At 68.0% G+C, this 45,880-nt stretch carries 32 protein-coding genes; 8 read left to right on the forward strand and 24 right to left on the reverse strand.

Going from position 1 to position 45,880, the window contains the following annotated elements:
• Positions 1-612: 612 nt before the first annotated feature.
• The 22 genes from ACFQ4H_RS25970 to ACFQ4H_RS26075 all read right to left on the reverse strand — a co-directional run bounded on the left by ACFQ4H_RS25970 (position 613) and on the right by ACFQ4H_RS26075 (position 30,624).
• Complete coding sequence (locus ACFQ4H_RS25970) at positions 613-909, reverse strand: hypothetical protein (protein ID WP_377575339.1); 297 nt, start codon at positions 907-909, stop codon at positions 613-615.
• A 49-nt stretch (positions 910-958) separates the two neighbouring features.
• Complete coding sequence (locus ACFQ4H_RS25975; RefSeq protein WP_377575341.1) at positions 959-1,840, reverse strand: hypothetical protein; 882 nt, start codon at positions 1,838-1,840, stop codon at positions 959-961.
• A 2-nt stretch (positions 1,841-1,842) separates the two neighbouring features.
• Complete coding sequence (locus ACFQ4H_RS25980) at positions 1,843-3,756, reverse strand: hypothetical protein (protein ID WP_377575343.1); 1,914 nt, start codon at positions 3,754-3,756, stop codon at positions 1,843-1,845.
• A 42-nt stretch (positions 3,757-3,798) separates the two neighbouring features.
• Complete coding sequence (locus ACFQ4H_RS25985; RefSeq protein ID WP_377575345.1) at positions 3,799-7,125, reverse strand: right-handed parallel beta-helix repeat-containing protein; 3,327 nt, start codon at positions 7,123-7,125, stop codon at positions 3,799-3,801.
• Positions 7,122-7,634 (reverse strand): YbaB/EbfC family nucleoid-associated protein, encoded by a 513-nt coding sequence (locus ACFQ4H_RS25990; RefSeq protein WP_377575347.1) that lies wholly within the window; start codon positions 7,632-7,634, stop codon positions 7,122-7,124. Before ACFQ4H_RS25990 ends, ACFQ4H_RS25985 begins: the two co-directional genes overlap by 4 nt.
• Positions 7,635-7,639: 5 nt before the next feature.
• Positions 7,640-9,496, reverse strand: a complete 1,857-nt coding sequence (locus ACFQ4H_RS25995; RefSeq protein WP_377575350.1) for a WXG100 family type VII secretion target — start codon at positions 9,494-9,496, stop codon at positions 7,640-7,642.
• 57 nt (positions 9,497-9,553) lie between these two features.
• Positions 9,554-9,898 carry a hypothetical protein gene (locus ACFQ4H_RS26000; RefSeq protein WP_377575353.1) on the reverse strand — a complete coding sequence of 115 codons (345 nt, stop codon included), beginning with the start codon at positions 9,896-9,898 and terminating at the stop codon, positions 9,554-9,556.
• Between the two features lie 181 nt (positions 9,899-10,079).
• A complete protein-coding gene (locus ACFQ4H_RS26005) occupies positions 10,080-11,948 on the reverse strand; it encodes a hypothetical protein (protein ID WP_377575355.1) in 1,869 nt (622 codons plus the stop codon).
• A gap of 31 nt (positions 11,949-11,979) precedes the next feature.
• Positions 11,980-12,618 carry a hypothetical protein gene (locus tag ACFQ4H_RS26010; protein WP_377575357.1) on the reverse strand — a complete coding sequence of 213 codons (639 nt, stop codon included), beginning with the start codon at positions 12,616-12,618 and terminating at the stop codon, positions 11,980-11,982.
• Between the two features lie 33 nt (positions 12,619-12,651).
• Positions 12,652-13,035 (reverse strand): hypothetical protein, encoded by a 384-nt coding sequence (locus ACFQ4H_RS26015; RefSeq protein WP_377575359.1) that lies wholly within the window; start codon positions 13,033-13,035, stop codon positions 12,652-12,654.
• A gap of 60 nt (positions 13,036-13,095) precedes the next feature.
• Positions 13,096-13,395, reverse strand: a complete 300-nt coding sequence (locus ACFQ4H_RS26020) for a WXG100 family type VII secretion target (RefSeq protein ID WP_377575362.1) — start codon at positions 13,393-13,395, stop codon at positions 13,096-13,098.
• 27 nt (positions 13,396-13,422) lie between these two features.
• Entirely contained in the window at positions 13,423-13,707 is a 285-nt protein-coding gene (locus ACFQ4H_RS26025; RefSeq protein ID WP_377575364.1) for a WXG100 family type VII secretion target, read from the reverse strand.
• A gap of 77 nt (positions 13,708-13,784) precedes the next feature.
• Entirely contained in the window at positions 13,785-15,281 is a 1,497-nt protein-coding gene (eccB, locus tag ACFQ4H_RS26030) for a type VII secretion protein EccB (protein WP_377575366.1), read from the reverse strand.
• Between the two features lie 45 nt (positions 15,282-15,326).
• Complete coding sequence (eccD, locus tag ACFQ4H_RS26035) at positions 15,327-16,709, reverse strand: type VII secretion integral membrane protein EccD (protein WP_377575368.1); 1,383 nt, start codon at positions 16,707-16,709, stop codon at positions 15,327-15,329.
• Entirely contained in the window at positions 16,706-20,734 is a 4,029-nt protein-coding gene (eccCa, locus tag ACFQ4H_RS26040; protein WP_377575371.1) for a type VII secretion protein EccCa, read from the reverse strand. Before eccCa ends, eccD begins: the two co-directional genes overlap by 4 nt.
• Positions 20,731-21,996 (reverse strand): type VII secretion-associated serine protease mycosin, encoded by a 1,266-nt coding sequence (gene mycP, locus ACFQ4H_RS26045; RefSeq protein ID WP_377575373.1) that lies wholly within the window; start codon positions 21,994-21,996, stop codon positions 20,731-20,733. Before mycP ends, eccCa begins: the two co-directional genes overlap by 4 nt.
• 100 nt (positions 21,997-22,096) lie before the next feature.
• Positions 22,097-24,832: a helix-turn-helix transcriptional regulator gene (locus ACFQ4H_RS26050; RefSeq protein WP_377575376.1), complete on the reverse strand. Its 2,736-nt coding sequence runs from the start codon at positions 24,830-24,832 to the stop codon at positions 22,097-22,099.
• Positions 24,833-25,010: 178 nt separating this feature from the next.
• The gene (locus tag ACFQ4H_RS26055) at positions 25,011-26,141 is read right to left on the reverse strand and encodes an ABC transporter ATP-binding protein (protein ID WP_377575378.1); all 1,131 of its coding nucleotides are present in this window, start codon (positions 26,139-26,141) and stop codon (positions 25,011-25,013) included.
• Positions 26,138-27,892, reverse strand: coding sequence for an ABC transporter permease (locus ACFQ4H_RS26060; protein WP_377575380.1), 1,755 nt, complete (start codon positions 27,890-27,892; stop codon positions 26,138-26,140). Before ACFQ4H_RS26060 ends, ACFQ4H_RS26055 begins: the two co-directional genes overlap by 4 nt.
• Complete coding sequence (locus ACFQ4H_RS26065) at positions 27,889-28,953, reverse strand: ABC transporter substrate-binding protein (RefSeq protein WP_377575413.1); 1,065 nt, start codon at positions 28,951-28,953, stop codon at positions 27,889-27,891. Before ACFQ4H_RS26065 ends, ACFQ4H_RS26060 begins: the two co-directional genes overlap by 4 nt.
• 136 nt (positions 28,954-29,089) lie before the next feature.
• A complete protein-coding gene (locus ACFQ4H_RS26070) occupies positions 29,090-29,821 on the reverse strand; it encodes a response regulator transcription factor (protein ID WP_377575383.1) in 732 nt (243 codons plus the stop codon).
• The gene (locus ACFQ4H_RS26075; protein WP_377575385.1) at positions 29,818-30,624 is read right to left on the reverse strand and encodes a sensor histidine kinase; all 807 of its coding nucleotides are present in this window, start codon (positions 30,622-30,624) and stop codon (positions 29,818-29,820) included. Before ACFQ4H_RS26075 ends, ACFQ4H_RS26070 begins: the two co-directional genes overlap by 4 nt.
• A gap of 364 nt (positions 30,625-30,988) precedes the next feature.
• Between ACFQ4H_RS26075 and ACFQ4H_RS26080 the strand changes: the two genes are divergently transcribed.
• On the forward strand, positions 30,989-33,442 hold the full coding sequence (locus ACFQ4H_RS26080) for a tetratricopeptide repeat protein (protein ID WP_377575389.1): 2,454 nt from the start codon (positions 30,989-30,991) through the stop codon (positions 33,440-33,442).
• Positions 33,443-33,501: 59 nt separating this feature from the next.
• Here the strand turns inward: ACFQ4H_RS26080 and ACFQ4H_RS26085 are convergent, their stop codons facing one another.
• Positions 33,502-34,200 carry a hypothetical protein gene (locus tag ACFQ4H_RS26085; protein ID WP_377575391.1) on the reverse strand — a complete coding sequence of 233 codons (699 nt, stop codon included), beginning with the start codon at positions 34,198-34,200 and terminating at the stop codon, positions 33,502-33,504.
• Positions 34,201-34,734: 534 nt separating this feature from the next.
• On the opposite strand from ACFQ4H_RS26085, the gene ACFQ4H_RS26090 reads away from it, so the two are divergent.
• The 4 genes from ACFQ4H_RS26090 (at position 34,735) to ACFQ4H_RS26105 (ending at position 40,591) form a co-directional block, all read left to right on the forward strand.
• Positions 34,735-35,190, forward strand: coding sequence for a hypothetical protein (locus ACFQ4H_RS26090; RefSeq protein WP_377575394.1), 456 nt, complete (start codon positions 34,735-34,737; stop codon positions 35,188-35,190).
• A 242-nt stretch (positions 35,191-35,432) separates the two neighbouring features.
• Positions 35,433-35,564, forward strand: coding sequence for a hypothetical protein (locus ACFQ4H_RS26095; protein WP_377575396.1), 132 nt, complete (start codon positions 35,433-35,435; stop codon positions 35,562-35,564).
• A 370-nt stretch (positions 35,565-35,934) separates the two neighbouring features.
• A complete protein-coding gene (locus ACFQ4H_RS26100) occupies positions 35,935-38,016 on the forward strand; it encodes a DNA gyrase/topoisomerase IV subunit B (RefSeq protein WP_377575416.1) in 2,082 nt (693 codons plus the stop codon).
• Positions 38,017-38,065: 49 nt separating this feature from the next.
• Entirely contained in the window at positions 38,066-40,591 is a 2,526-nt protein-coding gene (locus ACFQ4H_RS26105) for a DNA gyrase/topoisomerase IV subunit A (protein WP_377575398.1), read from the forward strand.
• A 141-nt stretch (positions 40,592-40,732) separates the two neighbouring features.
• On the opposite strand, the gene ACFQ4H_RS26110 is transcribed toward ACFQ4H_RS26105, so the two are convergent.
• Positions 40,733-42,415 carry a glycoside hydrolase domain-containing protein gene (locus ACFQ4H_RS26110; protein ID WP_377575401.1) on the reverse strand — a complete coding sequence of 561 codons (1,683 nt, stop codon included), beginning with the start codon at positions 42,413-42,415 and terminating at the stop codon, positions 40,733-40,735.
• 202 nt (positions 42,416-42,617) lie between these two features.
• Between ACFQ4H_RS26110 and ACFQ4H_RS26115 the strand changes: the two genes are divergently transcribed.
• From ACFQ4H_RS26115 to ACFQ4H_RS26125, 3 genes are all read left to right on the forward strand, one after another.
• Positions 42,618-43,817 carry an endonuclease gene (locus tag ACFQ4H_RS26115; protein ID WP_377575404.1) on the forward strand — a complete coding sequence of 400 codons (1,200 nt, stop codon included), beginning with the start codon at positions 42,618-42,620 and terminating at the stop codon, positions 43,815-43,817.
• A gap of 590 nt (positions 43,818-44,407) precedes the next feature.
• On the forward strand, positions 44,408-44,812 hold the full coding sequence (locus tag ACFQ4H_RS26120) for a hypothetical protein (protein ID WP_377575407.1): 405 nt from the start codon (positions 44,408-44,410) through the stop codon (positions 44,810-44,812).
• Between the two features lie 145 nt (positions 44,813-44,957).
• The gene (locus tag ACFQ4H_RS26125; protein ID WP_377575410.1) at positions 44,958-45,503 is read left to right on the forward strand and encodes a flavoprotein; all 546 of its coding nucleotides are present in this window, start codon (positions 44,958-44,960) and stop codon (positions 45,501-45,503) included.
• Positions 45,504-45,880: the final 377 nt, after the last annotated feature.

A 45,880-nucleotide genomic window follows, 5' to 3' on the forward strand; every position in this document is an offset into this window, starting at 1 on the left:
TTGTCCTCATCACCCTGAGGCCACCGCTCACCCACCAACACAAACGTGATCCACTCCAACTCCTTCGGAGGACCCGGAATACTCACCACACACCTCCCCATGTGTCACACGGCACTGATCCCGCCGCCTAGTTGATCGACTCGGACAGCTAGGATGAGTGCTCGTGATGCAAAGCCACGCCGAAGGGCGTGTCAGTTGGTCCAAGCCTGGTCATGTTGACGTGCCGTTAGACCTGTGAGCACGCCACAGTTTCCTTTGCTGAGCCAGGCGGGGAGGGCGCTCCTGACTCTTTCCTATGAATTCCAAAACTGGGCTCGGCAGCAAGCCAAGACACACAGCGGTGTGCCTGACGTGTCCGGTCGACCACACACGTCACGCACACCGCCGATAGCCGTGATCCGCCACGCGAGTGGGGCACGGCGAATCGCGTCGAGACCTCAGCTACCGATTAGCTCAATCGCTGTTGGCAATGTCCATACCGCTCCTACATCATGGCCATACCGTGAGCCAACCACCGGCAAGCGACATCGACGTACGGTGGCCGTTACAGCCGTGTAACGCTGGGCAGCGCTGAAAGGCGCAGGGCGCCTCCCAGGTGATGCCGTACGTCACCTAGGTGAGGTTGGCCTCTTCGGTCTTCTTGTATTGCTTGGCTGCTTTCCTGAACTGGTCCGACAGTTTGATGATCCCCTTCTCGGTCTTGGTGAACCCATCCTGCACGCTCGCCAGGCCCGGCTCGTAGACCGCCGACCACTGTTTTCCGATTTCGTCGTCGCCCCAGGGCTTACCGAGGCGTGCGGAATTCGCGTTGAACCGCAGTACGGCGCTGCTGAGCGTCCGGGCTGGATCTTGCAGCAGGGCAGCCACCTTCTCCAGGGCCTCGACGTCGATATTGATCACGTAGCTCATACCTGTGGCTACGTACGCCGAACCGCCACGGTTCAACGTGGCTGGTCAGCTACGTCGTACAACCCACCTGGACCTGAGCCGCAGCATGCCGCGTACCGCCCGTGCCGGCCCCCCGGTTGAGCATCTTGACGCCGATCTGCCCCCGTTGGAGGGGAAAAGACCCCGCCTTGACCCAGGTTCCCCGGGTGGCGGTCTGGTCGATGGTGAAAGTGTCGATCACCGTGGCGTCGCCCCGACCTCGGGTCACCTGGTAGAAGGTGGGCTTCCCTGCCACGTCCGCTTCCCGGTCGCTTCTCGGGATGTACAGCCAGACTCCACAACTGCCCTGAGCGGACGTACCGGTGTTGAACCACCATGTCACGGAGGTGCCGGCATCGTCCCGGCCAGCCTCCCCGGACATCGGCACCGACCAGAAGACGCCGTCGCTGCAACCGGTGCCCTTCCAGCCGCCCGAGATGGTCACTGCCCGCGAGCCTGCGGTAAAAGCCGCGAACGCACCCGATTTCGCGGTCTCGGCACAGCCCGGACCCGCCACCGCCGTGAACGAGTACTGTCGCGTGCTGGTCTGGCGCGGTGTCGCCGTGACCGGTCGGCCAGGCACCACAGGCTGGCCAGGCTCCGTCGACCGGCCGGGAACCGCCGGTACGACGTCACCCGGCGGAACTCCCGGTTCTGCTGTCACATCGGTGACGCCGGGTGTCAGGGCTGTCCAGTCCGGCGGGATCGACGACAGCGGCAGATCGTCCCCGGGGCCGGGCAGGAACGGGTCGGCGGTGGCTGTCGCACCTGCCCCGGTCGACGGCGGTGTCGACGATCCGCTTCCAATCACCACGACCAGCACGACGACCAGGACGATCGTCATGGTCAACACAAGGAGCGCACCACCGGCAAAGCCATTGCGGGACGGTCGGGGTGCAGGATCGTTGGCCATGCCTACGCCTCCTCGTTGGGCTTCTCGACCGAGTCACCCTCGGCGGGGGCTGCGGAGGTGCGCCGGGCGGGAAGCGCTGGGGGCTCCGGGCCCGCGTTCTCGCTCGGCAACGCCACGGCAACCGGAACCGGCACTGCCACGGGTGGGGAGACCGGCACCGGCACGGAGACCGGTGCCGACTGACGTTCCTGCTGACGTTCCTGCTGACGTTCCTGCTGCGGGCGCTGACGGCCCTCGCCAACCGGTACGGCCGGCGGAGCCGGTGACACCACCGGCTGGGCCTGCGGTACGGCGGCCGGTGCCAGCGGCACCGAGGTCACGGCCGGCGCCCCGGGCTCGCCCACGACCTCCCCGGTTGACGCGGCCTCAGCGGCAGGTGCCGCAGCGGGCGTACCCGGTGCCGGTTCCTCGTCCCAGGCGGTAGCACGGCGGATCTGGTCGACGTACTGCAGCAACGTGCTCACGTCGTCCACCGCTGCCTTGCCCCGGCGCGGCGTGCCGGCGGAGGACTGCCCGGCGGGCACCTGCTCGTGCTCGGTCGGTTCCGACGGCGAGCGCCCGACCGAGGTCGCGGGCGCGCCCGGGTTGCGGTCCACCAGGCGGCCATCCGCGGTCAACAGCAGTGGCATCAGCCCGTTGAGCACCCGCCGCAGGCCTTTGCCCATGGCATCGGCGAACCACTCGCCGGCATCGGCCGGCGCGGCCAGCCGCAGTCGGGAGAACACCTCGGCTGGCAGGCGGCGCAGTAGCCGGTCGACCGAACGCCAGGATGGCTGCGCCTGGTCCTCGTCACCGACGCCGATCACCACCGTGCAGTGCTCCGCCTCGAGTGGCAGCCGACGTACCGCGCTCGCCCCCTCGGTACGGTTCACCTCGCGGATCCAGAGGCCAGCCTCGACGATCTCGACCACCCAGCGCTCGTTCAGCATCAGTTGGGCGGCACCGGCCGGCAGCAGCTGGTCGGCGGGGGCGGTCCAGGACAGGATGCGGCCGCCGCCATGTGGTCGCCACGCGACCTCTCGGGCGAACGGGATCCAGGTGGGGTTCCCCTCGCTGTCGATGGCCACCACCTGCTGGCCCCGACCGGCCATCTGGAGCGGCAGTCCGGTGCGTACCCGGAGGGTGCGATTCGCTGCGACGGAGGCCACCGCGCCGAGTTCCCCGTCGGCCACCGGGTGGTCGCCGTACGGCGTGACGACGAGCCTTTCCAGCAGGGTTGCGGGCATGGCTTCGATCAGACGACGTAGGTCCGTACCCCGCAGCGGTGGATCGCCCGGCCGGGACACCAGCAGCGTGACGACATCCGGTTGGACCGGGGTGGCGAAGGCGAGGTCGGTCGGCTGTGGCCGTCCGGCCGGGCTGCGGGTCCGGCGCACCCACAGACCAGCCGGGATCTGCTCGACGGTGAGTTCGGGGATACCCGGATCGGGGAGATCGTTCAGGTAGCGTTCCCATTCTGGGACGGGAAAGCGTCGTCCAGCGATCAGCGGGGGTCGCCCCGGACGGTACCGCAGCCAATGGCCGCCAGCACTACCGTCCTCCCCCGACACTACGTAGAGCGCACCGCCGGGCGTCGCGACGAGTTCCCCGTCCGGCGCGACGACGTCCGCTTCCAGCAGATCGCTCAACACCTGCGCGGGAATCTTGCCGGTCTGGTCGGCGACCGCGGCGCACGGCGCGATCAGGCGTACCGACTCGTAGTGCGCCGGTACCCACCGACACAGGCGGAAGCCGAGTTCGGGATGGTACGCCAACGCCGGGTCGGACATGACCACGCAGATGCGTCCGTTCTCGGCGGGCAGCGCGCGCGCCACGGCTGCCGTGGCCGGATGGACCCCACCGGTCGACACCAGCAGCGTGTCCCCGACCTCGTCGACGCGCAGGCGCGACACCTCAACCGTGCGTTGATGCTGCACCGTTGTCATGGTGGCCCTCCGATTCCCGGTCCGGCCAGGTCATCACTGCAGGTCTTCGGGCAGCAGTGAGGTGAGTTCCTGTGTGGTTGGCGCGGACATACTCATGGTGCGGCCCGCCTGCCTGGTGACCATGCGGTCAAGCACCTGACGGGCGTACCGACCGTTACCGAAGTCACGGCCGCGCTCGACGCTCTGGAAGTGTCGGGCGAGGGCCGCCAGGGTAGCGGGAGCGCAAGTGTAACCGGCTGCCTCCGCGTGCTGGTTGAAGATCACTACCAGCTCGTCCGGGGTGTAGTTCTCGAACTCCAACGGACGGGCGAAGCGGGAGGCAAGGCCCGGGTTCGCGGCCAGGAAGCCGGTCATTTCAGACTTGTAACCGGCCGCGATGACCACCACCTCGTCGCGGTGGTCCTCCATCAGCTTCACCAGGGTGTCGATCGCCTCCGCCCCGAAGTCGTTGCTGCTCCCCCCTCGGGTGAGGCTGTAGGCCTCGTCGATGAAGAGCACGCCGCCCCGGGCCCGGTCGAAGGCATCCTTGGTCTTCCGGGCGGTCTGTCCGATGTACTCGGCGACCAGGTCGCCTCGGGACACCTCGATGAGCTGCCCTGACGAGAGCACCCCGAGTGCGGTGAGCACCTGGCCGAACAGGCGGGCGACCGTGGTCTTACCGGTCCCGGGCGGTCCCGAGAAGATCAGGTGGCGGGAGAGACTGGGCACCGGAAGTCCGGCCTGGCGACGGCGCTCCGCGGTGCCGATCAGGTTGATCAGATCGGTTACCTCACGCTTGACCGACGCCAGGCCGACCATGCCGTTGAGCTTTTCCAGCAGGGCCGGCAACTCGTTGCGGGTACTGCCGGCCGCCGTACCGACCCCCGGTCCGGCGACCGGGCCGAGGTCCTCCGGTACGAGCCGACTGAGCTCCTGCGGTGAGGAGGCCCCTTCGGTCGCCAACCGCTGGGCCTGTCGGTCCACCATCTCCTCGAAGACCTTACGGGCCGTACGGGCGTTGCCGAAGGTCTCGTCCCGGTGGATCCGGCCGAAGTAGCGTTCGAGTGCGGCGCGTGTGCCGTACTCCAGCGTGTACTGGTGCGTCCGGCAGTAGTGCTCCACGATGGTGACCAGTTCCTCGGGCGTGTAGCTGTCGAACTCGACGGTCCTGGTGAACCGCGACGCCAGACCGGGGTTGGTCTGGAGGAACTGGCGCATCTCGTGGGAGTAGCCGGCCGCGATCACCACCACGTCGTCGCGGTGGTCCTCCATCAGTTTGACCAGGGTGTCGATCGCCTCCCGACCGAAGTCCGCCCCCGATCCGCCGGCATCCGCAGCCAGCGTGTACGCCTCGTCCAGGAACAGCACCCCACCGAGTGCCTCGGTGAACTTCTCGGTCGTCTTGATGGCGGTGGCACCGACGTACTGGGCCACCAGGTCCTGGCGGGCCACCTCCACCACGTGCCCCTTGGGCAGCGTGCCGAGGGAGGCGAGAATCTTGCCGTACAGGCGGGCGATGCTGGTCTTTCCGGTGCCGGGCGGCCCGGCGAAGATGAGGTGGCGGCTCATCGGCGGGCTGGGCAGGCCGACCGCCGCCCGCTTGCGGGCCAGCTGCTGCAGGCTCACCAGGGTGGCCACCTCACGCTTGACCGAGGCCAGCCCGACGAAGTTCTGCAACTCGGCCAACAGTTCCTCGGTGGACGCCGTCTCGACCGGGGCGGCGGCCCGCTTCTTCGACCGGCCGGTTGCACCGGGCTTGCCGCCGGCCGTGGCCTGGGTGCCGTGCGAGTCGGGTTCGCCGTTGTCCTCGCTGGTAACGTCCTCGACGGTGAGCCGGGGACCGGGGGTGTTCTGGCGCAGTCCCGCTCCGTCGTTTCCCGCCAGGGTGCAGTCCCGTACGACGATCGGCTGGTCGCTGTCGATGCAGATGCCGTCGCCCTCGTTACCGGTGACCTCACAGCCGGTTATCTCGCCACGGGCCCCCGGCGCCAACCGGATGCCGTCGCCGCCGCAGTCGCGCACGGTCGACTCGGTCAGCGTCGCCTCGCCGCCCTCCTCGATCGCCACGCCCCCGGTACGTCCCTCGTAGATCTCGCATCCGCGCAGCACACAGCGGCCCTGCCCACCGACGAGCACACCCACGTCGTCGCTGGTACCGAACCGGGAGTCGGTGAACTCCGGGCTGCCGCCGTCGAGGCTGCGGACCGAGGCGAACCGGGTGTCGGTGATGTCGGCGCCCTGGATCCGACCGCGACCGTTCTCCGCGACCACGACGCCGTGGCCCTGGCAGCCGGTCACGACGAGTTTGCGCAGCACGGGGTTGGCTCCGGTGGCGATGCGTACGCCATGCTGCCGGGACCGCTGGATCTCGGTGTCGTCGAAGGTGCCGGCGGCGGAGTCACTGATCAGTAACGCGGCATCGGCGCAGTCACGCAGCCGCAGGCCGGTGAAGGTCGGGTCGCTGTGGCCACCGATCCACACCCCGGTCGTCGAGGCGTCACTGACCTCACACTGGTCGAAGTTGCCACGGGACCGGCCGACGATGCGGATGGCATGCCCCCGGGTACGGCTCAGCCTGGCGCGGGCGACGAGCGGATCCGCGCCGTCGGCGATGAGCAGCCCGACGCCCGCCGTTTCGGTGATCACGCAGTCCTCCACCATCGCCCGGCCGAGTCCGGTGACGTACACGCCGACGTCCGAGGTGTCCCGGACCTTGGTCGCCGAGATCCGGGTGGTGGCACCTTTCTCGAGCACCACCGCCGGTCCACCGATCCGGAAGATCTCGCACTGCTGTACGAGTCCCTTCGCGCCGTCGGTGCTACAGATCCCGTTGCCCTGCGCCTCGCTGATAACGCAGTCCCGTAGGGCCAGGTCGGCTCCGGTGCGCAGCACCACGCCGGAGCTACCGACCCGTTCGATCCGGCAGCGTTCCAGGGATCCGCTGGCGTCGTCGGTCGCCACGATCCCGGCACCGACGGAGTTGGTGATGCCACAGTCCGCCATCACGATCGACGCACCGGACCGGACGAACACCGCCGCTGGGGACTCGGCCTGCAGGTCGCAGTTGTCCAGTCGCAACCGGCCCACTCCGACGTCGACGGTGGCCCGCTTGTCGTCGCGATGCCGCAACGTGAGGCCCGCCAGGGTCGCCGTCTCGGTTTGCATGAACACCGCGTGTCCGTCGGGCGGGGCGATGAGCACACTGCCCCGTCCGTCGCGGGCGGTGATGGTGACCGGTACGGACAGGTGCAGTGTCTCGGCGTACTCACCGGGCAGGACGTCGATGATGGCCCCGCTCTCCGCCATGGCCAGCGCGTCGGAGATGCGGCGGTGGCAGCCGGGGTGCGTGGCCGAGACGGTGTAGACGCGACGCGAGGTCACTTGTTGGCTCCGGGTTGCTGGTTTCCGCCGGTGGCCGCGTCGCCCTCTCCCAGGTCGCGGGCGACAGCCTCGATGTCGACACCGTCGAGCAGGTCGGTCGGTGGGCGTTGGAGCAGGTCCAGGAACGACTTTGGTACGGACATCGCGTCGGTGAACGCCGTCCCCCAGTCGATTTCCCCGTTGAGCACGTCGTCGATCTCCGCTCCGGCCATGCCGACGCTGCCGACCTGCTCAGCCACCCGGGTACGTGCGTCACGCTGGGCCTCGCGGATGGTCTCCACGATGAGGCTCGCCAGCTCCGCTCCGGACATCGACCGGTAGGCCTGGTTGAGGAACTTCAGCTCGGTGATCGCGCCCTGCGAATCGACCTCGACGGACAACTGTCGCTTCGGCGCGGTGGCCGAGCCGGTGACCGAGGCGATGCTCTGTTGCAGGCGGGTCATGCTCTCCCGCTGCTGTGCCAGCTCGGCCATCATCTCGTTGATGACTGACTCAAATCCGGACGCCATGACGCTCAGTCCTCCCACTCGTCGTCATAGGACGGGCGACCCAGCACCGAGTTCGCGCCGCGATCATCGTGCCAGGTGTCGTCATAGGCAGCGACCGACTCCCAGCGCCGTGCCTTGCCGGCCTCGGCAGGTGCGCCGACGCCGGCACCGTACGACATCGGTTGGCCACCGAGGCCCATCGGGTGTCCCCCGTACGGCCCGTCGTCGGCGACCGCGGATCGTCCTCGGCTTGCCACCGCGGCTCCCAGGCCGGTCAGCACCGTTGGCGGGTCGTCGTAGTCGGGCGCGTACGTCACCGTGTTGCCGCCGAGGTTGGCGGACGTCAGGCTCGTGGCCGTGGTGAGGCTCGACGGCGTCTGCGTGAGGATCGGCAAATCAGGTGGCGTGATCGCCGCTGCACCCCGCGGTGGGGTCACCGACAGGCCGCCGAGTACGGCGATGTCCGGCTTACCGTCGTCGTTGACGTCGACCCCGGTCATACCGTTCGGGGTGGTCACCAGCGGTGCATTGTCGAGAATCTCACCGTTGACCCCGATGTCGGGTTTGCCGTCACCGTTGACGTCGACCCCGGTGACCCCGTCCACCGTGATCAATGTGGCGTCGTGCAGTGGCTTACGGTCCATGCCGAGGTCGGGGAGACCGTCGCCGTCCACGTCGATGCCACGGATCCCGTCCTTGGTGACGATCGGGGCGTCCGGCAGGATCTGGCCGCTGATCCCGACGTCCGGTCGACCATCGCCGTCGACGTCGATACCGATCGTGCCGTCGGGCCCCCGCACCACGGGTGCGTCCTTCAGGATCTCGCCGTCGACGCCGATGTCCGGGCGTCCGTCGGCGTCGACGTCCACGCCCTTGACTCCGTCGAGTTCGACGAGCTTCGCGTCAGGCAGCGGCTTGCCGTCGAGGCCGAGGTCGGGCACGCCGTCGCCGTCCACGTCGATGCCAGTTACGCCCTTCTTGTCCTTGGCCTTGGGTGCGTTGGGCAGAGCGCGGTTGGTGTCGGTGAGTCGACCGCCTGGTAGACCACCGCCGGCACCACCACCTTCGCCCTCACCGGAGCCACCACCTGAGCCCTCGCCCTCGCCTTCGCCCTCCGAACCAGGGCCACCACCACCGTCGAGGCCCGAGCCGGAGCCTTCGCCGCTACCGCCGCCTTCCCCTTCGCCCTCGCCTTCGCCTTCGCCTTCGCCCTCACCCTCAGGACCAGAACCGCCACCCCCACCGCCGCCTTCCCCTTCGCCCTCGCCCTCAGGACCAGAACCGCCGCCGCCCTCTGTTTCCGTCTCGTCCTCCTCACCGTCACCGTCTTCGCCGGTGCTGCCGCCGCCACCGCTCTTGGGTTCCTGGGTCCAGGTCTCCGGAAGGGCATCCAGCTTCCCCTCTATCCGGCGATATTCATTTGCCAGATCTACGAGGACCTGCCGTGCCGCAGCATCGTACGAAGCCTTGATTGCCGCCACATCCACGCCGGCAGGAGGCGGGTCGGGTAGTTCGTCGAGAATCTTGGTGTTCAGCCACTCATGCAGGAAGTTGACCTGCCGCTGCGCCTCCGTGAGTGCTTCACCGCCCAACTTGAGCTCGGTCTCGTAGCTGTCAAAAACAGGAAGACCGATCGAATCCTCAAGCTCCTTGATCGCCGACGAAACCTTGGTCATGAATCCGTCGAATGCGGTAGCGGCAGACCCGGTCCAGGTTGCCCCGACGACCTTCTCCACCTCTGTCTTGATACTCGAGCGGAGAGTGCCGAGGTTCTTGTACACATTCCCGAAGATCGCCGAGGCATCTTGTAGCGAACTCGGCTTACCCGCAGCTAACGCTGCCTTGATCTCATCCAATTTCCAGGACTCATAATTCTCCGGCACCAGACTCCCCTCCCCCAGACAAAGCAAGTTAGACAGCGACAGGAACTACCGCACGATTTACAGCTTGAGGCCGGGCAGATACTCCTTCACCTGCGCGACCAACTCGTCCAACTCGGTCATCACGGCACTGGCGTCGTCACCCGAGCGCCGATACTCTGCCGCAACATTCTTCAACGCACTGACAGTCTGGGTCAGCAACTTCCGCAGGTCAGCCAACTCTTCCTCCACCTCTCCCTTACGCAGGTCGTAGTGCAGGCTCAGAGCTGTGCCGTCCGGAAAGTTCCCGGGAGAGATGCTACTGCTGGGAAGGGACGTAAAGAACGGATCGATCAAGTCCACGCAAAGCTTTTCAAGCTTTCCAGCAAGAGTCTCGATATCTTCGGGCTTAACGGCTACTGCCACCGCGATCTCCTCTGCTCATCATAGAAGGCTCCATCTTTTTTTCGACCCGATAATCGATTTCCGGTTCGCAATGTCTTTCAGGCTTGCTTCGGGCTGCCGAGAGATTCGTTCAAGGAGTCAGGCTCAGCTCTCATCCACACCGCGATCTCCTCTGGTTCCCATACGAACCTGCTTCTTCCGGCTAGCGCCGGGATGCGCCCGACTGCCAGCCACCCTGGGACGGCCGTTGTGGCCGAGGTACCCCACGCGGGCGCCTCACCGGAGCTGCCCACTCGTCGACCACGTCCTCCTCTTCGTCGTCGAACACGGGACGACCAAGTGCGGTGACCGGCATCAGATCGTCGGTCCACACCTCCTCGTCCTCCTGCAGCCACGTCTGCCGCTCACGCTCGTTGTTGTTGGCTCCACCGGCACCGGCACCCACCGCCGGTGGAATCGGCGGCGGATAACCGAGACCGCCCTGGCCAGGAAGAGCCATCGAGGAGTCGGCGGACGTCGTCGACCCCTCACCACCGGACACCCGCCGAACCTGATCGGTCGGCACCCAACCACTGGGATCGGGTGACCCCGGCGAATCCGGCGACCCGGACGAGTCCGGGTTCATCGGCCGGCCGTCAAACCCGATGTCCGGCACACCATCACCGTTCATGTCGAACCCGGTCCGCCCATCAGGACCGGTAGCCACCTGACCCCCTGCCGCAGGACCCGATCCAGGCAGTGCCCGGCCGTCCAGACTCATGTCGGCGATGCCGTCGCCGTCGAGGTCGATCCCACCGGCGACCAACTGGCTGCCCTCGGGCAGGTCACCACCAGGTAAGGGCTGCAGATCCAGGGAAAGATCCGGCACGTCGTTACCGGTGATGTCATAACCGGTGGTGCCGTCCGGACCGGTGACCAACTGGCTGCCCTCCGGCGCACTACCGTCACGCAACGCCCGGCCATCCATCCCGACGTCAGCGACACCATCGCCATCGAGATCGACACCCATCGAGCCGTCCGGGCGCCGCACCACGCGGCTACCAACGGGCAGATCGCTTCCGGGCAGCCGGACACCGGCAGTGCTCAGATCCGGAACACCGTTACCCGTCAGATCAAGACCACGCGTGCCATCCGGCCCGGTGACCAACGAGCCGTCCCTCAAACCCCCCAGCCCACCACCCGCACCGAGATCCAGCCCACCGCCCGACCCCAGACCATCCAACCCACCACCCGAACCGCTCGAACCCAGATCCAAGCCACCGCCCGACCCCAGACCATCCAGCCCACCACCCGAACCACCGCCGTCGAGCAGGTTGTTCAACTTGTCGTCCAAGCCGCCCAGGCCATCGTCGCCACCACCCAGGTCCAGATCCGACTTGTCGTCCTTCTCGTCGCCGCCCTCATCGGTGGCGTCAGACTTGACCTTGACTGACGAGAAATCCGGACCGGACGGCAGGAACCGATATTCCGGCGCAGCAGCCAGATACGCATCCGACAGGGTCCTGACAATCGTCTTGCGAATCGACTTCATGTTGTCGATGACGGTGTCCACCGCTGCGATGTACTTCTCGCGGGCAGCCCAGAACCTCCGCTCCTCGGAAGCACTGTTCGTACTGTTCTTGTCGCGCCAGTAGGCCGGATGGTCCATCGCCCTCCAGAGGCTGGAGTGCTCGTCGGTCCCCTTACCGTCCTTGTTGATCCGACTCCACTCCGGATGGATGTACCCGTGCAGGTGGGTATCGAAGTTCTTCTGGGCCGTGCCGTGCGGTATCGCCACCAGGTTGCGGGTGGCGTACGCGTACTCGCCGACCCTCTTTCCGATCTCGTCCATGAGCTTCAGAAAGACTTCTACGGTGTCGCCGAACACGTTCGCGGCCGGACCGGTCCAATAGCCACTTCGATCGAGGTCCGCCCGACGCAGCTCGCCCCGCATACTGGTAAGTCCGTCCAGGACCTTCTCCAACCGGTCGGCAGCATCTTCGGCCGCCTCCGGGCCGGACGCCGTGGCCCCTTCGCCCGGTCCCTCCTGGTAGAGCCACTCCCGATGAAGCTTGGTGTGCTCCTCGATCACCTTCCCTTTCGAATTCCGGAGCTCCCACGCCTTATCCGTCCACTCGCCCACGCCACGCCCCTCCCCTGATCTCGGCAGCCGGTACCACCCATTCCGTCGGTAGACCGACCGGCAGTATCGATCGTGAAACGCGTTGGCGACTCGGCGGCGGAACGACCCAGGACGTCGTCAACCGGGTTCGCCCCAGCGTGGTGTCGACCAGTGGCCGCTCCAACTCGACGACCGCCCCCTGGTACGCGGTGACCAACCCCTGCAAGATCTTGTCGGCCTCACGATCGATGGAGACACGGTCACAGGCCACTCCGATGGCCCGCATCTGCACCTCGTACGCGCTCACATCCCGTTGGAACTCGGCAAGGTCATGCTGGGTGGTCGAGAGGGCATCGGCAGCCTGGGCCAACGCCCTGCCCTGCCCACGTAAGGGTGCTGCCAGCCGCTCCGCCGCATCGGCCAGGCCGACGATCACCATCGAGAGCCGGACCGCCGACGAGCCGGCCCGAACGAAGGCCGGCAGGGCGGGCTGGGCCTTCCCCCTGAGGAGATTCGCGACCTCGCCCAGCGCCGCGCCCAAGCGCAGCAGCACCTCACCGGCGGCTTGCAGGGTAGCTGGATCGCCGCCATGGAGCACATGCTCCACGGTGTGACGGCTGCCGACCTTCGTGCTCCGCATGGTTTCCCCTTCCATGACGACGCCAGCGGGTGGTCACAGTTTCGGAATATCGTCGACCGGTAGTGGACTGTATTCCGGATAGGTCTTGGAAATAGATTTGATCATGCCCATTAGACGGTCGAGGTCATTCTTGTTGATCTCGTCTGTCTGTTCGTATACATCGGCCAGTTTTAGCAATTCCTGACCGGTGTCGTAGAACACCTTAGAAAGGTCGACCAGCAGCTTGACCAGGTCGGTGTTCACTCGGGTGCCGTACCGTTTCTTCAAGGCCTCGGCACCCGGCTCCACCGAACCCGGTCGGATCATCGCCGCCTCCGCCTCCAGGGCGAGCCCGTCGAGCGTCTCGGACCAGTCGATAAATTTGATCCCGAGCAACCTGATGTCTCTCGGGCTGGCCGTTACCTTTTCCTCTGCCATCCCGTCCTCCTACCCCAGATGGATGGCTGGGCCGGCCCGACGGCCGGCCCAGCTACCTGATCAGGCACCCTCCTGCCAGCGGGCCGAGTTGACCCGCTCGGTCAGGTTGTAGTTGTCCAGGACGTTCCGCAGGCCCGGAGCAGCCTTGGTGGTCAGGATGGCCGCCATCTCGTTGATGTGCCGTTCCCAATTCGCCTTGCATTGCAGGTAGAGCATCTTGGCGTCACCATCCCAGCTCGCGAGCTTGGTTTCGGCGGCCGTCTCGAAATCGTCCAGCGCGGTGTCGATCTTGTTGTGCGTCGCCCGGATGTACTCGATGACGTTCAGGAGGTCTTCTTTATCGTATTCATAAGCAGTCACGGTTTATTCCTCAGCTTCCATTACTGACTAATTGAAGAACGCCTGCCCACTCGCGTAGTCCTCAGCCTGCTCGACGTTGCCGGCGCCACCGACCAGCCGGTCGGCGATCGAGTCCAGTTCCTTGAGGACACCGTTGAATTCGTTACTCCACGCATCCATCGTCTGTCGGAAGAGCGTGGCGGCCTGACCTTTCCAGTGAAGGGCGGACGTGTGCGTATCCAGGTCACGCATGTAGCCGACGATCTCCTGGTAGGTAGCCACGGCTAATGCGCCGGCTTCCTTCATAGCTTCGCTGTCATTTGACGTGTTCATCGCAACCGCCTCTCTCTTGTCGACACAATGGGTGAATGTGACTGGGATGGGCCGCGGACTTCACGCGGCGTTTGACGCTATTCAGCGGGTTCTCCACCGCCTCCCCCCGCCGTACCTGTCCCGGTGCTGCCCGACCTCGGCGTGCCCGGCAGCATCGATGCGCCCGGCTCCACCAGCGGCACGGTGGCCCGGGCCGCCGCCGGGTCGAGCGGGCTTCCCACCGGCAGCAGTTCCAGGATCGGTGCCGGCACCGGCATCGCGGCCACCCCGCGGTAACCGAGCGCCGCCGCCGCGTCGTCGGTCGGGATCGGATAGCGCACGCCGTTGTCGACCAGCAGGTAGCGGGTGCCCCCGGCGACCCCGGGCCCGGGCAGGTCCCGCACCAACAGACCGGTCCCGGCCGTGATCGAGACCTGGTCTGCTCCACTGCCCAACGGAGCGCCCGACGGCTTCGGGGACACCGCCAGCCCGAGGTGCACCTCGGGCCCGTCGGACTTCATGGAGATTCGCAGGCACGGCGCCTTGTCCGGGTCGACCTGGAGCAGGCGCGGCGGCTGCGCCGGCAGCCCCTGGTTGACCGAGGAGAAGGCGGACATCCGGGCCTGCGCCAACGTCGCCGGGCTCAGCTCCAACATGGTCACCCGACCACCGGGATACGCGGTCCGGGTCGCCTGGTCAGCCAGCATCAGTGCGGCACCCACGGCGGTCAGCGGCGACAACCCGTCGGTACGCATGACGAAGAACTGGTCGGCTTCACCGGCCCCGACGCTGGGCACCTTGAACAGTTGCCCGACGACGGAGGCCTGACCGTCGATCTTCGGGCCGGCGCTGCCCCGGTCGGAGACCCCCTCGGCCACCAGGTCCGGGCCAACCGGCACTGCGTTGATCCACGACCAGCCGACCTGGCGTACGGTCGCCGCCGAATAACCCAGCGCGCTGAGCATCGCCGTGTTCGGCACCCGTAGCCGCTGGTTGTTCCAGATCAGGAAGGTCTGGTTCACCGGGGTCCGGACGACCAGCGCCTCCTCCGACGCCGCGACGACGGGCACGTCGGCGGTCGGGCCCACGTCCAGCGTGACGTGCGGGCGGTTGACACCGACGGAGTCCGGGCGGGTGGTCGAGCAGACCCGCCATTGGCTGGCGGTCAGGCGCTTGGTGTCGGGCAGGTAGTCGGGTGCGGCGAGGATGCCGACGGGCAGCCCGCGCCGGACGTCACGCAGCGAGTTGCGCGACACGGTCACCACCTTCGGCGCGCCGTTGAGGATCAGCCGGGCGGAGGTGTGGTTGAGCACCGGGCGCAGGACACCGTCCACGACGACGTACCGGGTTCCGGTCTCCTTCTCCACCACCAGCACGCCCGGTTTCCGCCAAGCCTTGCTGCCGCCGGGGGCGAAGAACCCGTAGACCCCGAAGCCGACCAGCATCAACCCGCCGAGCAGCAGGCCACAGACCGATCCGACCAGGAACCGGCGCAGCGGTGACATCGGCGCGTCGGGGTCGGCCCGCAGCAATGCGGACACCATCCGGCCCACCACGAAGGCATGGGCCTGGGCCTGATCTCGGCGGTTGTGCACGGGTGGCTTCTCCTCCTGCCGGGTCGGTTGGTCTGATCGGGTCCGCTAGCCGGCCAGGGAACGGGCCCACTGGTAAGCGTCGAAGACAGCCAGCAGGGTCAGGATCATGCCCAGGGCGAACAGGTACTCGACGAAGTCGGCGATGCGTCCCCAGTAGGGCAACAGCCGCCGGCCCGGCAGACTGCGGGACATCGCAAGGGTGGCCACGGCGATGGCCAGCAGGCCGATCACGGACAGGGCGGCGACCATCTGGGTGCCGCCGGCGAGCCGGATGATGAGCACCGACAGTCCGACCAGTACCGGCAACAGGGTCGCCGCCCGTTGCCAACCTGAGCCGAGACTCCGCGAACGCAGCGCCAGCACACCGACGACGGAGATGACGAACCAGGTCGATGCCCATCCGCCGGTGCGGGCCAGCACCGCGAGCCCGCCGGTGCAGATCACCCCGGCGGCGACCAGCAGCCAGGTGAGGTAGGTGTCGGCAACCAGGGCACCGGAGATGACCTTGCCGCTGGGGAACGGATCGATGTCGTCGGAGAGATCGGCCGCGCTGGTGGGTAGCTGGGGCAACCGGAGCAGGGCCATACGGAACGCCAGTGAGGGCGCGGAGGCCGTGGCCAGCAGCGCCACCGTCAGGACGGCCGCCGCAGCCTGGGCACTGGCCAGCCCGAGAACCATCAACAGCGTGTAACCGGAACCGGCCAGGCTGGCCAGCCACGTGGCCAGGAAGAAGGCGCGATAGTGCCCGACCGCGAAGGTCACCAACAGGGCGGTGACGCTCGCGGCAACCGCCGCACACAGCAGTTGTGGCGCGGCCGAGTCACCGGATGCCGGCGGCGGCAGCACGGTGTAACCGGCGAGGCCGGCGAAGGGTACGGCGGCCACCCCGAGCGTGATCGCGGCCCAGCCGTCGGCCAGCGCCCGGGAGCACATCATGGCGCCGAAGGCCAGTCCGACGGCACAGCCGGTGGCCAGCGTGCCGCGACGGGTGACCCCGTCGTCGAGCAGGATGACGAAGCAGGTGAGCAACGTGACGGCACAGCAGACGAGGAACAGCACCCGGGTCAGGCTGTCCCGCCACCGGTCGGGGCGGTTGCTGACGCCGGTCGCGAGTCCGTCGACCAGGTCGTCGAAGTGCACCGGCGGCAGTTGCTTCTCCCTCGGCCGCAGATAGAGCGTCTCGCCGTCCCGGATCTGAAGTGAAGCGGGGGTGAGGTCCTCGTCGAGCGGCCCGCCGCCCAGCCGTTGCAGCACCCAGTCGCCCTCGCCGGTGAAGGCTCGGTTCTGGCCGGGCTGGTCGAGCACTCCGGACATGGTGGCCCGCTGCACCAGGACCGGCATCAGGTCGGCCAGCGGCACCATGGACGGTAGCGCCACCTCCACCGTCCGGTGCGGGGTAACCAGGACGACGCGGCTCAGGTCGCTCATCGGTTGGCCTCTCCTGGTTGATCGCCGGCCGGATCGACGATCAGTGGTGTCTGGAACTGGATCGGGTTGGCCCGGCGGCGCACCAGCTGGGCTCGGCCGACGGGCAGGGTCAGCGGCTTGACCTGACCGAGGAAACCGCCCTCCTCACGGGGGCAGGAGAAGAGCACGGCGGTGCTGCCCAGGTCCCACATCCGGCGTAGCAGCGGGTCGCTCATGCCCCGGTGGGCACCGGCGGTGCTGCGGGAGACGATGACGTGCAGACCGATCTCCGCACCGTGGGCCAGCAGGTCGACCAGCGTCTCCGCCGGGTAGTCCATGGTGCCGGAGATCATGTCGTAGTCGTCGATGAGCACGATCAGTCGCGGCCCCTGCCACCAGTCCCGGGCGGACAACCGGTCCGGACTGATGTCCGGGCCGGGTACCCGGCTCTTGAGCAGCGGTACGCCCCGACCGAGCACCTCTCGCAGGGCCGGGGCGTTGAGGGCGTACCCGACCGTCTGGTTCGCGGGAAAGATGTTGGCCAGGTTGCGACGCGGGTCGACGACCAGGACCTGCGCCTCGGCCGGCGGGAAGCGGTCGATGATGGCCTGGGCGACATGGCGCAGCAGGTTGGTCCGACCGGTCTCGGTGTCGCCGAAGATCATCAGGTGCGGGTTGGTGCCGAAGTCGTGCCAGACCGGCTGGAGCCGCTGGTCGTCGAGGCCCAGCGCGACCCGCAACTCGCCCTCACCCGGGGTGGCCGGCAGGGCCTGCCGCGCCAGCACCTTGGGCAGCATGCGTACGGCCGGCGCGGGCTCGCCGGTCCAGCCGTCCCGGACCGCCCTGACCAGGGCAGCCAGCGCGGCACCGTCCTCGACGGACGACCCGCCGGACTCCGGTTCCGCCGGGTCGCCCAAGACCGGGTCGCCTTCGTCGGACCGCAGACGCGGTACGACGGTCAGGAAGTGGAACTTGTCCGGGGTCAGACCACGTCCCGGCAGTTCGGGTACGGTCTTGGCCTTCCGGAAGTCGATCTCGGACTCCATGGCGTCACCGAGGCGCAGCTCGAAGCGGCTCTGCAGGACGTCACGCAGCCACGGCCGGATCTCCGACCAACGACCCGCACTGATCACCAGGTGCACGCCGTAGCTCAGGCCCCGGGTGGCGATCTCCTGGATCGCCGGCTCCAGCACCTCGAATTCCTGGTGGAGGGTGAACCAACCGTCGATGACCAGGAAGACGTCGCCGAACCGGTCCTCGGCGTACTGTCCCGCCGCCCGGGCCCTCCGGTAGGCGGCCATCGACTCCACGTCGTGCTGGCCGAAGTGCAACTCGCGTTGGTCGAGGATGTCGGACACCTCGGCCACCACGCGGGTGACCCGCTCCCGGTCCCTCCGGTTGGCCACCCCGCCGACGTGCGGAAGTTCGGCCAGCGCCGCCATCGCGCCGCCACCGAAGTCGAGGATGTAGCACTGGACCTCGCGTGGGGTGTGGCTGAGGGCGAGTCCGGCGACCAGCGTACGCAACAGGGTGCTCTTGCCGCTGCGTGGCGCCCCGACCACCACCGCGTGCCCCTTGGCCCCCTCCAGATCGGCGACCAGCAGGTCCCGACGCTGCTCGAAGGGCCGGTCCACCAGACCGACCGGCACCCGCAGCCCACCGTACGGGGTACCGAAGCCACGCAACGGGTCGAGCGTGAGCGGCGGCAGTACCTCGTCCAGGGCGGCCGGCTCGGCCAACGGCGGCAGCCACACCCGGTGCGCGGGCGGTCCGGCATCATGCAGCCGGTCGACGATCACCGCCAGGGTCGTCTCGGTCGCCGGGACCTCCTCGGCGGACGGTTCCCGGGGCGGTGGTTCGACCGGCCGCGACGAGGGCACCACGTAACCGGCCTCGAAGCCCACCACGCGGGAGTTGCTGACCGGCTGGGCGACCCGCTTGCCCCGGATCGGGCACGGGCCGGAGACGTACGCGCCACGGAACCGGACCAGCGTGGTGGTGTCCGTACGCAGGTAGCCGGAGCCCGGTGGCAACTGCTTCTCGTACGCGTCGTTGACACCGATGACGCTGCGCGACTCCATGGACGAGAACATCTTCAGACCGATGCGGTACGACAGGTGGGTCTCCAGGGTGTGGATCCGCCCCTCCTCGAAGCGCTGCGAGGCCAGCAGCAGGTGCACCCCGAGCGATCGACCGAGTCGGCCGATCATCATGAACAGGTCGCTGAACTCCTGTTTGACGCTCAACAGCTCGCCGAACTCGTCCACGATGATCACCAGCGTGGGCAGCGGATCCAGTTCGGCACCGGCGGCGCGGGCCCGCTCGTACTCCAGCACCGAGGTGTGGCTGTGCTTGCGCAGCAACTCCTGTCGACGGACCAGCTCACCCTGGAGCGCGTCCTGCATCCGGTCGACCAGCGGCAACTCGTCGACCAGGTTGGTGATTAGTGCCGAGACGTGGGGCAGCCCGTCCAGCCCGAGGAACGTGGCACCGCCCTTGAAGTCGACCAGCACCATGTTGAGCTTCTCCGAGGAGTGCGCCAGGGCCAGCGACAGCACCAGCGTACGGATCAGCTCGCTCTTGCCGGAGCCGGTGGCACCGATGAGGATGCCGTGTGGTCCCATGCCGCCCTGCGCGGACTCCTTCAGGTCCAGTTCGACGGTCTGGCCACGCTCGGTGATACCGATCGGCACCCGCAGGTGGTCCCAGGCCGTCCGGGCCTGCCACAGCACGTGCGGGTCCATGGTGCGCAGGTCGGCGATACCGAGCAGGGCGGCCAGGTCGGCGGAGACGGCGGTGGCGTCCGCGACGACACCGGTCCCGCCCAGCCGGTAGGGGGCGATCTGCCGGGCCAGGGCGCGACTACGCACCAGGGTCAGTCCGTCGACGCGGCCGATCGGGGTGGACTTCTGGTCACCCGCCCGGCTCATGTCGACCTTCTCGATGTCCCCCTCGCTGATCCGCAGCCGCAGCGTCGTCGGGGCCCCGTCCCACGGCAGACTGCCGTCGACGTCGATGGCAACCAGGTTGCGGTAGCCGGCACCGCCGAGCCGGTGGTTGCCCGGGATCGGTGCCTCGTCGAGGACCACCACGACGAACGGTTCAGTCGGGCTCGGCAGCACCCCGGGTTCGTAGCGGCCCCGTTCCTCCAACGACTTGCCACCGAGCAGCTTCTCCAGGTCGACCCAGGCATCGCAGACCAGGCGTACGGCACCGGCCGCGTCGGTCTGCTCGCCGTGCTGCGCGTGTGGCAGCCACTTGACCCAGTCCCAGTCCCGCAACCGGTCGGTGCTGGCCAGTACGGCGATCTGCACGTCCTCCGGACTGTGGAAGGTGGCCAGTTGCGCCACCATGGCCCGGGTCAGTGCCCGGGTCACGTCGGCATCCCCGTCCAGGCTGACCCGGGCGAAACCGCGCAGGTAGACCGCCACCGGCATGTCCTCGATCACCGTGTAGGCGCGCAGGAAGCGACGGAGCGCACCGGCGCTCAACGGTTCGAGGTCCTCGACCGGCTTGGTCTGCGGGGCCTGCAGCGTCAGCGCCAGTCGTTGCTGGCCCAGTCCGATCCGTACCTCGGCGAAGTCGGCGTGGTTGGCCCGGCGTTCCCAGAGCCGGTCGGTGGGCACCAGCGCCCAGAGCCGGGCCGGGTCCGGGTGGGTGAACAGCACCGAGATGCGCTGCTTGTCGACGCTGCGGCGCACCTGCTTGCGGGCCTGGCCGAGGTAGCGCAGATAGTCCCGCCGCTCGCCCCGCAACTTGGCCTTGCGCTCCGTCCCGGCCCGCATCAGCACGGCGAACGCCATGACGATGGCCGACACCCCCATCAGTCCCGAGGTCAGGTAGAGCATGGGACGGCTCTCCCCCGGCTGGAGGTAGAACATCGCCATCGCACCCGAGCCCATGACCATGGGGAGATACGTCAGCAGGTTGGTGATCTGACCGCCGGCCGTCTCCGGAAGACCGGGCGGCTCCTGCAGTGGGAACTCGCCCTTGTCGATCGGTGGGGCGGATCGGCGGGGTGTCCGCGTCACCTGGATCGTGCTCATCCGAACCTTCCTCGGCGGTCCCGGTCCGACGGCCGGCCCCTGCCGCGCCGGGACTGCGGTTTGGGCTCTTCTTCCAGCTCACCGATGCTGCGCCAGCCCCGCCGGGTCCCGCGCGGGATCAGGTACCCCACCAGCCCGATGAGGCCGGCCAGGACGACGGCCGTCAGGGAGAACTCGAAGGCTGCCTCCCGGGCCGAGGTCTCCGCCGCCGACTGCGCGACCGGGTTCAGCGGTGGCTGCGGCCCGACGGCGGGAACCCGGGTGTGCTCCTCCGGCAGGATCGTGGTGACCGCCTGGTACGGGTTCACCACTCCCCAGCCCATCTGCTGGTCCGGCAGGGTGGTGCCCGGATGGTCGGCGGTCAGCTCCAGCCGCCGCTTCACCTGCACAGCGGTGAGCTTCGGATGGTACGAACGCACCAGCGCGGCGGTGGCCGCCACGAACGGTGTCGCGTAGCTGGTGCCGCTGTCGACGAGGTGCCCGACACCACCCCGACTCAGACTCACCACATCCACTCCCGGGGCCATCAGATCGAGGTAGGAGCCGACCTCGGAGAATTCGCTGCGTCGGCCGTCCGGGCCGACCGAGCCGACCGCCAACACCTGGGGATACGCCGCCGGGTAGGCGACCGGGTTGCCCTGCTGCGCCTCGTTGGAGGCCGCTGCGACCAGCAGTACGTCCCGGCCCGCCGCGTACTCCACGGCCAGGCGCAGCTCCTCGCTGGGGAAGAAGGTGCTGGCCGAGACGTTGATAACGGAGGCCCCGGCGTCGACCGCCGCCCGGATGCTGCGGGCCAGGGTGGACGCGGTGCCGTCGCTCGGCCCGTTGGCCTGCCGGATCGGCATGATCGTCGCACCGGGTGCCAGGCCCACCATGCCGGTGCCGGATGCCGGCCGGGCGGCGATGACCCCGGCGACGAAGGTGCCGTGGCCGTAGCAGTCGTCGTCGGCGGCTCCCGCCCGGTTGACCACGTCGACGCCACGCCGTACCTTGCCCGCCAGCTGCGGCACCGCCGCGTCCACTCCGGTGTCGATGACGGCCACCAGCACGCCTTCACCCTTGGTCAGCGGCCACACCCGTTGCGGCTTCAGCCGCTCGTGTGTCCAGGGCACCTCGGGTAGCAGCTTCTGTGACGGGGTGGTGCACCGGGTCGTCGGGGCGGCGGCGGCCGGCGCGGCCACCACGACCGGCACCGGTAGTGCGGCCAACAGGGTCGTCCAGGCCAACAGGCGTACGGCCCGCGCCCGAACCCGCTGCCGCATCACTGCCTCCCACCGGCGTCGCCCTGCCGCGGCGCCCTGTCGCGGTCACTACGCGTACGTTGATCCGGCGGTTCATCGCAAATTTCAGGGATTCCGCCCGTCATGGGTGACCGAGCGTACGGACCAGTTCGACCCGGGACCGGATGTGGAACTGGCGATAGATCTTCGTAAGTGAACCCTCCACGGTGGTCACCGCGATGGACAGGGTCCGGGCGATCTCCCGGTTGGTGGCCCCCTGCACGACCAGCGCCGCGATCCGCTCCTCCATCGGCGTCAGCGGGGTGTTCTGTCCACGTGGGGTAGGCGTCAACCGGGCCCGTTCGGCCTCGACCCGGCCGCTCCAGGTCGTCGCACCCGCGGTCCGGCACAGTTGCGCCGCCTCGTCCAGCAGGCCCCGCGCCGTCGCCCGCCGGCGACGTCGCCGTTCGATCCCGGCGGCCAGTACCAGTACGCGGACCAGCTCGATCGGGGTGCCGAGCCGGCGGTACACGTCAGCGGAGGAGCCCAGCAGCGCGATCGCATCGTCAGCCCGGCCCTCGGCGAAGCTCAGCACGGCAGTGGCCCGCCGGGTGGCGGCGGTGGCCCGGGGGGACGCCGACCCGACGTCGGTGTCGTGCAGCTGGACCAGCAGGTCCCGGGCCTGCGCCAGGTCACCGGCATCGACCAGCGCCTCGACGAGGTCGGCCAGCAGCATCCGGGTCTGGTTGTCGGGGGCGATCGAGGACAGCCTCCCCCAGGCACGTTGCAGCGTGGTCACCGCACCGGGGAAGTCACCGGCCAGCAGCCGCCAGGTGCCGAGGAGATGGCCGAAGCAGGCGAGCCGCTCGACGTCGCCGACCCGTTCGGTCTCCTCGATCACCCGCTCGGCCAGTTCGATCGCCCGGGGCAGGCTGCCGGTCGCTGCCTCCGCCTCGGCCGAGGCCCACAGCACCAGGTGGCCGTACGCCGGCTCGACGTCGACGGCCAACTGCTGGAGCCGGGACACGGTCGCCAGCGCGCAGTCGTACCGCCCGCGTAGCCAGTCCACCCTGGCCAGCAGGTACAGCACCCACTCGAGCCCACCGAAGGTCCCGAACTCCCCGGCCAGCCGTGCCGCCTGCTGCAACGTGTCGTGTGCCTCGTCGTAGCGGTCGTTGTCGAGGTGCGTGCGGGCCAGCTCGTAGTGGATCAGGTAGGCGGCCTCGCCGAGGTCGGTACGCCGCTCCATCAGCCGGTTGGCGCGGTCCATCTCCTCCTCGGTGGGCTGGCCCAGTCGTGCCTTCATCGACAGCAGCACGTGCAGGGCACGAAGTTCCGCCCGGACGTCACCGACGGTCCCGGCGGCCTTCGCCGCCCACGCCGCGTCGGCCAGGGCGGGGCCGGTACGCAGGGCGGCGGCGTGGTGGACCGCCGAGTAGACGCGTACCCAGGGTTCCAGTTCCACGTCGTCCTCGGCCTCGGCGCAGGCCGCCGCCACCTGCTCGCCCATTCGGCCGATGGCGTTGCCGCTGGCGTCGAAGACGGCCAGCCGGGCGCGGGTCCGGAACCGCCTCGGCACCAGTGCGGCGAGTACCGCCTCGGCGGCCTCCCGCGCCTCGCTGAGCAGTCCGGCCAGGTGGGCGTAGCGGGCCTCGGTCAGCTTGCGTTCCGCCCAGCCGGCCCGATCCGTCACCGGGGTACGCAGCGCGGCCAGGCCGATCAGTTCCCGGGCGACACCGGCCGCCCCCTGCCCACTGGCGAGTTCCGCGGCGGTGGTCAGCGCCGCGGCGACGGTCGGGTCTTCGAGACCGGTGGCCAGCGCCAGGTGCCGGGCCCGTTCGATCGGGTCGGTGATGACCTCGACGAGCCGGGCGTGCATGGACATCCGGACGATGACCGGTGCCTCCGAGTAGACGGCGGCCCGCAGCAGCGGATGGCCGAACGAGACGGTGCCGTTGCCGTCCAGGTCGCAGACACCGGCTTCGGAGGCGGCGGTCAGATCGGCCACGGCCGTGTCGCAGCCGGCCTGGACCAGCAACGCCAGCGTCGGTCGGTACGCGGTGGCGGCCAGCCGGACGGTGTCCCGGGCGGTACGTGACAGCGCGGCGAGCCGCTGCCGCATCAGGGTGTCCAGGTGCACCGGTACCGGCAGCGGTTGCCCGGGGACGGGCCGTACGCCGCCGCGCTGGACCGCGTCGGCGATCTCCAGCGCGAACAGCGGGTTCCCTCCGGACAGCGTGCAGATCTGCTGTGCGATGGGCCGGCTGACCAGGTCCGCGGCCCGCTGCATGACCACCGGCACGAGGGCCTCGCTGGCCAGCGGTCCGACCTGGAGGGTGGTCACACCGGCCGGTTTCCAGTCGGGTGCGGCACCCGAGCGTAGGGCGGCCAGCACCTTCAGTCGTTCGGCGGCCAGCCGCCGAACGGCGAAACTGAGCACCTCGGCGCTGGCCGGGTCGACCCACTGCAGGTCGTCGAGCACGAGCGTGGTCGACACCACCTCGCTGATCGTCCGCAGCAGGTCGAAGATGCCGAGGCAGACCGCGAGGGAGTCCACCTCACCACCGGCCGGGTCACGTCGGCGCAGCGCCACCTCGACGATCCGCAGGGTGGCCAGCGGTAGCCGGTCGAAATGGTCGGCGGGTACGCCCGCAAACAGGTCGATCAACGTCACGAACGGCATCCGGGCGTCGGCCTCGGTCGGACTTGCCGACAGGACCAGTCCCGGCTGTTGCCGGACCACGTGCGCGAGCGCGGCAAGCACGGTGGACTTGCCCATGCCGGCGTCGCCGACGAGGACAGCGCCGCGTCCGCTCTCCCAGTGCGCCAGAGCCTGCTGGACGAGCTCCTGGCGACCGGCCACGTTGCCAGCGGTCATGACGTCTACATTCTCAAAGAGATCAACTCAAATTGGATCAACATAAGCGCTGTTTGTTACGGGGAATCGAACGGGAAGTGGCCTGGCGTGTGCCGGCGGGGGAACCCACCCCCATCGGTGGCGGGGGGAAGCCACCTGTCGGTCGTGGGCGAGCCCACGCCAGGCCACCTCGGCTACCTCACTCCCGGGTGAGCAGGTACGCCCGCTCCGGATCGAAGGTCACGTTGACGTTGGTGCCCTCGGTCAACGCGTCCCGGGGGTCCTTCCCCGCCTCGGTCACCGTGATGGTGCCGCCGGTCGTCTCCACCTCGTAGTCGATGGACGGCCCGTGGAACGTGGAACGCAACACCACACCCATGCCGTTGCCACCGTCGGTGACCGGGGAAAGCCGGGCCGTCTCCGGGCGCACCATCAGGTAGGCACCCACCGAGCCCGACGCGACCTTGGGGTGGGCGGGGACGGTGATCTGCTGGCCGAGCACGTTCACCGTGGCCCGGCCCTCGGTGATGTTCTCCGGCACCGCCTCGATGAAGTTGGCCCGCCCGATGAAGTCCGCCACGAACACGCTGGCCGGCCGGGCGTAGATCTCACCCGGGGTGGCCACCTGCTCCACCTGCCCCTTGTTCATCACCACGATCCGGTCGGACATGCTCATCGCCTCGTCCTGGTCGTGGGTGACGTAGATGCTGGTGATGCCGAACATCTTCTGGATGCGGCGGATCTCGGCCCGCATCGCGTCCCGCAGCTTGGCATCGAGGTTGGACAGCGGCTCGTCGAAGAGCAGCACCTTCGGCTGTACCACCAGGGCACGGGCCAGCGCGACCCGCTGCTGCTGGCCGCCGGAGAGCTCGTGCGGGCTGCGCTCCTCCAGACCGACCAGGTTCATGCTGGTCAGCGCCATCCGCATGCTGGTGGCGATCTCGTCCTTCGTACGCTTCTGTAGGCGCAGCCCGTACGCGATGTTCTCGGCCACGGTCATGTGCGGGAACAGCGCGTAGCTCTGGAACACCATCGCCATCGGTCGCCGCTGCGGCGGGATGTCGTCGATGACCTTGTCGTCGAGCAGGATCCGGCCACCGGAGGCGTCCTCAAATCCGGCCACCATCCGCAGGGTGGTGGTCTTGCCGCAACCGGACGGGCCGAGCAGGGTGATGAACTCCCCCGGCTTGACGTCGAGCGTGACGGCGTCGACTGCGGTCACCGTGCCGGAGCGGCTGGTGAACTGCTTGGTGAGCCCATCGAGCTGCAGGTGACCGGTGCTGGCCTCCTGGGGCGCAGCGGAAACGGTCACGGCAGGCGCGGCGGTCATCGTTTCTGCCTTTCAGACTTGGCGGTACGTTGCAGGGCGACGCCCCCGCCGACGATCAGACGGATGAGCCCGAAGGCGGTCAGCACGATTGCGGTCAGCACGGTGCAGTAGGCGAACGCCACCCCGTACCGGCCGGTGCTGGCGGCGCTGAGCACCTGCGATGTGATGATCTTCGTCTCGGGTGTGACCAGCAGGACGATGGTCGACACCGACGTCATGCTGCGGGCGAAGCTGTAACTGAGACCGGCCAGCAGGGCCGGCCGGATCAGTGGCAGGGTCACCCAGCGGAACGTCTGCAACGGGCTGGCCCCGAGGTCGGTCGACGCCTGCTCGATGTAGGGGTGCATCTGGGAAAGTGCCCCGACTGCGATGCGCTGGCCGGCCGGGACGCTACGGACCACGTACGCCAGAATGATGGCGACCGCACCACCGGCGATCGCACTGCCGCCGACCAGGCTGGGGAAGGCCACGAAGTCGCCGACCCAGCGGTCCGGCCGGTAGGCCAGCACGAAGCCGATACCGAGCACCGTGCCGGGCACCGCGACACCGAGGGTGCCCCCGAGGTCGAGCAGCCAGGCGGTGTAACGCAGGTGGCGCACCACCAGCCAGGCGATGACCAGACCGATGACGGCGGCGATCGGCGTGGCGATGACGGCGAAGGTCAGCGTGTCGAGAACCGCCTCGACACCCACCCCGAGGATGACCTCTTCCAGGTACTGCAGGGTGAACGTGTTGTCGACGCCGAACACCTTGGTCACCGAGCCGACGATCACCGTGCCGTACAGGCTGACGATGACCAGGGCGGCGAAGACCGCAAGGCCGTAGATCGGCCACCGGCTCCAGCCGGTGATCAGGTGGACGCTGCCGGACGGACGGCCGGTGATGGTGGTACGTACCTTGCGGTTGAGCCACCAGCGCTGGCCGAAGTACATCGCCAGCGACGGCACCAGCAGGATCACGCAGTAGACCGCGGCACTGGTGGTGTCGTACTCGCCGGTGACCGCGAGGTAGGCGCGGCTGGCCAGCACGGTGTAGTCGCCACCGAGCACCAGCGGGTTGGCCAGGTCGGCGATCGCCTCGACGAAGAGCAGCAGGAACGGGGCGACCAGGCCCGGTGCCAACAGCGGCAGGATCACCTTGCGCATGATCTGCCAGCGGCTGGCGCCCATGTTCATCGCGGCTTCTTCCAGCGCCGGGTCCAACGCCCGCATCATGCCGAGCAGACCCTGGTAGGCGACCGGGAACAGCGACAGCGACAGCACGAACACCAGACCGTCGAGGCCGTAGATGTCGTACTCGAGGCCGAAGATGCCGTTGCTGATGACACCCCGCCGGCCGTACAGCACGACGGTGGCGGTGGCCACCGCGAACGGCGGGCTGACGATCGGCATCATGGCGATGACGTGCAGGATCTTCTTACCCGGTACGTCCAGGCGGGCCTGGACGAACGCGAAGAGGAAACCCAGCGCGGTGCCGCAGAAGCCGACGAGCAGGCCGAGCACCAGCGTGTTACGCAGGATGGTGAGATCGACAGAGGAGGTGAAGAACTCCGCGTAGCGGGGCAGCGCATCCGGCGCGAAGGCCGTTGCCAACACTGCGACCAGCGGGACGACCGCGCCGATCGCCACCAGCACGACGCTGATGGCGATCAGGACACGGATGCCCATGTCACGGTGCCGACGCCGCCGCCGCCGCGGAGCGGCCACCTCAGGTACGGTGGCCACCTCGCGGTCGGACAGCAGAGTGGTCATGACTTCGGCGCCTGCGCAACTTCAGCGTCGAACCGCTTGTTCAGCGCCGACTTGGCCGTGCCGGCCGCGACGGCGTCGTACTGCACCATCGTCAGCTCGGAGAGCTTGACGACCTTGTCGGACACCTTGGCGTTCGGGTTGGTCGGGAACTGGTAGGCCTTCACCGTCGGGCCGATCTCCTGCGCCTCGGTGGTCAGCGCCCAGTCGATGAACTTCTTGCCGCTGGTCGGGTTCTTGGCCCCCTTGACCAGGGCGACACCACCGGTCTCGTAGCCGGTGCCCTCCGACGGGAAGCTCACCTTCAGGTCGGGGAAGCCCTCTTCCATCGTGGCGACGCAGTCGTGGGAGAAGATGACACCGACGGTCACCTCACCGCGGGCGGTCATCTGTCCCGGCGCCGAACCGGACTTGGTGTACTGCAGCACGTTCGGGTGCAGCTTGCGCATGTACTCCAGCGCCTTGGTCTGGTCACCGCCGGCCAGCTGGACCTGGGTCCAGAGCGCGGTGTAGGCGGTACCCGAGGTGGACGGGTGGGCGATGCCGATCTCCCGCTTCAGCTTCGGGTCGAGCAGGTCCGCCCAGGACTTCGGAGCCTCCAGCCCCTTCTCGGCCAGGAGCTTGCCGTTGCTGCAGAAGCCCAGCGCACCGACGTAGACACCGGTCCAGGTGCCGGCCGGGTCCTTGTACTTGTCCGGGATCACGGCCGCGTTCGGCGAGACGTACTGGTCGAGCATCCCGTCGGTACCGGCGGCGGCGTAACCGTCGGCCGGGCCGCCGTACCAGACGTCGAACTCGGCGTTGCCCTTGCCGGCCTTGATACGGGCCAGTGCCTCACCGCTGGACAACCGGACGAAGTCCGCCTTGATGCCGGTGGACTCGGTGAACTTCTTGGTGGTCGCGGCGCACCAGTCCTCGGTCGCGCCACACACCACGTGCACGATGCCGCCGTCCTTGGCGGCGTTGTCGCCGGTGTTCTCCCGAGCACAACCGGCACTGGCCGCGACGGCTACGGCCGTCAGCGCCGCCGCCAATGTCGCGCGCCGGCGCGACTGTCCCGTCATCGACACGTTGACCTCCACTTACGGAACCGAGATGTGCTCGGCTGACGATGTTTCGGCCAGGTTAGAGGTGTGTAACGAAGCATTCGGTAACGGTGATGTGAGCAACGGTGACACCGCCGTCACCTTGGCGGGCCGGCTACCCGCCGCTGGTCGGCGGCTCGGGCGGCAGGTCGGGCATCAGGTAACCGACCCCGCGCAAGGTACGAACATACGTCGACCCGCCCGGTAGGCCCGCCAGCCTCGACCGCAGTCGGTACACGGTGGACTTCACCACGTCACGCCCGCCGATCAGGTCGGTGGTCCCCCACACCTCACGTAGCAGGTCCTGCCACGACTGGGGCACACCCCGGCGGGTGGCCAGATGGGTCAGCAGCTTGAACTCGGTGAACGGCAGGTCGAGGCGGTGCCGGGCCAGCGTCGCCGTCTGCGCGGCGGGATCGATGGTCAACTGACCGACCCGGATCGCGGTGCTCGGGTCCCGTCGACGGCGGACCAGTGCCTGGGCGCGCAGCGCCACCTCACGCGGATGGAACGGTTTGGTGACGTAGTCGTCGGCACCGTGTTCCAGCCCGACGATGACGTCCTCGTGCTGCGCCAGCGCGGTGAGCAGCATGATCGGCACCTCGGAGCGGGCCCGGATCCGCTGGCAAACGGTCAACCCGTCCATGGTCGGCATCATCACGTCCAGCACGACCAGGTCGATGGCGTGGGACCGGAGCAGGTGCAGCGCGGTGGCACCGTCGTGTGCGGTAAGTACGGTGAACCCCTGGGTCTGCAGGGCGAACTCGATGATGATCGTCATCTGCGGCTCGTCGTCGACCACCAGGGCGGTGGGGCCGCCGGCACGCGGCTCGACCGGGCCGGTCACGACTTGCCCGGCAGGGTCAGCAGGAACGTGGTTCCCCGGGTAGAAGCGGTGTGAACCAGGATCTCGCCTCCGTGCAACTCGATGATGGTCTTCGTGATCACGAGGCCGAGACCGGTGCCATCGGCCAGCGGCCGACCGGTCGCGAAGCGGTGGAACAACCGGTGTCGTTCGGCCCGGGTCATGCCGGCACCGTCGTCGGTGACATAGATGGCAACCCCCGTGTCGATCAGCATCACGCGTACGTCGATGCTGCCACCCGTCGTGGTGAACCGGCTGGCGTTCGACAGCAGGTTCGTCAACGCCTGGGTCAGCAGCATCGGATCCGCCGGAATGCGCGGCATCACCTGCGGCACGTCCAGACTGACCCGCTGCTGACGCTGCCCGCACAACGGCCGCATCGCGGTGACGACGTCCCGTACCACCACCGACACGTCCACCTTCTCCAACTGCGGGGTGAAGAACCCGGCCTCGATCTTCGCCTGGATGAGCAGACTCTCGCAGAGACCGATGACCTGCGTGGACTGGTGGTCGACGACCTGGAGGAACCGCTGCTGTGCGGAGGTCAACGGTCCGGGTGTCCCCTCCCGCAACAGATCCACCGCACCTTTGATCATGCTCAGTGGCGTACGGAGCTCGTGGCTGAGGGCGGTGACCTGATCCGCCCGTCGCTGCACCAACTGCTCCAACTGGTTCAGTTCCGCGATCCTGGCCGTTGCCGCGCGTTTCATCCGCCAGGCCACGAGAGCGGCGCCGAGAAGCCCACCGCCGAGCGCCGCCGCCAGCGACCACCAGACGGCGTTCATGCCGGCCCTCCTCAAACCCTGTCGCCCACCGGCGCTCCGACAACACTCTCCGTAGCCGCCGATGCGTAGGCTCCACAGGCCTGTGGTCACGGCTTCGGCGCGGCGACGCTGTGCATTCTGCACGTCGGCGTCGCCCGCTACAACGGCCAAATGACCTGTTCAGTCCTTGACGGACGGTTGCAGCACCGGCGGTAGCGGCCGGTTGGACAGCACGATGCCGGACTGTGACCCGGTGCCGTGCGACAGCACCGGACCGTGACCCACGCCGCATCACGGAAGCGGACGACGCGTCGATCGCCCGCAGGTTCCGTGGGGGTCACGAATAACATCGAACGAACTCGAACACAATTGCACAGGAGATTGCGTGACACCGTTCTCTGACTCGGGTGTCGACCCGGCCACGGCAGGCACGCCCGAGCAATACGTCGCCCTGCTGCGACAGTTGCGCGACCGGTCCGGTCTCAGCTTCCGGACGATCGAGCGACGCGCCAAAGCCAATGGCCACGTCCTTCCCGCCAGCACCCTCGCCACGATGCTCAACCGACCGACCCTGCCCCGGCGGGACATGGTCGTCACCCTGCTCCAGGCATGTGACGTCTCCGAGGAACAGTCGACAGCGTGGCTGACGGCCTGGGGCCGGCTGGCGGCTGCCCGCTCGGCGCGAACCATCGCCGCTGGTCAGGTCACACCTGAAGGCACGGACCGGCCGGCCACGCAACCCAGCGGACCACATCCGCCCGGACAGGTCCCCCCGGGCGTCCCGGGCACCCCGTCTCCCCGTACGGCGGATACGGCGGGTCCGGCCCAGGTAACGACCACACGACCGGTCCCGTTCCAGCTACCCCCGATGCCCGCAGTCGTAATCGGTCGCAGTCACGAGATCGAGCAGATACTGGCGGCGATGACCGCCGACCGCGCGATATGCGTACTGGAAGGGCCCGGCGGCATCGGGAAATCCACCCTCGCCCTGCATCTGGCCCACCTTGCCGCCACCCGGTATCCCGGCGGCTGTCTCTACGTCGATCTGCACGGGGCGAGCGCCGGCCTTTCCCCGGTGCAACCGACCGAGGTACTGGCCCGTTTCCTACGGGCACTCGGCGCCCGGACCATTCCCCCCTATGTCGAGGAGGCCAGCGCCCTCTTCCGTACGCTCACCGCGACCCAGGGGGTGCTCGTCGTCCTGGACAACGCGGCGTCGGCGGCGCAGGTACGTCCGCTACTGCCCAGTGGCCCCGGCTGCACCACGTTGATCACGAGCCGGTGGAAGCTGTCCGACCTCGACTTCACGGCACGCTTCCCGGTGGGACCACTGTCGGAGGACTCCGCAATCACGCTACTGCGGCACCTCTGCGGGCCACAGCGTCTCGACGCCGACACCGAGGCCGCCGCCGTGATCGTCCGACAGTGTGGCGGACTCCCGCTGGCGCTACGCATCGTGGGAGCCAGGGCCGCGGCCCGGCCGGAACTGGCCCTGGGGGCATTCGCCGATCGCATCGCCGACGAGGCCGGACGTCTCGACGAACTCCAGGTCGGCGACCTCTCCGTACGCACCAGCCTCTACCTCGGTTATCGGGCGTTCGGCGAAGCTGCCCGGGACGACCACCGGTTGGCCGCCCGCACGTTCCGGCTGGCCGCCCTGCCAGACTGGGCGGAGGCCACGGCCCCGGGCTGTGCCGCCCTGATCGGCGCGCCGCTGGCCGCCACCGAGCGGGCACTCGAACACCTCGTCGACGCGAACCTGCTGGAGTCCGCCGGACCCGACCGTTACCGCTTCCACGACACGGTACGGATCTTCGCCCGCGAACGTGCCCAGGCGGTCGAACTACCGTCGGAACGGGAGGCGGCGATGCACCGGCTCACCAGTGCGCTGCTGTCCACTTCCGTCGCAGCGATCCGACTGTTGTATCCGCACGACCAGCACCATGCGGGGCTGGTCGCCGACCCGACCGATCCACAGCTGACCTCCAGGAGCACCGCCTGGGCCTGGCTCGAACGCGAACACACCAGCCTCCTGGCCATTGCCCGGCAACAGTTCGCCGCCGGACAGTCACTGGCCGAAATCCGCGACCTGGCCCTGACCCTCACCAGGTTCATCGAGGTCGCCGGCTACGTCGCGGAGCAGGCACAGTTCGGGGAACTCACCATCGAAACCGCGCAGCGACTCGACGACCGTGGTGGCGTCGCGATGGGGCTCAACATCCTGGCCATCGCCCGGCTCAGGCAGGGGCGGGTGGACGAGGGGATCGATCTGCTCGAACGCCGGCTGGTCATCCAGCGCGAACTGCACGACCGGGCCGGTGAGGCGGCCTGCCTCAACAACCTCGGCAACGCGTACCGGGACAAGGGCCACTTCACCGAGGCGCTGAGGTACCTACAGGAGAGCCTCGCCATCCGACGGGAACTGGCGGACCACCACAAGGAGGGCTCGACCCTGGACAACATCGGCCTGGTCTACCAGCACCTCGGTGCGTACGAGCAGGCGATCGCGCACCACGAGGCGGGCCTGGCCCTCACCCGGCAGGTCGGGGACCGGCACCGGGAGGCGCTCATGCTGGTCAACCTCGCGGAGACCCTGCAACTGTACGGCGAGAACGCCCGGGCCGCCGAACACGCCCGGGAGGCGTTGGCCATCTGCCAGGAGTTCCAGCATCAACGCGGCATCGGCCTGGCGCTGCGCACCCTGGGTGACGCCTACGCCGAACTTGGTCTGACGAGCGAGGCACACGAGTACCGACTACAGGCGCTGGCCCTGCTGGAGAACCTCGACGAGGAGGCGTACGAGAAGGTCCGAACGGCGATGGCCCAGGCCCACACCTGACCGACGTCCCGGGAGCCGCCGCCGGACGGTCGATCCTCCGGCGGCGGCATCGCCACTGGTCACCGAGCCGACATCGGCGCGGAGTCGTGCGGTGCGGAGTCGCCCGTGGCGTTCACCTCGGTCGACCGGTGCCGGTTGTCCACACTGGTCCAGATCCGCGCCGACGCCGACGCCCGCCGACGACTCGTGTACGCCAGGTGGGTGAACATCGCGACCGTCACGCCCGCCGCCCCGCAGCCCACGGCCGCCCACCAGACCGCGCCGGCATGCCTCACGGCCAGCCCGACGCCCAGTCCGACGAGCGCGCTGTTGACCAGGCTGACCGTGCCGGAGAGGCTGGTCAGGTCACGCGTCCACCGCCCACCCGGTGGCCGCCCCGGGAAGGCACCCGGATCGTCCAGGGTCCGCAGGATCAGGTACGGCCCGACGTCAGGGGCCCGCCGCACCAGATAGGTACGAACCGTGTCGATCGCCACCGCATAGAGCCGGCTGCGGTTGGCGAACTCCACCTGACGTACGAAGACGGTCAGCCCGAGCAGCAGCACGAGTGCACCGAGGCCGATGACGGCACTGGTGTTGGCCGCGCCGGAACCACCGCCGGTAATCAGACCACCGGAGACCGCAGTGGCTGCGGATGCCACCACCAGGAAGAAGTTGAACCGGGCGGTGGCCTGCTCGGTGTTGGCCCGGAGTGCGTTCTGTAGGTGCTCGTACTCCGCCAACGCCACGGTGAGCGCGACATCCGGATCCTCGGCCACTGGCCCTCCCGCCCTCGGTGATCGTCATCGACACCGTTGGTGAGCGTAGCGAGCCGGCGCGACTTCGAGGTCGTCGTGGCAGCGGCTGGGCACAACGCGGTTTCGCGGGTCTTCACGCGTCTTCACGCGTCTTCACGGGTCTTCGCGAGGCGCACCTATGCGCACCGCCGGGAGGTGCATTCCTGCCCGGAGGGACTCCCCACCCGACCACTCCTGCGGTAGAACCCCCACGGTGGGGTACCGCAGGGGTTTACCTTCCGGTCACGCCAAGGGTTGACGTAATAATCGGCTCATCTCGATACGCTTCTTCGTATTCAAGTGGTTGTCGGGACACCCGGCTCGGCCGCTACCAGTGAAATGCGGAAATCACGACGCCGCGCCGACGACAGCGCCTGCGACTCGTCGCACTCCTGGACACCGTCAATCGAACGGACTGCCGCAGGCACCGGACTCGTCACCCGAGTCCGTAAACGATCCGAGCAACTCGAAAGGCATCAATCAATCTCACCTCAGGAGGAAAGCAACGTGCGGAAAATGAAGTGGAAGCTCCTGCTGGCCGCCTTCGCGGCCCTGGTCGTCGCGTTCGGCCTCTCCACACCCGCGCAGGCGCACAGTACGGACGACTGGACAACGATCGCCCAGCACCCGGAACAATGGCCGGGTCATCGATACGCCAACGCCAGCATCACGGGATCGGAAACGGAAACACACATCGACTGGAGCGGAACCGCCGTGGTGGTCAGCTCCTTCGTCAAGGACTCGAAGCAGGACGGCTGGTGTGCGATCGTCCAGATCCGCTACGAGATCAAGACGAACGACACCTGGGCCGGACACTGGCACTACCGCGTGCCCAAGGTGGACTGCACCGACGGCAACGGGGGTCTCTTCTCGTCGATCTACTACGCGAGGTACCCGACCCGCAGTTTGCACGCCCGAGCCTGCATCGGGTACGCCGACGGCACCACGTATTCATGCGGCGCCTGGCAGTGAGTTCGGGAGCTCCGTCAGCCGAGCGCCCGACGGACGGAACGTCCAGCGGCGGCGAGCCGACGACGTGGGCCACCGGCGATCCTCCGGGATCGCGGCACACCCGCCACCCCAAGAGGTCACGAAATCGACCGTGAGAGCAGACATGCCAGTCCAGGGGCGGCCCGGCTTGGGCCGCCCCTGGACTGTCGGACCCACATGCAGACATAGACCGATTTCGGTAGTCGATCAGTCACGGAGTGATCATGCCAATCGTGAGGGGCCACCAGCGGGGCGGTAAGCGAGTTCGGGGGTACTACCGGCTGAACTCGATCTGGAACTCCTGGTTCGGACTTTTGTTGATCGTGCTGCTGGTCGCGATCGCCCGGAAACGCTGAGCCGAGTGCGGCCGGCACCAGGGTCCGACCAGTCGCGCGCCGGCCGACCCGGGACAGAGGCAGGTAGATTGAGCACGCCCACCGGCCCGCTATCGTCGATCACCTAGCATTGGGCGCCTAACGGCAGAGTTCCCCATGATCGACCTGCACCGTCGACGACATCCGAACGTTCTCTGGCACCTACCATGATCGAACTGGGGCCTACGATGATCGGACCATCGGCGCAGGAAGGCTCACGGTGTGGGAAAGACGCGCCCACATGGCGCGTATCGCGAGGTCGACGTGGTGTTGTCCGACCTGCCGACTAGGCTCGCCGAAGCGTCCCGTGGGTCGTGCCGTGATCCACCGGAGTCGCGCCGTACCGACCAAGATGTGGGAGTACCACCAGGTGACTGCACAGCCCGAGACCCTGTACGGGGCCGACGACCTCACCCATCTCGAAGGGTTGGACGCGGTCCGGAAGCGACCCGGGATGTACATCGGGTCGACCGACAGCCGTGGCGTCGGTCACCTCGTGAACGAAATCCTGGACAACGCCACCGACGAGGGTGTCGGGGGTCACGCCAGCAACATCGAGGTCTCCCTGCATGCCGACGGTTCCGTCCAGGTGGACGACGACGGGCGGGGCATTCCGACCGGTATCAACGCGAAGTCGGGCCTGTCCGGCGTCGAACTCGTGCTGACCCGACTGCACGCCGGTGGCAAGTTCGGCGGCACGGGCTACAAGACCTCCGGCGGTCTGCACGGCGTCGGCGCGTCCGCGGTCAACGCCCTGTCCCGCCGTTTCGACGTCACCGTACGGCAGGACGGCAAGGTGCACGCGATGTCCTTCCGGCACGGCATCCCGGGTGTGTTCGACGGTCCCGGCCCGGACGCCGCCTTCACCCCGGAATCCGGCCTCCGGATCATCGGCAAGACCAAGCGGGGTGAGCCGAGCGGCACCTCCGTCCGTTACTGGTACGACCCGCGCTACTTCGAGACCGGCGCCGCCCTGGACGTCGAGGCGGTACGGGCGAAGCTGCGCAACACCGCGTTCCTGGTGCCCGGCGTCGGCTACCGGCTGCGGGACGCCCGGGACGGCGCGGAAACCGCCACCGAGGAGACCTTCCGCTTCCCCAACGGGCTGACCGACATGGTGGAGTTCCTCGCCCCCTCGGGTGAGAAGGCGGTCTGCGCCACTCTGCTGATCACCGGCGAGGGCACCTACAAGGAGAACGCCGCCGACGCCAACGGCGTCATGCAGTCCAACGTCGTCCGCCACGCCGAGGTCGAGATCGCGTTCCGCTGGGGCACCGGCTACGAGCGGACCGTCGAGTGCTTCACGAACACCATCCGGAATGCGCACGGCGGCACCCACCGCCGGGGATTCGAGCGGGCGGCCGTACGGACCCTGGCCGAGGCGATCCGCAACACCCGGGGACTGCTCAAGGCCAAGGAGGACCCGCCCACCCTCGACGACGTGCTGGAGGGCATGACCGCGGTCATCCACGTACGGATCCCCGAGCCGCAGTTCACCTCGCAGACCAAGGACGAACTCTCCACCGCCGGAATCACGAAGGTGGTGCAGGGAATCGTTGAACAGCACCTCAAGACGTGGCTGGACGACCGGCGCAGCCGGGCCGAGGCCCGTACCGTCCTTCAGAAGATCGTCGACGCCGCCCGGGTCCGATTGACCCAGAAGCAGCAGAAGGACGCCGCCCGGCGCAAGACCGCCCTGGAGGGCGCGTCGATGCCGGCGAAGCTGGTGGACTGCCGATCGACCGGCGTCGAACGCAGTGAGATCTTTATCGTGGAAGGGGACAGCGCCCTCGGCAGCGCTAGAATGGCGCGGATCTCGGAGTACCAGGCGTTGCTGCCGATCCGCGGCAAGATCCTCAACGTGCAGAAGGCCAGCCTCCAGCAGGTGCTGGACAACGCGGAGTGCTCGGCGATCGTGCAGGTGCTGGGCGCGGGCTCGGGGCGTACCTTCGATCTTTCGACGATGCGGTACGGCCGCGTCCTGATCATGGCGGACGCCGATGTCGACGGCTCGCACATCCGTACCCTGCTGATCACCCTGTTCGCCAAGTACATGCGTCCGGTGATCGAGAGCGGACGGCTGTACGCGGCGATGCCACCGCTGCACAAGATCACCACCAAGGGCCGCAACCCGCAGACGATCTACACCTATACCCAGGCCGAGATGACCAGTACGGTCGCCCGACTGGAACGGTCCGGCAAGCAGGTCGTGACGCCGATCCCCCGGTTCAAGGGTCTCGGTGAGATGGACGCCGAAGAACTGTGGGAAACCACGATGAACCCGGCCACCCGGGCGGTACGCCGGATCACCATGGCCGACGTCGAGGCCGCCGAGCAGGTCCTCGAACTGCTCATGGGCGAGAAGGTCGAGCCGCGCAAGAACTGGCTGATCGAGTCGGCCGGCCGGGTCGACCAGGAAGCCCTGGATGCCTGATGACCATTCCTACCGCACCTTCCGCTCCCGTCGTAGAAAGCGCTGAGTGATGGCACGCCGTAAGGGCTCGCAGCCCAAGGTCGACCTGTCCGCCTTCGACCGGGCGGGGGCAAAGGTCTTCGACAACCCGCTGACCACCGAGCTCGAGGACTCCTACCTGGAGTACGCCTTCTCGGTCATCCACTCCCGGGCGCTGCCGGATGCACGGGACGGCCTGAAGCCGGTCCACCGCCGCATCCTGTTCTCGATGAACGAGCAGGGTCACCGGCCGGACCGGGGCTACGTGAAGTCGGCCCGGGTCGTCGGTGACGTGATGGGTAAGTACCACCCGCACGGTGACGTGGCGATCTACGACGCGATGGTCCGGCTCGCCCAGGACTTCTCCCTGAACGCACCACTCATCGACGGGCATGGAAATTTTGGATCCCCGGACGATGGCCCGGCCGCCGCGCGTTACACCGAGGCGCGGATGTCCAAGGAGGCGATGCTGCTCGTCGGTGAGCTGGGCGAGGGCACGGTCGACTTCCGGCCCAACTACGACGGCTCGCTGACCGAGCCGGCCGTGCTGCCCGCCGCGTTCCCGAACCTGCTGGTCAACGGCACGTCGGGCATCGCGGTCGGGATGGCGACCAACATGATCCCGCACAACCTCGGTGAGGTCGTCGCAGCGGCCCGGTGGCTGATCAACCATCCGGACGCGACGCTGGACAAGCTGATGGAGTACGTTCCCGGTCCCGACCTGCCCACCGGCGGGATGCTGCTCGGCCTCGACGAGGTGCGCAAGGCGTACGAGACCGGTCGGGGTGTGGTGCGGATGCGGGCCCGGGTGGAGATCGGTCCGCTCGAGGGCGGCCGTGGCCGCCAGGCCATCACCGTCACAGAGCTGCCCTACGGAATCGGCGCGGAGAAGGTCATCGAGGCGATAACCGACGAGGTACGCGGCAAGCTGATCACGTCGGGACCGCGTAAGGGACAGCGTCAGCCGGCCCGGTTGCAGGGCATCTCCGACGTCAAGGACCTGACCGACCGGGAGAGCGGCACCCGGCTGGTGATCGAGTGCAAGGTCGGGGTCAACCCGCAGGCGTTGCTGGCCGACCTCTACCGGCTCACCCCGTTGGAGCAGTCGTTCGGGATCAACAACCTGGTGCTGGTCGACGGTCAGCCGCAGACCCTCGGGCTCAAGGCGCTGCTGGAGGTCTTCCTCTCCCACCGGTACGAGGTGGTGACCCGTCGTACGCAGTTCCGGCGCGGGAAGCGGCAGGAGCGGCTGCACCTGGTGGACGGCCTGCTGATCGCGCTGCTCGACATCGACGAGGTGGTTCGGCTGATCCGCGGCAGCGACAACGCGTTGGCGGCCAGGAACGGGTTGATGAGCCAGTTCGGGCTGTCGGAGATCCAGGCCGTACACATTCTGGACACTCCGCTGCGGCGGTTGACCAGGTTCGACCGGATCGAACTGGAGGCCGAGCAGGACCGGCTGCGCCGGGAGATCGCCGAGCTGAGCGCGATCCTGGACGACGAGCGGGTCCTCAGGAAGGTGGTCTCCAGCGAGTTGGCGGCGGTCGGCAAGGAGTTCACCGCGCCCCGGCGTACCACGCTGATCGACGGTGATCTGAAGGAGGTCTTGGCGGCTTCGGCTCCGGCCGGGCCGTTGGAGGTCGCCGACGACCCGTGCCAGGTGATCCTCTCCGCGACGGGTCTGGTCGCCCGTACGGCGGCCGAGTCGGAGGAGGCCTCCGAGGGCCGCCAGCGCAGTGGGCGGATCAAGCACGACGCGGTACGGGCGCTGGTCCACTCGACCGCCCGGGGTCAGGTGCTGCTGGTCACCAACCACGGTCGGGCGTTCAAGACGGACGTGTTGCCGCTGCCGGTGCTGCCCGAGCAGGCGGGAACGGTGTCGTTGCGGGGTGGGATGTCCGCCTCGGAGCTGGTGCCGTTGCAGGCCGGGGAGCACGTCGTCGGCATTGCTCCGCTGGCCGGGTCGGACGCCGGCTCGCCGGGGCTGGCCCTGGGCACCCGCTTCGGTGCGGTGAAGATCTGCGCTCCGGAGTGGCCGGTACGCGCCGACGAGTTCGAGGTCATCGGCCTGAAGGACGGTGACGAGGTGGTCGGGGCGACCTGGCTCACCGACGGCACCGAGACGCTGGCGTTCGTCAGCTCCGACGCGTCGCTGCTGCGCTTCGCCGCGTCCGTGGTCCGGCCGCAGGGGCTCAAGGGCGGTGGCATGGCCGGGATCAGTCTCGGTTCGGAGGCGGAGGTGGTGTTCTTCGCTGCGATCCGGACCGACGATTCCCGGCATGGTGAGCCGATGGTGGTGACCTCCAGCGGACGCAGTGTGAAGGTCACACCGTTCGGCTTGTATCCGGCCAAGGGGCGGGCGACCGGTGGCGTACGGTCGCAGCGGTTCCTCAAGGGAGAGACCCGCCTTGAGCTGGCCTGGATCGGGCCACGTCCGGTGGGGGCGACCGGCACCGGGGATCCGATCGACCTGCCCGACGTGGACTCCCGCCGGGACGGGTCGGGGGTGGCCACGGTCGTTCCCGACATCGTCGGTCACCTGGTCGAACGGGACTGACCCCGGGTAGGTCCGCCGTCGTTGCGGGCGGTGGAACGTCCGAGGGGTGTTGAGGACCGGTCGGTAGTGACCGACCTCAACACCCTTCCGACCGCACGATGGGCGGTCACGTAACCGGTGTTGGACGTCGGGCCCGCCCGGTCAGACGCGGGTGATGCGAACCGCGTCGGCGATGACCAGGCCGGTGCCGCTGGTCCACCGGCTCACACCGACCTTGTCGCCGTCACCGGCGGCCAGCGTGAACACGCCGAGTGAGACCCACTGGCCGCCGTTCACGCGTTGGTTCACCCGCACCGTCTGGTTGCCGCCGGTGGTGGCGATGACGTACGGCGTCGAGTCGTTGTAGCCCGGGTCGGCGGGGTACCAGACCGAGACCTCGTAGCTGCCTGTTTCGGGTAGGTCCGCCTTGTACCAGGCGGCGTCGCTGGCCGAGACGGGGGTGGCGTAGCGGTAGTCGGGACCGGTCCGCTGGCTGGAGTAGGCCGAGGTGCCCCAGTTCGTGCTTGCCGTGAACCGACCGCTGGTGGTGTTGTCGACGGTGACGGTGAAGTTCTGTGGCGGCGTCGTCGTGCCGGTCGAGACGTCGAGGTAGTCGCGGTCGATGTAGATCTGCACTCCGCCCCAGGTCTCGTAGCTGTCCCCGGTGTACTGGTGGATGCGCTGGCGGTTGGCGTAGTACCCGCTCGGGCAGTAGCTTCCGGCGTTGGTGTCCGCCACGCCGTTCCACCAGCCGAAGAAGAGGTGGTCGACGCGGGTGTACCGGGAATCGTCGTAGGCGCTGCACAGATCCCGGACGCCGGAGGAGCCGCTGGAGTACATGCCGGAGAGGTAGCCGAGCGCGTGCAGCCGGTCGGTCCAGCCGGAGAGGTACGAGAGCACGGCCGCCTTGCACGACTCGGTCGAGGGGTAGTGCTCGATGTCGTTGTAGATCACGCTTCCGGCGACGATGCCCAGAGCCTTCGCCGCGTTCACCGCGGTGGTCGCCCGGGTCGCGCCCTGGGACCGGGCGGTGGCCGGGTCGTAGGACATCTTCGGCGTACGGGTGCCGCACGGCGCCTGGTAGTCCAGTTCGATGGGGATCAGGTGCCAGCCGTTGTTGATCTGGTTGGTCACCCAGGTCGCGGTGAGGTTGGCCTGGGTGCAGGATCGACTGGCGCCACTGATGTAGATGCCGACGGCTCGGTACGGCGAGTTGTTACGCCAGGTGTTCATGATCGACTGCGACGGGGCGGTGCAGGTGTCGAAGCCCTTGCCGGTGTAGGTGCCCGGTTGCGGACTGACCGCCGCAGCCGCTGCCGCTGCCGTCGTGACTGACTTCGCGGTCGTGCGGATGGTGTCGAGGGACACCGGTGTGGCTTCCTGTCCGAGGCGGGCGGTGGCCAGGATCCGGCGGACCGTCGATTCGGTGCTGGGCGTGTGCTCGGCTGTGACGAGTACGCCCGCGTCGGGTACCGCGATCTGGATGGAACCGTCGCGCGACGGCAGTGCGTCGGCGGTCGCCCTGCCCGTTGCGGCTACGGGGGTGTCGTCCGTGAGCCGATCGGCGGTGACCGTGTCGATCGGCTCGATGAGCAGACCTACCGTTCGCCCGACGAGGTCCGAAGGGCACCAGGGCTCGTCACCGGGATGTCCCAGGTAGACCGTGGGCCGGTCGAACCGGACGCACGCGTGCGGGTCGGTCGCCAGGTCGACGATCTGCCAGTCGGCGGGCACCGCCAACTGGTAGCCACGGTAGCTGACGGTCTGGTGGTCTGAAGGCGCTGCCCAGGCTGGTGTGCTGACCGCCCCCGCCATCCCGACGATGGCCGCCGCCAGGCTGGCCATGACCCTTCTTGTCCTCACTTGCTACCTCACTTTGGGGGAAAGTTTTGCCATGCGGTCGCCACGGTGCAAGTTTTTTACCATTGATGACCGGCCCATAGCCAGAGAGAGTTTTCGATACGGCGACCCGTTCACCAGGCGTATTCCGCCGATCACTTTCGCGACATCTGTCCCACAGGCGACCGGACAACTACGATGACCGTCTATGAACAGCAGAACGGCCGCCCGGTTCGGCCCCCGGCGACTGGCGATAGCCCTCACCGTTGCCCTCGGGCTGGCCCTGCCCATGGTGGCAGTGGCGGCATCGGCAACGACCGGCCTGACCGTGGCCCAGGCGATCAACACCCAGAACGGCAGCACCGCAACGGTGACCGGGTACGTCGTCGGTCAGCCGACGGCCACGAACACGGTCGTCCGGTCCGGGTTCACCGCGGACACGGCCATCGCGATCGCCGACCTGGCGGCCGAGACCAGCACGTCGAAGATGCTGTACGTCCAGGTCACGGCCACCTACCGGGCCGCCTTCGGGCTGCTGTCCAACCCTGGCCTGATGGGCAGGCAGGTCACCGTGACCGGCACGCTGACGGCGTACTTCTCCCACGCCGGGCTGAAGAGCCCGACCGCAATGAGCCTGACCTCACCCAACCCGACCCCCACCCTGTCGCAGTCCCCCACGCCGAGCCCGACCGCGACCACTCCCCCCGGCGGCGGGTACGACGAGACCTACTACAAGAACGCGATCGGCAAGACCGGCCCGGCCCTGCGTAGCGCGCTGCACGACATCATCAAGGTCCAGACCAAGCTCTCCTACTCACAGGTCTGGGAGGCGTTGAAGAGCACGGACGAGGACCCGAACAACCCGAACAACGTCATCCTGCTCTACACCGGACGCTCGCAGAGCAAGACCAGCAACGGTGGCAACGCCGACGACTGGAACCGCGAGCACGTCTGGGCCAAGTCGCACGGCGACTTCGGCACCGCCACCGGACCGGGCACCGACGTCCATCACCTGCGGCCGGACGACGTCTCGGTCAACGCCGCGCGCGGCAACAAGGACTTCGACAACGGCGGCAGCCCGGTCGCCGAGGCACCCGGCAACTACACCGACAGCGACTCGTGGGAGCCACGCAACGCGGTCAAGGGTGACGTCGCCCGGATGCTCATGTACATGGCGATCCGGTACGAGGGAAACGACGGCTGGCCGAACCTGGAGATGAACCAGCTCGTCAACAACGGCACCGCGCCGTACCACGGGCGGTTGTCGGTGCTGTTGCAGTGGAACCAGCTGGATCCGCCGGACGCCTTCGAGAAGCGCCGCAACCAGGTCATCTACGACGACTGGCAGGGCAACCGGAACCCGTTCATCGACCATCCGGAGTGGGCAACCGCCATCTGGGGCAACTGACCGTAGACACCATGCGCTGAGGTGAAACCGCCACGGCGGGTCGGTCGCCCCCTGTCAGGTGCAGGACCGGCCCGCCGTACCCGATCGCGCGTCGTGCCTTATCAGTCGCCGGCCGCCCGCCGGGACCGGCGTGCCTCGATCTCGTCTACCGCTGACCCCTGGTAGCGACGTCGCCCCGCTGGCCGGGCCGACGGTTCCTCGGCACCGAACAGTGCTTCGAGGGGCGCTCCGTGCTCCTGGCAGCGATCGATTTCGGTGCTACGTCCGTCGGACACGACGCGGTAACTCCGCACCGGCTGCCCTGGGTCCTGACAAACATCACAAACAGTGATTGTGATCTTCACTCGCAGACCCCTCGTACGCTAGCTCACCGTGTTCGGCACGTACGCTACCTGGTGATCCTGAACGGACGAAGACTGCATCCACCCGGTATGACGTAAATTTCGCAAACGCCGTTTGTCGATCCTGCCGATGAAGTGAGTTGTCACCGTACGCATGATCTCTATGCGCGATGCGTATAACAAGGCTGAACCCAGCGGGTTGAATGGATGGGCTCGAACGGAGACCACAACGGACGGAGCCGCCCGACCATGGCGAGGACGCCGGCAACACACACCAACTGCCCCCGCTGCGGCACCCGCCTGGCCCGCGACAACGACACCGGCCGCTGCGCCCCCTGCCAGGCCGCCGAACGCGACCAGCTGACCACACCACCCGAGGTGCCGGAGAGCTTCTGGGACCACGAACCCGTCCGCCAGGCCCTCACCGAACGCCACCTCGGCAAGGTCGTCCGCGCCTACCGACACCACCCCTACCACGGCAGACTCCCACTCTCCCAGGAGATCGTCGCCCGCTGGCTCGGCATCAACCAGGCCCAACTCAGCCGAGCCGAGAACGGCCCCGCCATAATCCACCTCGACCGACTCACCCTCTCGACCTCGCCGCAGCCAACGCTGCGACGCAAAACGAAAGTGCAGTGTCAGTGCTACACCTGATGGAAGCCGAGCGCATCGCTCCAGAGGTCCTAAGGTTCAACATCCGTGGCCGCGCCCTGCTCGCCGATCTCCTCAGGCGGGAACGCCAGAACGTGCCCCCCGGTCTCCGGCCAATGGCCGAGCGCGCTGGTCTGCTTACCTGACCATGAGCAACCAACCCGTACAGCCCGTTCTCTACCTCGTGGTGTGCGCCGCTCCGCCGGCGCGTCAGGTCGGCGAGCTGGTCCAGCTACTGATGGACGATAGGTGGAACGTATGTGTGATAGCTACGCCGACCGCCGTGACATGGATCGATTGCGACACCCTCACCCAGCAGACCGGCTTCCCGGTGCGATGCAAATTCCGGCGTCCTGACAACGTCGATCCCCTGCCGAAGGCAGATGTCGTCGTCGTCGCACCTGCCACCTTCAACACCATCAACAAGTGGGCGACCGGGATCAACGACAGCCTGGCACTCGGCATCCTCAACGAGACTCTCGGCCTCGGGCTACCGATCCTGGCCTCCCCCTACGCCAAACCAGCGCTGACCCAGCACCCCGCCTACCCGGGCCATGTCGAAATGCTCACCACGGCCGGCGTCACCTTCACCCGCCCTGAGGCCATCCGGCCACAACACGAGGGCAACCCATTCCGTTGGGGGCTGATCCGCGACGCAGTTGCGCGGTTCCACCCCAGCAGTCCGCCTACATAACGCCGGTCAGAGCCATCTGCCTGGTCCTCGAAGGTGACGCTGACACCACATCCGCAATCACGCTTGAGTAAAGGACCTGACCTGTGCTGTCCGTGTCCTGCGGCACGCCGACCGATATCCCAGCCATCGATGCCGTAATTGAGGCGATGGACCGATTCTACGGGGAGACCGATTTCGCCCCGATTGAGGACCGGCAGGCTGAGATCACCGCCAACGTCTTCAGTAGCAACCCCGGCGTACATCTGCTCCTAGTGTCGCGTAATTGAGATCTCTTACCTGCTGGGAGTGTGGTCAGGGAGCCTGCCGCGGAGGCTGTCGAGCTGCCCCGCCTGTGCGCCCGTTGCGGCGTCGACCCAAGCGGACACCTCCTCGGCCAC

Origin of the sequence: Micromonospora sonneratiae (assembly GCF_042679305.1) — a bacterium.
GTDB lineage: Bacteria > Actinomycetota > Actinomycetes > Mycobacteriales > Micromonosporaceae > Micromonospora_H > Micromonospora_H sonneratiae.

Bases quoted from the DNA above. Each gene is read 5' to 3' on its own strand.
- ACFQ4H_RS26075 (WP_377575385.1), bottom strand. From the start codon at position 30,624: ATGAACGCCGTCTGGTGGTCGCTGGCGGCGGCGCTCGGCGGTGGGCTT.
- ACFQ4H_RS26010 (WP_377575357.1), bottom strand. From the start codon at position 12,618: ATGCGGAGCACGAAGGTCGGCAGCCGTCACACCGTGGAGCATGTGCTC.
- ACFQ4H_RS26065 (WP_377575413.1), bottom strand. From the start codon at position 28,953: ATGACGGGACAGTCGCGCCGGCGCGCGACATTGGCGGCGGCGCTGACG.
- ACFQ4H_RS25970 (WP_377575339.1), bottom strand. From the start codon at position 909: ATGAGCTACGTGATCAATATCGACGTCGAGGCCCTGGAGAAGGTGGCT.
- ACFQ4H_RS26025 (WP_377575364.1), bottom strand. From the start codon at position 13,707: ATGAACACGTCAAATGACAGCGAAGCTATGAAGGAAGCCGGCGCATTA.
- ACFQ4H_RS26060 (WP_377575380.1), bottom strand. From the start codon at position 27,892: ATGACCACTCTGCTGTCCGACCGCGAGGTGGCCACCGTACCTGAGGTG.
- ACFQ4H_RS26110 (WP_377575401.1), bottom strand. From the start codon at position 42,415: ATGGCCAGCCTGGCGGCGGCCATCGTCGGGATGGCGGGGGCGGTCAGC.
- ACFQ4H_RS26090 (WP_377575394.1), top strand. From the start codon at position 34,735: ATGAAGTGGAAGCTCCTGCTGGCCGCCTTCGCGGCCCTGGTCGTCGCG.
- ACFQ4H_RS26105 (WP_377575398.1), top strand. From the start codon at position 38,066: ATGGCACGCCGTAAGGGCTCGCAGCCCAAGGTCGACCTGTCCGCCTTC.
- ACFQ4H_RS25990 (WP_377575347.1), bottom strand. From the start codon at position 7,634: ATGGCGTCCGGATTTGAGTCAGTCATCAACGAGATGATGGCCGAGCTG.
- ACFQ4H_RS26100 (WP_377575416.1), top strand. From the start codon at position 35,935: ATGTGGGAGTACCACCAGGTGACTGCACAGCCCGAGACCCTGTACGGG.
- ACFQ4H_RS26120 (WP_377575407.1), top strand. From the start codon at position 44,408: ATGGCGAGGACGCCGGCAACACACACCAACTGCCCCCGCTGCGGCACC.
- ACFQ4H_RS26050 (WP_377575376.1), bottom strand. From the start codon at position 24,832: ATGACCGCTGGCAACGTGGCCGGTCGCCAGGAGCTCGTCCAGCAGGCT.
- eccCa (WP_377575371.1), bottom strand. From the start codon at position 20,734: ATGAGCACGATCCAGGTGACGCGGACACCCCGCCGATCCGCCCCACCG.
- ACFQ4H_RS26115 (WP_377575404.1), top strand. From the start codon at position 42,618: ATGAACAGCAGAACGGCCGCCCGGTTCGGCCCCCGGCGACTGGCGATA.
- ACFQ4H_RS26095 (WP_377575396.1), top strand. From the start codon at position 35,433: ATGCCAATCGTGAGGGGCCACCAGCGGGGCGGTAAGCGAGTTCGGGGG.
- eccD (WP_377575368.1), bottom strand. From the start codon at position 16,709: ATGAGCGACCTGAGCCGCGTCGTCCTGGTTACCCCGCACCGGACGGTG.
- ACFQ4H_RS26055 (WP_377575378.1), bottom strand. From the start codon at position 26,141: ATGACCGCCGCGCCTGCCGTGACCGTTTCCGCTGCGCCCCAGGAGGCC.
- ACFQ4H_RS25975 (WP_377575341.1), bottom strand. From the start codon at position 1,840: ATGGCCAACGATCCTGCACCCCGACCGTCCCGCAATGGCTTTGCCGGT.
- ACFQ4H_RS26125 (WP_377575410.1), top strand. From the start codon at position 44,958: ATGAGCAACCAACCCGTACAGCCCGTTCTCTACCTCGTGGTGTGCGCC.
- ACFQ4H_RS26015 (WP_377575359.1), bottom strand. From the start codon at position 13,035: ATGGCAGAGGAAAAGGTAACGGCCAGCCCGAGAGACATCAGGTTGCTC.
- mycP (WP_377575373.1), bottom strand. From the start codon at position 21,996: ATGCGGCAGCGGGTTCGGGCGCGGGCCGTACGCCTGTTGGCCTGGACG.